At 64.9% G+C, this 57,671-nt stretch carries 40 protein-coding genes and 2 tRNA genes (1 of these 42 only partly in view); 18 read left to right on the top strand and 24 right to left on the bottom strand.

The features are described from left to right. Positions 1 to 2,552: the 3' portion of a multidrug efflux RND transporter permease subunit gene (locus BMY90_RS00905; RefSeq protein WP_092700519.1), read on the top strand. 628 nt of this gene lie to the left of the window's left edge; the window shows 2,552 of its 3,180 coding nt (coding positions 629–3,180); its start codon lies off the left edge, out of view; the stop codon is at positions 2,550 to 2,552. Positions 2,553 to 2,885: 333 nt separating this feature from the next. Here BMY90_RS00905 and BMY90_RS00900 read toward each other — a convergent pair whose 3' ends face one another. After that, the gene (locus BMY90_RS00900) at positions 2,886 to 4,046 is read right to left on the bottom strand and encodes an acyl-CoA dehydrogenase family protein (RefSeq protein WP_092700516.1); all 1,161 of its coding nucleotides are present in this window, start codon (positions 4,044 to 4,046) and stop codon (positions 2,886 to 2,888) included. A 226-nt stretch (positions 4,047 to 4,272) separates the two neighbouring features. On the opposite strand from BMY90_RS00900, the gene BMY90_RS00895 reads away from it, so the two are divergent. The 3 genes from BMY90_RS00895 to metH all read left to right on the top strand — a co-directional run bounded on the left by BMY90_RS00895 (position 4,273) and on the right by metH (position 9,176). After that, entirely contained in the window at positions 4,273 to 5,199 is a 927-nt protein-coding gene (locus tag BMY90_RS00895; RefSeq protein WP_092700513.1) for a metalloregulator ArsR/SmtB family transcription factor, read from the top strand. Between the two features lie 10 nt (positions 5,200 to 5,209). Next, complete coding sequence (locus BMY90_RS00890; RefSeq protein ID WP_008209528.1) at positions 5,210 to 6,304, top strand: homocysteine S-methyltransferase family protein; 1,095 nt, start codon at positions 5,210 to 5,212, stop codon at positions 6,302 to 6,304. 178 nt (positions 6,305 to 6,482) lie between these two features. Then, entirely contained in the window at positions 6,483 to 9,176 is a 2,694-nt protein-coding gene (metH, locus tag BMY90_RS00885) for a methionine synthase (protein ID WP_092700510.1), read from the top strand. A gap of 102 nt (positions 9,177 to 9,278) precedes the next feature. Here metH and BMY90_RS00880 read toward each other — a convergent pair whose 3' ends face one another. Continuing rightward, positions 9,279 to 9,599 (bottom strand): lipid-A-disaccharide synthase N-terminal domain-containing protein, encoded by a 321-nt coding sequence (locus tag BMY90_RS00880; RefSeq protein ID WP_008209535.1) that lies wholly within the window; start codon positions 9,597 to 9,599, stop codon positions 9,279 to 9,281. A gap of 129 nt (positions 9,600 to 9,728) precedes the next feature. On the opposite strand from BMY90_RS00880, the gene BMY90_RS00875 reads away from it, so the two are divergent. The 4 genes from BMY90_RS00875 to recD all read left to right on the top strand — a co-directional run bounded on the left by BMY90_RS00875 (position 9,729) and on the right by recD (position 19,375). Then, positions 9,729 to 9,803: transfer RNA gene (locus tag BMY90_RS00875), tRNA-Val, on the top strand. Positions 9,804 to 10,036: 233 nt separating this feature from the next. Continuing rightward, positions 10,037 to 13,651, top strand: a complete 3,615-nt coding sequence (recC, locus tag BMY90_RS00870) for an exodeoxyribonuclease V subunit gamma (RefSeq protein ID WP_245734788.1) — start codon at positions 10,037 to 10,039, stop codon at positions 13,649 to 13,651. After that, positions 13,648 to 17,292, top strand: coding sequence for an exodeoxyribonuclease V subunit beta (recB, locus tag BMY90_RS00865; protein WP_092700504.1), 3,645 nt, complete (start codon positions 13,648 to 13,650; stop codon positions 17,290 to 17,292). The genes recC and recB overlap by 4 nt, the downstream gene beginning before the upstream one ends. Then, positions 17,279 to 19,375, top strand: coding sequence for an exodeoxyribonuclease V subunit alpha (recD, locus tag BMY90_RS00860; protein ID WP_245734786.1), 2,097 nt, complete (start codon positions 17,279 to 17,281; stop codon positions 19,373 to 19,375). Before recB ends, recD begins: the two co-directional genes overlap by 14 nt. Before the next feature lie 119 nt (positions 19,376 to 19,494). On the opposite strand, the gene BMY90_RS00855 is transcribed toward recD, so the two are convergent. The 6 genes from BMY90_RS00855 to BMY90_RS00830 are packed head-to-tail and all read right to left on the bottom strand — an operon-like array spanning position 19,495 to position 26,939. Next, on the bottom strand, positions 19,495 to 19,965 hold the full coding sequence (locus BMY90_RS00855) for a type IV pilin protein (protein WP_092700498.1): 471 nt from the start codon (positions 19,963 to 19,965) through the stop codon (positions 19,495 to 19,497). A gap of 10 nt (positions 19,966 to 19,975) precedes the next feature. After that, positions 19,976 to 24,124, bottom strand: a complete 4,149-nt coding sequence (locus BMY90_RS00850) for a pilus assembly protein (protein ID WP_245734782.1) — start codon at positions 24,122 to 24,124, stop codon at positions 19,976 to 19,978. A gap of 59 nt (positions 24,125 to 24,183) precedes the next feature. Continuing rightward, entirely contained in the window at positions 24,184 to 24,786 is a 603-nt protein-coding gene (locus BMY90_RS00845; protein WP_245734780.1) for a pilus assembly PilX family protein, read from the bottom strand. Between the two features lies 1 nt (position 24,787). After that, on the bottom strand, positions 24,788 to 25,831 hold the full coding sequence (locus BMY90_RS00840; RefSeq protein ID WP_092700492.1) for a prepilin-type N-terminal cleavage/methylation domain-containing protein: 1,044 nt from the start codon (positions 25,829 to 25,831) through the stop codon (positions 24,788 to 24,790). Beyond that, complete coding sequence (gene pilV / locus BMY90_RS00835) at positions 25,828 to 26,319, bottom strand: type IV pilus modification protein PilV (protein ID WP_175481474.1); 492 nt, start codon at positions 26,317 to 26,319, stop codon at positions 25,828 to 25,830. The genes BMY90_RS00840 and pilV overlap by 4 nt, the downstream gene beginning before the upstream one ends. Beyond that, complete coding sequence (locus tag BMY90_RS00830) at positions 26,316 to 26,939, bottom strand: GspH/FimT family pseudopilin (RefSeq protein ID WP_245734778.1); 624 nt, start codon at positions 26,937 to 26,939, stop codon at positions 26,316 to 26,318. The genes pilV and BMY90_RS00830 overlap by 4 nt, the downstream gene beginning before the upstream one ends. Before the next feature lie 330 nt (positions 26,940 to 27,269). Between BMY90_RS00830 and BMY90_RS00825 the strand changes: the two genes are divergently transcribed. Then, positions 27,270 to 27,345 (top strand) — tRNA-Thr (locus tag BMY90_RS00825). 352 nt (positions 27,346 to 27,697) lie between these two features. After that, positions 27,698 to 27,901 (top strand): hypothetical protein, encoded by a 204-nt coding sequence (locus BMY90_RS00820; protein WP_008212616.1) that lies wholly within the window; start codon positions 27,698 to 27,700, stop codon positions 27,899 to 27,901. Between the two features lie 127 nt (positions 27,902 to 28,028). Here the strand turns inward: BMY90_RS00820 and ispH are convergent, their stop codons facing one another. The 5 genes from ispH to murJ form a co-directional block, all read right to left on the bottom strand. Continuing rightward, positions 28,029 to 28,973, bottom strand: a complete 945-nt coding sequence (ispH, locus tag BMY90_RS00815) for a 4-hydroxy-3-methylbut-2-enyl diphosphate reductase (protein ID WP_008212615.1) — start codon at positions 28,971 to 28,973, stop codon at positions 28,029 to 28,031. Between the two features lie 127 nt (positions 28,974 to 29,100). Further along, positions 29,101 to 29,601, bottom strand: a complete 501-nt coding sequence (lspA, locus tag BMY90_RS00810) for a signal peptidase II (RefSeq protein ID WP_092700486.1) — start codon at positions 29,599 to 29,601, stop codon at positions 29,101 to 29,103. A 172-nt stretch (positions 29,602 to 29,773) separates the two neighbouring features. Further along, entirely contained in the window at positions 29,774 to 32,737 is a 2,964-nt protein-coding gene (locus BMY90_RS00805; RefSeq protein ID WP_092700483.1) for an isoleucine--tRNA ligase, read from the bottom strand. Positions 32,738 to 32,949: 212 nt separating this feature from the next. Then, on the bottom strand, positions 32,950 to 33,903 hold the full coding sequence (locus BMY90_RS00800; protein ID WP_092700481.1) for a bifunctional riboflavin kinase/FAD synthetase: 954 nt from the start codon (positions 33,901 to 33,903) through the stop codon (positions 32,950 to 32,952). 282 nt (positions 33,904 to 34,185) lie between these two features. Then, complete coding sequence (gene murJ / locus BMY90_RS00795) at positions 34,186 to 35,793, bottom strand: murein biosynthesis integral membrane protein MurJ (protein WP_175481466.1); 1,608 nt, start codon at positions 35,791 to 35,793, stop codon at positions 34,186 to 34,188. Between the two features lie 213 nt (positions 35,794 to 36,006). On the opposite strand from murJ, the gene rpsT reads away from it, so the two are divergent. Both rpsT and BMY90_RS00785 read left to right on the top strand, forming a co-directional pair. Next, on the top strand, positions 36,007 to 36,270 hold the full coding sequence (rpsT, locus tag BMY90_RS00790) for a 30S ribosomal protein S20 (protein ID WP_008213299.1): 264 nt from the start codon (positions 36,007 to 36,009) through the stop codon (positions 36,268 to 36,270). A 233-nt stretch (positions 36,271 to 36,503) separates the two neighbouring features. Further along, positions 36,504 to 37,100: a hypothetical protein gene (locus BMY90_RS00785; protein ID WP_092700479.1), complete on the top strand. Its 597-nt coding sequence runs from the start codon at positions 36,504 to 36,506 to the stop codon at positions 37,098 to 37,100. Positions 37,101 to 37,300: 200 nt separating this feature from the next. Here the strand turns inward: BMY90_RS00785 and cgtA are convergent, their stop codons facing one another. The 4 genes from cgtA to BMY90_RS00765 all read right to left on the bottom strand — a co-directional run bounded on the left by cgtA (position 37,301) and on the right by BMY90_RS00765 (position 39,837). Then, the gene (cgtA, locus tag BMY90_RS00780; RefSeq protein ID WP_092700476.1) at positions 37,301 to 38,380 is read right to left on the bottom strand and encodes an Obg family GTPase CgtA; all 1,080 of its coding nucleotides are present in this window, start codon (positions 38,378 to 38,380) and stop codon (positions 37,301 to 37,303) included. Positions 38,381 to 38,550: 170 nt separating this feature from the next. Beyond that, positions 38,551 to 38,808: a 50S ribosomal protein L27 gene (gene rpmA, locus BMY90_RS00775; protein WP_008213296.1), complete on the bottom strand. Its 258-nt coding sequence runs from the start codon at positions 38,806 to 38,808 to the stop codon at positions 38,551 to 38,553. A 20-nt stretch (positions 38,809 to 38,828) separates the two neighbouring features. After that, a complete protein-coding gene (gene rplU, locus BMY90_RS00770; RefSeq protein WP_008213295.1) occupies positions 38,829 to 39,143 on the bottom strand; it encodes a 50S ribosomal protein L21 in 315 nt (104 codons plus the stop codon). 178 nt (positions 39,144 to 39,321) lie between these two features. Next, positions 39,322 to 39,837, bottom strand: a complete 516-nt coding sequence (locus BMY90_RS00765) for a DUF2059 domain-containing protein (RefSeq protein WP_092700474.1) — start codon at positions 39,835 to 39,837, stop codon at positions 39,322 to 39,324. Positions 39,838 to 40,114: 277 nt separating this feature from the next. Between BMY90_RS00765 and BMY90_RS00760 the strand changes: the two genes are divergently transcribed. The 3 genes from BMY90_RS00760 to BMY90_RS00750 all read left to right on the top strand — a co-directional run bounded on the left by BMY90_RS00760 (position 40,115) and on the right by BMY90_RS00750 (position 45,338). After that, positions 40,115 to 41,641 carry a DHA2 family efflux MFS transporter permease subunit gene (locus BMY90_RS00760; RefSeq protein ID WP_092700471.1) on the top strand — a complete coding sequence of 509 codons (1,527 nt, stop codon included), beginning with the start codon at positions 40,115 to 40,117 and terminating at the stop codon, positions 41,639 to 41,641. Between the two features lie 176 nt (positions 41,642 to 41,817). Further along, entirely contained in the window at positions 41,818 to 44,802 is a 2,985-nt protein-coding gene (gene uvrA, locus BMY90_RS00755) for an excinuclease ABC subunit UvrA (RefSeq protein ID WP_092700468.1), read from the top strand. After that, positions 44,799 to 45,338 (top strand): acyl-CoA thioesterase, encoded by a 540-nt coding sequence (locus BMY90_RS00750; protein WP_092700465.1) that lies wholly within the window; start codon positions 44,799 to 44,801, stop codon positions 45,336 to 45,338. Before uvrA ends, BMY90_RS00750 begins: the two co-directional genes overlap by 4 nt. 15 nt (positions 45,339 to 45,353) lie before the next feature. Here the strand turns inward: BMY90_RS00750 and BMY90_RS00745 are convergent, their stop codons facing one another. From BMY90_RS00745 to BMY90_RS00735, 3 genes are all read right to left on the bottom strand, one after another. Beyond that, a complete protein-coding gene (locus BMY90_RS00745; RefSeq protein ID WP_092700462.1) occupies positions 45,354 to 45,848 on the bottom strand; it encodes a GNAT family N-acetyltransferase in 495 nt (164 codons plus the stop codon). 94 nt (positions 45,849 to 45,942) lie between these two features. Further along, positions 45,943 to 48,213, bottom strand: coding sequence for a glycoside hydrolase family 20 protein (locus tag BMY90_RS00740; RefSeq protein ID WP_175481465.1), 2,271 nt, complete (start codon positions 48,211 to 48,213; stop codon positions 45,943 to 45,945). Between the two features lie 81 nt (positions 48,214 to 48,294). Continuing rightward, positions 48,295 to 51,279, bottom strand: a complete 2,985-nt coding sequence (locus BMY90_RS00735) for a TonB-dependent receptor domain-containing protein (protein WP_092700457.1) — start codon at positions 51,277 to 51,279, stop codon at positions 48,295 to 48,297. A gap of 615 nt (positions 51,280 to 51,894) precedes the next feature. Between BMY90_RS00735 and BMY90_RS00730 the strand changes: the two genes are divergently transcribed. Together BMY90_RS00730 and BMY90_RS00725 are read left to right on the top strand one after the other, a co-directional pair. Then, positions 51,895 to 53,352: a DUF4139 domain-containing protein gene (locus BMY90_RS00730; RefSeq protein WP_092700454.1), complete on the top strand. Its 1,458-nt coding sequence runs from the start codon at positions 51,895 to 51,897 to the stop codon at positions 53,350 to 53,352. Positions 53,353 to 53,366: 14 nt separating this feature from the next. Continuing rightward, the gene (locus tag BMY90_RS00725; RefSeq protein ID WP_092700451.1) at positions 53,367 to 54,122 is read left to right on the top strand and encodes an enoyl-CoA hydratase/isomerase family protein; all 756 of its coding nucleotides are present in this window, start codon (positions 53,367 to 53,369) and stop codon (positions 54,120 to 54,122) included. Positions 54,123 to 54,208: 86 nt separating this feature from the next. Here the strand turns inward: BMY90_RS00725 and BMY90_RS00720 are convergent, their stop codons facing one another. From BMY90_RS00720 to bamJ, 4 genes are read right to left on the bottom strand one after another with little or no spacing between them, the layout of a single operon-like run. Continuing rightward, a complete protein-coding gene (locus BMY90_RS00720) occupies positions 54,209 to 55,051 on the bottom strand; it encodes a sulfurtransferase (protein WP_092700448.1) in 843 nt (280 codons plus the stop codon). Further along, complete coding sequence (locus BMY90_RS00715) at positions 55,048 to 55,641, bottom strand: NUDIX hydrolase (RefSeq protein WP_037100722.1); 594 nt, start codon at positions 55,639 to 55,641, stop codon at positions 55,048 to 55,050. The genes BMY90_RS00720 and BMY90_RS00715 overlap by 4 nt, the downstream gene beginning before the upstream one ends. Then, a complete protein-coding gene (locus tag BMY90_RS17370; protein ID WP_245734774.1) occupies positions 55,638 to 55,826 on the bottom strand; it encodes a DUF1289 domain-containing protein in 189 nt (62 codons plus the stop codon). Before BMY90_RS17370 ends, BMY90_RS00715 begins: the two co-directional genes overlap by 4 nt. A gap of 55 nt (positions 55,827 to 55,881) precedes the next feature. Continuing rightward, on the bottom strand, positions 55,882 to 56,610 hold the full coding sequence (gene bamJ / locus BMY90_RS00710) for a BamJ family beta-barrel-assembly machinery protein (protein WP_092700446.1): 729 nt from the start codon (positions 56,608 to 56,610) through the stop codon (positions 55,882 to 55,884). A gap of 161 nt (positions 56,611 to 56,771) precedes the next feature. On the opposite strand from bamJ, the gene BMY90_RS00705 reads away from it, so the two are divergent. After that, positions 56,772 to 57,554, top strand: coding sequence for an enoyl-CoA hydratase-related protein (locus BMY90_RS00705; protein ID WP_092700443.1), 783 nt, complete (start codon positions 56,772 to 56,774; stop codon positions 57,552 to 57,554). The last annotated feature ends 117 nt before the right edge of the window (positions 57,555 to 57,671 follow it).

The raw sequence follows: 57,671 nt of genomic DNA, 5'->3' as shown, positions 1-57,671 counted from the left end.
AGAACGTGCAGTTCGCCGCCGGCTCGCTCGGTTCGGACCCGGCCATCCCGGGCCAGGGCTTTACCGCCACGGTCTCCACCGAGGGCCGCTTCACCACGCCCGAGCAGTTCAAGAGCATCATCCTGCGCGAGAACAGCGACGGCACCGCGGTAACCCTGGGCGACGTCGCACGGGTCGAGTTCGGTCCGAACAATTACGGCTTCGACACCCAGTGGGACGGCAAGCCGATCGGCGCCTTCGCGATCCAGTTGCTGCCCGGTGCCAATGCGCTCAACGTGGCCACCGCCGTGCGCGCCAAGATGGCCGAGCTGGCACCCAGCTTCCCGCAAGGCGTCAGCTGGTTCAGCCCGTACGACAGCACTGCCTTCGTCACCATCTCCATCAACGAGGTGGTGCACACGCTGGTCGAGGCGATCATCCTGGTGTTCCTGGTGATGCTGCTGTTCCTGCAGAACATCCGCGCCACCATCATTCCGACCCTGGTGATCCCGGTCGCGTTGCTGGGCACCTTCCTCGGCATGCTGGTGCTCGGCTTCACCATCAACCAGCTGACCCTGTTCGGCATGGTGCTGGCCATCGGCATCGTGGTGGACGACGCGATCGTGGTGATCGAGAACGTCGAACGCATCATGACCGAGGAAAACCTCTCGCCGAAGGACGCCACGCGCAAGGCGATGGGCCAGATCACCGGCGCGGTGGTGGCGATCACCGTGGTGCTGGCGGCGGTATTCATTCCGTCGTCGCTGCAGCCGGGTGCCTCGGGCATCATCTACAAGCAGTTCGCGCTGACCATCGCGATGTCGATGGGTTTCTCGGCGTTCCTCGCGCTGTCGTTCACTCCGGCACTGTGCGCCAGCTTCCTGCAGCCGGAGCACCACAAGAAGAAGAACGTCGTTTTCCGCAAGTTCAACGAGTTCTTCGACTGGACCACGCACACCTACACCGGACATATCGGCAGCGCGGTGAAACACGCGCCACGCTGGATGCTGGTGTTCGTGATCATCGCGGTGCTGGGCGGCTTCCTGTACACGCGCCTGCCCGGCAGCTTCCTGCCCGAGGAAGACCAGGGCTACGCGCTGTCGGTGATCCAGTTGCCGCCAGGTGCCACCAAGCAGCGCACCAGCGAGGTGATGGCGCAGATGCGCGCGATCCTGAAGAAGGATCCCGCCGTGGAAGGCGTGCTGCAGGTGACCGGCTTCAGCTTCATCGGTTCCGGCGAAAACGCGGGCATGGCCTTCATCAAGCTGAAGGACTGGGCCAAGCGTGACGTCACCGCGATGCAATTCATCCAGCGCGCCAACATGCAGCTGCACAGCATCAGCGATGCCCGCATCTTCGTGGTGAACATTCCCACCGTGCAGGGTCTGGGCCAGTTCGGCGGCTTCGACATGTACCTGCAGGATCGCGGTGGCGCTGGCCGTGACGCCCTGACCCAAGCCCGCAACATTCTGCTGGGCAAGGCCAGCAAGGACCCGGTACTGACCGGCGTACGCCCCAACGCACTGGAGGATTCACCCCAGTTGCACCTGGATGTGGATCGCCTGCAGGCGCAATCGATGGGCCTGTCGGTGGGTGACATCTACAACGCGATCAGTCTGATGCTGGCACCGGTGTACGTGAACGACTTCACCTACGGCGGGCGCGTCAAGCGCGTCATCATGCAGGCCGACGCGCCCTACCGCATGGGACCGGACGCGTTGCAGCACATCTTCACGCCCAGCAGCACGCAGACCAACGCCGACGGCACGCCGGCGATGATTCCGCTGGCCAACGTGGTGCATTCGCAGTGGGAAGTGTCCTCGCCATCGCTGACGCGTTACAACGGCTATCCGGCCGTGGAAATCGTCGGCTCGCCAGCGCCAGGGCATGCCTCGGGCGAGGCGATGAGCGAGATGGAGAAGATCGTCAACAACGACCTGCCGCGTGGCTACGGCTATGACTGGACCGGTCAGTCGTATCAGGAAATCCTGTCCGGCAATGCCGCCACGCTGCTGATGGTGCTGTCGATCTTCATCGTGTTCCTGGCACTGGCTGCACTGTACGAGAGCTGGTCGATCCCGGTAGCGGTGCTGCTGGTGGTGCCACTGGGCCTGCTCGGCGTGGTGGTGTTCACCCTGCTGCGCGGCCTGCCCGATGACATCTACTTCAAGATTGGCCTGATCACGGTGATCGGCCTGGCTGCGAAGAACGCGATCCTGATCGTCGAATTCGCGGTGGCCGAACAGAAGTCCGGGCGTACCTTGCGCGAAGCCACCGTCGACGCGGCCCGGTTGCGACTGCGCCCGATCCTGATGACCTCGCTGGCGTTCATCCTCGGTGTGTTCCCGTTGTTCATCTCCACCGGCGCGGGCGCCAACGCCCGCCACGCCATCGGTACCGGCGTGATCGGCGGCATGCTGTTCGCCACCTTCCTCGGCGTGCTGCTGATCCCGGTGTTCTACATCGTGGTCCGCCGCCTGCTGGGCGACAAGCTCGACGGCGATGACACCCCGCAGACGGCTTCCGGCACGGGCATGCAGTCGTTCGACTCCGACCCGCGACGCGAGCATTGAAGGCAGGAGTGAGTGGAGAGGAGTGAGAAGTGAGAGAAAAGCTCGCCTCACTTCCCTCCGCCGCAAGACACCAACAAAAAGGCCCCAGCGCAAGCCGGGGCCTTTTTGTATCCGCATGCTTGCATGCAAACCGGCACGAGCGGCTTCAGCCGCGATGCTCTCCAAGATGCTGGACGCCACGCCAAAGCATCGCGGCTGAAGCCACTCCTACAGAGCCAAGCAAAAGGCCCCGGTTCACACTGGGGCCTTTTGCAACCGTGTCATGCTGCAGCACAAGCGAGAAAGTGCGAGCTTTCTCTCACTCCTCACTCCCCTCCACTCACTCCTCGCTCTTCAGCGCAACCCCGTCTCGTTGCGTGCAATCACGATGCGCTGGATTTCGCTGGTGCCTTCGTAGATCTCGGTGATCTTGGCGTCACGGAAGTAGCGTTCCAGCGGCAGTTCCCTGGAATAGCCCATGCCGCCATGGATCTGCACGGCCTGGTGGCTGATCCACATCGCCGCTTCGGACGCGGTGAGCTTGGCCACGGCGGCCTCGGTGCCGAAGCGGCCACCGTTCTTTTCCGCCTCGCCCTTGGTCCAGGCCGCGCGCAAGGTCAGCAAGGTCGCGGCATCGAGCTTGCACTTCATGTCGGCGATCTTGGACTGAGTCATCTGGAACGTGCCGATCGGTGCACCGAAAGCCTTGCGCTCGCGCGACCATTCCAGCGTCGCCTCGTAGGCGGCACGGGCGATGCCGACAGCCTGCGAGGCAATGCCGATGCGACCGGCATCGAGCACGCCCATCGCGATCGAGAAGCCCTTGCCCTCGGCGCCCAGCAGATCGTCCTTCGAGCAGACGTAGTCGGTGAATTCGATTTCGCAGGTGGCCGAGGCGCGAATACCCAGCTTCGGCTCGGTCTTGCCGGCGTGGAAGCCCGGCTTTTGCGTGTCGATGATGAAAGCCGACACGCCCTTGGCGCCAATGCCCGGCGTCGAGATCGCGAACAGCACGATGTAGCGCGCCACCGGACCGGAGGTGATCCAGCTCTTCTTGCCGTTGATGACGTAGTCGCCATCGGCATTCTTCGTGGCACGGGTATGCATGGCCGAGGCGTCGGAGCCGGACTGCGGCTCGGTCAGCGCGTAGGCGCCAATCGCCTCGCCCTGCGCGATCGCACGCACGTATTTCTGCTTCTGCTCCTCGCTGCCATGCTTGAGGATGCCGTTGCAGAACAGCGAATTGTTCACGCTCATCACGGTGGCCGTGGCCGCGTCGGCCGCGGCGATCTCGATCATCGCCAGCACGTAGGCCACCGGGTCCATGCCCGCGCCGCCGTACTCGTGCGGCACCTCGATGCCCATCAGGCCGAGCTGGCCCATCTCGCGGATGTTGTCCAGCGGGAACTCGCCCTTGGCATCCAGCTCGGCCGCCACCGGCGCGATGCGCTTCTGGGCGAAGTCACGGGCAATCGACTGGATCGACAACTGGTCTTCGGTAAAGCTGAAATCCATGGGAGACTCCGGCAACGTCAAATGGGGAAGGGAAAGCCGCCCATTCTAACGGCAGCCCCGCTCGAACCCTTGTGCGCATGCAGCAGAGGGCGAGAAGTGAGTGAAGGGCACGAAGCCCAAGGCTCTCTCTCGCTCCTCACTCCTCTTCACTCACTCCCGGCTCTTGACGCAGCGCGGGATGGCGCCTAGCCTTGTAAATCTCTTTATCGCGATAGATGGATAACACATGGATCTGGCCACCGCCTCCAGCGTGCTGCGTCTGCTGGCCGACTCCACGCGCGTGCGCCTGCTGGCCCTGCTCGAACGCGAGGAGCTGACCGTGGCCGAGCTGGCCTCGGTATTGCACCTGGCCCAGCCGCGCGTATCCACCCATCTGGCCAAGCTCAAGGAAGCCGAACTGGTGCGCGATCGCCGCGCTGGCGTCTCCGCCTACTACCGCGCCAATAACGACGGCGACAACCACCATCACACCCTGCTGCACTCGCTGCGCGAAAGCATCGACGATGCCTTGCTGCGCGAAGATGCCGCCCGCCTGCCCAGCGTGCTGGCCAACCGCGCCCGCGAAGAGGGTTGGGCCGACACCGTTGCCGGCGACATGGAGCGCCACTACTCGCCCGGCCGCACTTGGGAAACGCTGGCCCGTTCCCTGTTGCAGCTGCTGGAAACCGGCGACGTGCTCGACATCGCCTCCGGCGACGGCATCACCGCCGAACTGCTGGCGCCGCATGCGCGCTCCATCGTCTGCGTGGATTCCAGCGAGCGCGTGGCCGAAGCGGCAGCCAAGCGACTCAAGCCGTTTGGCAACGTCAAGGTCATCCACGGCGACATGCATGCCCTCGACCTCGGCGCGCAACGATTCGACCTGGTGCTGATGCTGCATGCGCTGACCTACGCCGAGCAGCCCGCCGTCGCCGTGGCCGAAGCCGCGCGCCTGCTGCGCCGCGGCGGCCGGCTGCTGGCGGTGACCCTGGGCAAGCACGACCACCGCGCCGTCGTCGAACCGTTCGACCACCGCAACCTCGGTTTCGCCCAGGCCGAACTGGAAGGTTTCGCCAATGCCGCCGGCCTGGATGTGCTCAGCTGCGCGCGGCTCAGCCGCGAGCGCAAGGCGCCGCATTTCGAAGTCATCAGCCTGCTGGCACAGAAGAAATAAGGATCCCTCGATGAGCGCCCTCCCCTGGCTTCACCCGGATCGCGTCGCCCTGCTCGAAGCGGCGCTGCGCGAGCGCATCCTGATCCTCGACGGCGGCATGGGCACCATGCTGCAAGGCCATCAGCTGGACGAATCCGGCTTCCGCGGCGAACGTTTCGAGCACGGTCACGACAGTGCGCATGCCCATGACGGCCACGCCCATGACCACCACGGCGGCTGCGATCTCAAGGGCGACAACGACCTGCTCACCCTGACCCAGCCGGAGATCATCCGCGGCGTGCACGAAGCCTACTTCGAGGCCGGCGCCGATCTGGTCGAAACCAACACCTTCAACGCCACCCGCATCAGCCAGGCCGACTATCACCTGCAGCACATCGCGTACGAGTTGAATCGCGAAGGTGCGCGGCTGGCCCGTGCCGCCGCCGATCTGTTCAGCGCGAAGACGCCGGAGCAACCGCGCTTCGTGATCGGTGTGCTCGGCCCCACCAGCCGCACCGCCTCGCTGTCGCCGGATGTCAACGACCCCGGCTTCCGCAACGTCACCTTCGAGGAACTGGCCGAGAACTACACCGAATCCGCCAGCGGGCTGATCGACGGCGGCGCCGACGTGCTGATGGTGGAAACCATCTTCGATACCTTGAACGCCAAGGCTGCGCTGTTCGCGCTGTCCGAACTGTTCCGTGCGCGCGGCGCGCGGTTGCCGTTGATGATTTCCGGCACCATCACCGACCGCTCCGGCCGCACCCTTTCCGGCCAGACCGCTGAAGCGTTCTATTACTCGGTGCGCCACGCGCGGCCGTTGTCGGTCGGCTTCAACTGCGCGCTCGGTGCCGAAGACCTGCGCCCGCACATCCAGACCATATCCGGGGTTGCCGAGTGCCACATCAGCACGCACCCCAACGCCGGCCTGCCGAATGCCTTCGGCGAATACGACGAGACCCCGGAACAGATGGCCGCCGTTATCGGCAGCTTCGCCCGCGAAGGCCTGCTCAACCTGGTTGGTGGCTGCTGCGGCACCACGCCGGCACATATCAAGGCGATTGCGGAAGCGGTGCGTGGCGTGGCGCCGCGAGCGTTGCCCACCGAAGCTCAGGAAGCCGCATGAGACACGCCCGCCGCGCCTTGCTCCCTCTCCCCGCCGGGGAGAGGGTTGAGGTGAGAGGCCAACCGTGGCTCGGCCCGACAACGAAGCGCGTGCAAATCACCTCTCACGCGAGCACCCGCCCCTCACCTCAATCCTCTCCCCACGGGGGAGAGGAGGCCAACGCAAGAAGCATTTCCTCATGAGTACCCGTCACACCCGCCTGTCCGGTCTCGAGCCGCTGGTCCTCACGCCCGACCTGCTGTTCGTCAACGTGGGCGAGCGCACCAATGTCACCGGTTCGGCCAAGTTCAAGAAACTGATCAAGGAGGATCGCTACGAGGAAGCCGTCGAGGTGGCACGCCAGCAGGTGGAGAACGGTGCGCAGATCATCGACGTGAACATGGACGAAGGCCTGATCGACTCCGAAGCGGCGATGGTGCGCTTCCTCAACCTGATCGCCGCGGAGCCCGATATCGCCCGCGTGCCGGTGATGGTCGATTCGTCGAAATGGACGGTGATCGAAGCCGGCCTGCGCTGCCTGCAGGGCAAGGGTATCGTCAACTCCATCTCGATGAAGGAAGGCGAGGCGGAGTTCCTGGACCACGCGCGCAAGGTGCAGCAATACGGCGCCGCCGCCGTGGTGATGGCCTTCGACGAACAAGGCCAGGCCGATACCTGCGAGCGCAAGGTATCCATCTGCGCGCGCGCCTACGAACTGCTCACCGGCGAGCTGGACTTCCTGCCCGAAGACATCATCTTCGACCCCAACATCTTCGCCATCGCCACCGGCATCGAGGAGCACAACAACTACGCGGTGGATTTCATCGAGGCCACCCGCGAGTTGAAGCGGCGCTTTCCGCACTGCCACATTTCCGGTGGCGTCTCCAACGTGTCGTTCTCGTTCCGCGGCAACGACACCGTGCGCGAGGCAATCCACTCGGTGTTCCTGTACCACGCCATCCAGGCCGGCATGGACATGGGCATCGTCAACGCCGGCGCGCTGGCGATCTACGACGAACTCGACGCCGAACTGCGCGAACGCGTCGAGGACGTGGTGCTCAACCGCCGCGACGACGCCACCGAGCGCCTGCTCGACATCGCCGACAACTACAAGAAGAAGAAAGGCGAAGTCGTCGTCGAGACGCTGGCCTGGCGCGAGAAAGATGTGCGCGCACGCCTCAGCCACGCCCTGGTGCACGGCATCGACCAATACGTGGTCGAGGATACCGAAGAGGCCCGCCAGCTCTCGACGCGTCCGCTCGACGTGATCGAGGGACCGCTGATGGACGGCATGAACGTGGTCGGCGACCTGTTCGGCGCCGGCAAGATGTTCCTGCCGCAGGTGGTCAAATCCGCGCGCGTGATGAAGAAGGCCGTAGCCTACCTGCTGCCCTACATCGAGGCGGAAAAGCTGCGCACCGGCGACACCGGCAAGAGCAACGGCAAGATCGTGATGGCCACAGTCAAGGGCGACGTGCACGACATCGGCAAGAACATCGTCGGCGTGGTGCTCCGCTGCAACAACTTCGACGTGACCGACCTGGGCGTGATGGTGCCGGCGCAAAAGATCCTCGACACCGCGATTGCCGAGAACGCCGACATGATCGGCCTGTCCGGCCTGATCACCCCGTCGCTGGAAGAAATGGCCAACGTCGCCAAGGAAATGCAGCGACGCGACTTCCACATCCCGCTGCTGATCGGCGGCGCCACCACCTCGCGCGCGCACACCGCACTGAAGATCGAGCCGCACTACAAGGCCGGTACCGTGTGGGTGAAGGATGCCTCGCGCGCGGTCGGCGTGGCGCAGTCGCTGGTCAGCAAGGAGCTGGTCGACGACTTCCTGGCCAAGGTGCGCGCCGACTACGTCGACGTGCGCGAACGCCATCGCAACCGCGGCCCCGGCAAGAAACTGGTGTCGCTGGAAAAAGCCCGCGCCCAGCGCTACCGCTGCGACTGGGCCAGCTACGAGCCGCCGCAGCCAAAACAGCCTGGCGTCACGGTATTCGACGACTACGACCTCTCGGTGATCCGCCAGTACATCGACTGGACCCCGTTCTTCCAGGCATGGGAACTGGCCGGTCACTACCCCGCCATCCTCACCGACGAAGTGGTCGGCCCCCAGGCCAGCGAACTGTTCCGCGATGCCCACGCGATGCTGGACAGGATCATCGCCGAAAAGTGGTTGACCGCCCGCGCCGTGATCGGCCTGTGGCCCGCGGCCAACATCGGCGACGACGTGGAGATCTACACCGACGCCAGTCGCCGCACGCCGTTGGCGGTATTGCACAGCCTGCGCCAGCAGGCCGACAAGCCGCCCGAACGCCCCGACCTGTGCCTGGCCGATTTCATCGCGCCGAAGGAGTTCGACAAGCCCGACTGGATCGGCGGCTTCGCCGTCACTGCTGGCCTTGGCATCGAGGAGCACCTCAACCGCTTCCTGGCCGATTACGACGACTACTCCTCGATCATCCTCAAGGCCCTGGCCGACCGTCTCGCCGAGGCCTTCGCCGAGCACATGCACGAACGCGTACGCAAGGAATTCTGGGGCTTCGTGCCGGATGAGGCGCTCGACAATGATGACCTGATCGCCGAGAAATACCGCGGCATCCGCCCTGCTCCCGGCTACCCCGCGTGCCCCGAACACACCGAGAAAGCCACGCTGTTCCAGTTGCTGGACGCCACCAAGAACGCCGGCATCGAGCTCACCGAAGGCTTCTCGATGTACCCGGCTGCTGCCGTCTCCGGCTGGTACTACTCGCACCCGGACAGCCAGTACTTCGTGGTCGGCCGCCTCGGCAAGGAACAGGTCGAGGACTATGCCCGCCGCAAGGGCTGGACACTGCAGGAAGCCGAGCGCTGGCTGGCCTCCAATCTCGACTACGAACCGGAATGACCCCGTAGGAGCGCCCCCCCCTGTGCGCGATGCTTTCCGTCACCTGGCGAAGAGCCATCCCGCACAGGGTGCGCTCCTGCCAATGGGGCACGACAGATACTGTCACACCGTGGCGTCACCCGTGATCGCGTTCTTCCGATGCCGCAGGTGCACGATCAGGTTGTAGACCGAGACGAACACCGGGAAGAAATTCGAGAGAATGCCCACCGAATCGTTCTTGCCGGCGATGAAATAGGCCAGCAACAGCATGCTGCCGCACACCGACAGCACCCAGAACGCCAGCGGCATCACCACCCGCTTGTACTTGCGCGTGTAGTACAGCTGCACGAACCAGCGACTGGTAAACATCAGCGTACCGGCGAAGCCCACTATCTTCCACGGTGTCAACTGGAAGTGCTGCAACGCCTGCAGGACATGCGACATGTGAAATTCCTTGGATCGGTCGGCCTCGTGGGGCCGCCATTCTAGCAACGCCCGCCATTTCCGCCCCTTTCGCCGGCATCCACCAGTTGACCTCGGTCCCGTCACCCCGTATATTTGCGCGCTCTCGGCGGGCGGTTAGCTCAGCGGTAGAGCACTGCCTTCACACGGCAGGTGTCACAAGTTCGATCCTTGTACCGCCCACCACTCAAGATCGTCGAAAAAGGCCACCTCGCAAGGGTGGCCTTTTTCGTTGCGGCGGCGGCCTGTCCCGGCCCGTAAAGAGCCGCCAGCCGAGCAGGCGCGACGCCGCTCGTCCACGCAGACACCCGCCAGCCACCCGACGTCGCAGGCCGCGAGACTCGTCGATGCCACGCTAGAGGCGACATCCACCGCTTAACTCGTGGACAATCCCGGTCCAGAGTGCAACCGAGCCCGCCGTGACAGCAAACCGCGATACCTCGCCCGCCCCGGCGATCCAGCCCGGCCTGATGGTCGTCCATGGCAACCGCCTGGAAGACCTGCGCGACCTGCTGCTGGCGTGGCTGGCCAAGGCGCCGCTGGCACCACTGGAAGACGAGTTGATGCTGGTGCAGAGCAACGGCATCGCGCAGTGGCTGAAGATGGCGCTGGCGCGCGCGCCGGCAGCGGGCGGCATGGGCATCAGCGCGGCGGTGGACATGCAACTGCCCGGCCGCTTCCTGTGGCAGGCCTATCGCGCCGTGCTGGGACCCGACGCCGTGCCGACCGCGTCGCCGTTCGACAAGTCACGCCTGACCTGGCGACTGATGCGTCTGTTGCCGGCGCATCTGCACGACGACGGTTTCGCGCCGCTGCGCCATTTCCTCGGCGATGACGCCCAGACCACGCCGACAAAGCTGTTCCAGCTGGCCGGCCAGATCGCCGACCTGTTCGACCAGTACCAGGTCTATCGCGCCGACTGGCTGGATGACTGGGAGCACGGCCGTGACGTGTTGCGCGACGAGCTGCGCGGATCAAGCTCATCTCTGCCGACCGACCAGTGCTGGCAACCACGCCTGTGGCGCGCCTTGCTGGACGACGTGGGCGCCGATGCGCGGCAGACCCACCGCGCCAGCGTGCACCGCGCCTTCCTTGAGCTCGCCGCCAGCCTCGACCAGCGCCCCGCGGGTTTGCCATGCCGGCTGGTGGTGTTCGGCATCTCCAGCCTGCCGCAGCAGACGCTGGAGGCGCTGACCGCGCTGGCGCGCGTGTGCCAGGTGCTGCTGCTGGTGGCCAATCCCTGCCGGCACTACTGGGCCGACATCATCGAGGACCGCGAGCTGCTGCGCGCGCAGCAGCGCCGCCACGCCGGCAAGCCCGGCCTGCCGCCCGAGCCGCGCTTCGAGGACCTGCATCAGCACGCCAATCCGCTGCTGGCGGCCTGGGGCAAGCAGGGCCGCGACTACATCCGCCTGCTCGACAGCTTCGACGCGCCGGACAGCTACCGCCCGCGCTTCGCCGCACTGGGTCGCGACATCGACCTGTTTGCCGACCCCGGCGCGGGCAGTCTGCTGCACCAGGTGCAACAGGCCATTCTCGAACTCGAGCCGCTGCCCGCCGCCCCCGACCAGCGCAAGGCGCTGATTCCCGACGACGATTCGCTGGGCTTCCACGTGGCGCACAACCGCCAGCGCGAGGTGGAAGTGCTGCACGACAACCTGCTGGCGATGTTCGAGCAGGCCGAACGCGACGGCCAGCCGCTGGCGCCGCGCGAGGTGATGGTGATGGTGCCCGACATCCAGGCCTACGCACCGCACATCCAGGCGGTGTTCGGCCGTCTGCCCATGGACGATCCACGCTTCCTGCCGTGCAGCATCGCCGATCGCCCTGGCCGCGGCACCGCGCCCCTGCTGGTGGCACTGGAGCAGCTGCTGCGCCTGCCCGAATCGCGCTACGCCAGCGGCGACATCCTGGACCTCTTGGACACGCCCGCGCTGCGCCGCCGCTTCGGCCTCGACGAATCCGGCTTGCCCACGCTGCGCCGCTGGATCGAGGGCGCCGGCATCCGCTGGGGCCTGGATGGCGCGCAAAAGGCCAACCTGGGGTTGCCGCCAGAGGAACAGAACAGCTGGCGCTTCGGCCTGCGCCGCATGCTGCTTGGCTACGCCGTGGGCGATGGCCAGTCGCTGCATGGCATCGCGCCGTTCGACGAAGTCGGCGGCCTGGATGCCGCGCTGGTCGGGCCACTGGCGCTGCTGATGGATGCCCTCGATCAGCACGGCCGGCAACTGGCCACGTCCGCCACGCCAAGCGCATGGGGCCAGCGCTTGCGCGCGCTGTTGGCGACCTTCTTCGACGAAGGCCGCGACGACGGCGATGCCGCGCTGCTGCAGCGCCTGCACGGCGCGCTGGAAGCCTGGGAGCTGGCCTGCACGGAAGCCGGCTTCGCCGATGTCGTGCCGCTTGCCGTGGTGCGCGAACACTGGCTCGCCGCCGTGGACGAAAGCCGCCTGTCGCAGCGCTTCATGGGCGGCGCGGTGAGCTTCGCCACGTTGATGCCGATGCGCGCCATCCCGTTCCGCGTGGTGTGCCTGCTGGGCATGGACGACGGCGCCTACCCGCGCAAGAGCAGCGCGCCGGATTTCGACCTGATGGCCACGCCCGGCCAGCAGCGTCCCGGCGACCGCTCGCGCCGCGAGGACGACCGCTATCTGTTCCTGGAAGCGCTGCTTGCCGCCCGCGACCGGCTGTATGTGAGCTGGGTGGGCAAGAGCGCCCGTGACAACAGCGAACTGCCGCCCTCGGTGCTGGTAGGGCAATTGCGCGACTACCTCGCCGCGGGATGGGCAGAACAAAAAGGGGGTCAAAAAGGGGGTCAGAGTCACTTTTCGGCGCGGTACGGACTGGCGGCGAGGGATCGGAAAAGTGACTCTGACCCCCTTTTTGACTCTGACCCCCTTTTTGATCCCCTTCCGCTCCTCACCACCCACTATCCGCTGCAAGCCTTCAGCCCCTGCTACTTCGACGCCCAAGCCGACGCGCGCGTGTTCACCTACGCCCGCGAGTGGCAGCAGGCGCGCGCTGGCCATGCGCAGACGTCCGACGCGCCGCTGCCACCATGCTCGCGCGAAACGCCGCTGGACCTGGCCGTGCTGCAACGCTTCTTGCGTTCGCCTGCGCGCAGCTTCTACGCCGAGCGCCTGGGTGTGCAGTTTGCCGACGCGGACGACGCCGAACTCGAACACGAGCCCTTCGCGCTCGACGCACTGGAAAACCACCTGCTCACCGACACCCTGCTGCGCGCCGCCATCCAGGGGGGCGCCGACGCGCAGGCCTCGATGGCCACGCGGTTGGTGCAACAGGGCGCGCTGCCACCGGGCAGCTTCGGCGCGCTGACCCTGGCGCCAATGACGGCCGCCGCCGCGCGCGTCGCCACGCGCTGGCAGGCGCTGGACCTGCACTATCCGCTGACTGGAACGCGCCACGCCCTGCATGCCACCGCGCACGGCCTGAGCGTGGAAGACAGCGTGGACGACCTGCGTCAGAGCGAGGATGGCGAGCGCGTGCGCCTGCTGGCCACCGCCAGCAAGCTCATGGACAAGAAGAAGCTGCGCCACGACAAGCTGGTGGCACCCTGGGTGGCGCACCTTCTGGCCAACGCCAGCGCGCTGGCCATCACCACCCACGTGGTGGCGCCCGACGCCATCGTGCAGTTGCCCCCGCTGGCAACCGCCGAAGCACGACAGCATCTGCACGCGCTGCTGGCCGCCTTCGCCACCGGCATGTGCACGCCGCTGCCCATCGCGCGCAAGACCGCCTGCGCATGGCTGCAGGTCGAGGCCGCCAACGCGAAGGCCGCGCCGGAAAAACAAAAGTCCGACGACGCGCTGGCTGCTGCTGCCTTTGCCGCCGCCCGCCAATGCTACGCACCGCGCGGTGATGGCGAGCATTCCCGTGGCGAGGTGGACAGCGAGCCCGCGCTGGCCCGCAGTTGGAGCGACTTTGCCGCCCTGCACGCCGCCGGCTTCGAGCATTGGCTGCACCTGTACCGCCCGCTGCTGGACGCCGCGCGCGTCATGGACGATGCCGCATGAACGCCGCGCAAGCCCTGAATCCCCTGCGCCTGCCATTGACCGATATCCAGCTGATCGAGGCCAGCGCTGGCACCGGCAAGACCTGGACCATCGCCGCGCTGTACCTGCGCCTGGTGCTGGGTCACGGTGGCGGCACGCCGCTGCTGCCCGCGCAGATCCTGGTGATGACTTTCACCCGCGCCGCTACTGCCGAGCTGCGCGAGCGCATCCGCACGCGCCTGGCCGACGCCGCCGCGGCCTTCCGCGGCCAGCGTGCGCCTGACGATTTCCTCGCCACGCTGATCGCCGACTACCCCGATGCCGACGCGCGCGCCCGCGCGGCGCGCCAACTGGAGCTGGCCGCGCAGTGGATGGACGAAGCCGCGGTATTCACCATTCACGGCTGGTGCCAGCGCATGCTGACCCAGCACGCCTTCGCCAGCGGCGAGGGCGCCATCAGCGACACCGTGGCCGACGAGGCCGCGCTGCTGGCCGAAGCCGTACGCGACTACTGGCGCGGCCACGTCTTCACCCTGGACCCCGACGCCGCCGCGCTGTACGCACAGTGGTGGGCCAGTCCCGAGGCGCTGCAAAAAGCGTTGAAAGACCTGCTACCCCATGCCGGGGCGCTGCGACTGGATGGCCAGCCACTACCGACACCACGCGCGCCGCGCGAGCTGCTGGCCGCGCCCGCCAACGCCCTGCACGACGCCGAAGCCACTGCGTGCGACAGCTGGCGCGATGCGATCGATGCCATCGAGAACCTGCTGCTCACCGCGTCGCAGACCAAACAGCTCAACGGCAACAAGGTACGCGCCGCCAACCTGCCAGACCATCTGGCCAGCATGCGCGCCTGGACCTGCGGCGAGGCGCTGGACAACGATACGCTGGCGCGCTTCACCCAGGCGCGACTGGTCGAATGCACGGCCAAGGACAAGCCCACCCCCACCCATCCGGCCTTCGCCGCACTGGAACAACTGCAGGCGCGACGCGCCGAGACCGACACGCTGCCGCCGCTGCTGCTGGCCCATGCCGCGCCATGGGTGGCGCAGCGCGCCGACGAAGCGCGTCGCCGCCAGGCCCTGCTGGGCTACGACGACATGCTGGCGCGGCTGGATGGCGCCTTGCGCGGCCCCACCGGCGAGGCGTTGGCGCAATTGGTGGCCAGCCAGTACCCGGTAGCCCTGGTCGACGAGTTCCAGGACACCGACCCGCTGCAGTGGCGCATCTTCCGCCGCCTCTACCACGACGTGCCGGGCACCGCGCTGCTCTTGATCGGCGATCCCAAGCAGGCGATCTATGGCTTTCGCGGCGCCGACATCCACACCTATCTCGCGGCGCGCGACGACGCCGCCACACCGCACTGGACGCTGGGCACCAACCACCGCTCCACCGGTACGCTGGTGAGGGCCGTCAACCATGTCTTCGCCTTCGCGGACCGGCATGCCAAGGGCGCGTTCGGTTTCGGTGACGCGTTGCCCTTCCTCGAAGTGGAGGCGAAGGGCCGCACGGACCATTTGCAGCTGGACGGCGCCACGCTGCCGGCCATGACCATGGCCGTCCGGACGTCCACCGAAACCATCGGCGCGGGCGACTACCGCGAAACCCTGGCCGCCCATGCCGCCGCGCAGCTGGTGGACTGGCTCAATGCCGCACGCGACGGTCGTTGCGGCTTCAGCAACGACCATGGCGTATTCACCGCATTGGCCCCCGGCGATATCGCCATCCTCGTGCGCGACAGGACCGACGCCGCTGCGATGCGCGCCGCCCTGCACGCACGCGGCATCGCCCACGTGTACCTGTCGGACAAACAATCGGTGTACGAAAGCGCCGAGGCCGGCGAGCTGCTGGTCTGGCTCACCGCCTGCGCCAGACCGGGCAACGACCGCGCCATGCGCGCCGCGCTGGCCACGCCGGCGATGGACCGCAGCGTGGCCGAGCTGGATCGTCTGAACACCGACGAGGCCTACTGGGAGGTTTGCGGCGAGCACTTCCGCCAGTTGCACGCGCTGTGGCAACGCCACGGCGTACTGGCGATGCTGCACGAGCTGCTGCACCGCTTCGAGGTACCGGCGCGGCTGCTGGCGCGCGGCGATGGCGAGCGTGCGCTCACCAATATCCTGCAACTGGCCGAGCTGCTGCAGCAGGCCGCCACCGCGCTGGATGGAGAACATGCGCTGATCCGCCACCTGGCAGCGCAGATCGACAGCCCCGCCACCGGCGAGACCGCCGAGGAACAGATCGTGCGGCTGGAAAGCGAGGCCGACCTGGTCAAGCTGGTCACCATCCACAAGTCCAAGGGGCTGGAGTACCCGGTGGTGCTGCTGCCTTTCGTCTGCGGCTACCGCGAAACCCGCACGGATCGCCCGCTGCTGTGGCACGACGCCGAGGGCATGGCGCGCTTCGACCTGCGCCCCGATGCCGCCGCATGGCAGCGCGCCGAGGACGAACGCCTGCAGGAAGACCTGCGCCTGCTCTACGTGGCGCTCACCCGCGCCCGCCACCTGTGCTGGCTGGGCGTGGCCTGCCTCAAGGATGGCGGAAAGAAGGATCCCGGCCTGCACAAGTCCGCCTTCGGTTACGTGCTGGGCGACGGCGCGGTGATCGCCCCGGCCGACCTGCACGCCGCGCTGGAAACACTGGCCGCGGGTTGCACCGCCATCGCGGTGCAAACACTGGACGATCCGGCCGATGCGCAGCGCTATCGCCCCACGCACGACACCCGCAAACCGCGCCCCGCCCGCATCTGCAGGTTGCCGCCACGCGCGCCGTGGTGGATCGCCAGCTACAGCGCCTTGGCCCGGCATGACGACGCTGCACCGCCGCCCGCGCCAGAGACCCCCGCGCAGTCCACGCTCGCCGAGGCAGCCCGGGAAGATGGCGATATGCCGAATACCGCTCGGACCGGCGGCATCCACGATTTTCATCGTGGCGCCGCGCCCGGCACCTTCCTGCACGAGCTGCTGGAGCATTGTGCCGAGGAAGGCTTTGCCCACGCCGCCGCGCCCTCGCTGGCACTGCGCGACACCATTGCACGCCGCTGCCAGGCACGCGGCTGGCAGGGCTGGATAAGGCCGCTCACCGAATGGCTGCCCGTCCTGCTGCGCACGCCGCTGGCGCTGCCCGGGGGCGGCACGATGCCGCTGACGGCGCTCACCGATCCGCAGTGCTACCGCGCCGAGCTGGAGTTCTGGTTCGAGGCCAACCACGTGCAGGCGCAGGCGCTGGACCGCCTGGTCAGCGCGCATACCCTGGACGGCGCACCGCGCCCACCACTGGCGGCGAACCTGGTCAACGGCATGCTCAAGGGCTTCATCGACCTGGTGTTCGAGCACGAAGGGCGCTGGTACGTGGCCGACTACAAATCCAATTACCTGGGCGCAGACGCAAGGGCCTATACCGCGCAGGCCATGCGTGACTCGGTGCTGCACAGCCGCTACGAGCTGCAATACGCCATCTACACCCTGGCGCTGCACCGCCAACTGAAGGCGCGCCTGCCCGGCTACGACTACGAGCGCCACATGGGTGGCGTGCTCTACCTGTACTTGCGTGGCGTGGATGGTGCCGGCCACGGCGTGCATGCCGCGCGTTTACCGCGCGCTCTGGTCGAAGCGATGGACGCGATGTTTGCCGATGGAGAGCTGGCCGATGACCGCGACTGAAAACACGCCATCCCTCTACGCCCTGCTCGACGAGGCGCTTGCCGCCCAGCGTCTGCGCCCGCTGGATGTGGCATTCGCCCGCTTTCTGGCCGAGTGCGACCCCTGCCTGCCCACCGAACTGGCATGGCTGGCCGCCGTGCTCAGCCGCCAGCTGGCCGATGGCCACCTGTGCCTGGACCTGGACCAACTTGACGCACAAGCCGACGCGCAAGACTGGCCCGCCCACTGGCGCGCATTGGCCCGCGACCTGCACGGTGGCCTGCCGGCCTCGCCCCTGCTGGCCGGCGCCGACGGCATGCCCGCCGATGCGCCGCTGGTCCACGATGGCACGCGGCTGTACCTGCGTCGCTACTGGAACCACGAGCGCGCGGTGGCCCACGGCATTGCGCAGCGCGTGGCCCAGCAGCTGCCCGCCTCGCCGCACCTGGCCGCCGAACTGGCACGCCTGTTTCCTGATGGTGCGGCGATGGATGGCACCGACACCAACCCCGACTGGCCGCGCATCGCCTGCGCGCTGTCCGCGCGCGGCGCGTTCGGTGTGATCACCGGCGGCCCCGGCACCGGCAAGACCACCACCGTGGTGCGCCTGCTGGGCTTGCTGCAGACACTGGCGCTGCGTGAGCAGGGCCAGGCACTGCGCATTGGCCTGGCCGCGCCCACCGGCAAGGCCGCTGCACGACTGAATGCCTCGATCAGCGCGCAACGAGCCCGGCTCGACGTGGACGAAGCCGTGCGTGCCAGCATCCCGTCCGAAGTCACCACGTTGCATCGGCTGCTGGGCGCACGCCCCGACACTCGCCGCTTTCGCCACCACTCGGGCCATCCGCTGGCGCTGGACGTCCTGGTGGTGGACGAAGCCTCGATGATCGACCTGGAAATGATTGCCGCCGTGCTGGAGGCGCTGCCACCTCCGGCCCGCTTGGTGCTGCTGGGCGACAAGGACCAGCTTTCCTCGGTGGAAGCCGGCGCCGTACTCGGTGACTTGTGTCGTCGCGCCGAAGCCGGCCACTACAGCGCCGCCACCGCCAACTGGCTACGCCAGGCCGGTTGCGGCGATATCGATGCCTTTACCCGCCATGATGCGCAACCGCTGGACCAGCACATCGCCATGCTGCGCCACAGCCACCGCTTCGCCGACACCAGCGGCATCGGCGAGCTGGCGCGTGCGGTGAATGCCGGCGATAACGAAGCCGTGCAGACCGTGCTGGCAGCGTCCCACCGCGACGTGAGCTGGACCGCCGAATACGCCCACCTCGTCACGCTGACCGTCGAAGGCCAACGCCAACCCGCCCATGACTCAAAGCTGGTGGCGCCGGACCAGCGTCATGCCGGCGAACACCGGAATGACACGCCATCCGACATGCCACCGAAGCCCGGAACATTGCCCATTGACGATGGGTCCAACGACGCACCACGCGGCTATCGCCATTACCTTGAACTGCTGCAGCGCGAACGCCCGGATGCCGAGGCCGGCGACGATGCCTTCGCCAAGTGGGCAAGCCGCGTGCTGGAGGCCCACAGCCACTTCCAGTTGCTGTGTGCCCTGCGCAACGGCCCCTTCGGCACCCATGCACTCAACCAGCGTATCGCCGAAGCACTGCATGCCAACGACCTGATCGACACGGACCGTGGCTGGTACGAAGGCCGTCCGGTGATGGTGCTGCGCAACGACTACATGCTGGGCCTGATGAACGGCGACGTCGGCATTGCACTGCGCCGCCCCGACCGCGACGGCGTCATGCGCCTGCACGTGGCTTTCCCAAGCAATGGCGCCACGCCTGGCGACAACACCGTGCGCTTCATCCTGCCCTCGAGGCTGGAAGAAACCGACACCGTCTACGCCATGACCGTGCACAAGTCGCAGGGCTCGGAGTTCGAACACACCGCCCTGCTGCTACCCGACCAGGCCACCGTCGTGCTTACCCGCGAATTGCTCTACACCGGCATCACCCGCGCGCGACGGCATTTCAGCCTGGTCGCCCCGCAAGCCAGCATCGATCTGGCCACCAGCCAGCGCACGCAGCGGCATTCAGGCCTGGCCGAGCGTTTGCAGAACCCTCGGAAGCCTGCAGATACCCTGTAGGAGCCCACTAGTGGGCGATGCTCTTCGCCACACGAAGGGAAGGCATCGCACACAAGTGCGCTCCTGCTACAAAGCCGGATCCTGCAAGACGATGACCAAATCCAATCCAGTCCCACAATTCACCAACAGGTGACGTCACCGGTCGATGCACTACGCGTCCCCGACTGGTCCAGCGACAGCGTGCCGCACTTGGTGTCGCGCGTCAGCTGTGCATTGATGGGCGTCGCCTGAGCGGTGTACGCCGAACTCGACGGCGCAGCCGGCGAGAAGGCATAGCTGTAATTCGCTCCGGTTTGCTGCGCGCTGCGGCAATCCAGCGCGGGCATCGTGGCCCCCTTGTAGCTGAGGGTGGTGGTGTAGTAGCGCTCCATGTAGTTGGCCACCTCCGACAAGCAGGCTTCCGCCGCCACTCGATGGGTCTTGGTGATATGCGACGTGTACGACGGATAGGCAATCGCCGCCAGGATCGCGATGATCGCCACCACTATCATCAACTCGATCAGGCTGAAACCACCACCATGATCGCCGAGGAATGGGCCGTTACCAGGAACGACAGATATTGCATCTCGCTTGCATGCTGGATAACACATCGTCCGCCCCTTACTGACTGATCAGTTCCTGCCACGACACACGTGTCATGGCCCCGGTCGAACCCGACGTTTTCAGGCTCGCAGTAGTGCCGTTGTCGAAGCTCACCAGCATCGAACCGCCGACAAAGATTGGATTGTTCGGCAGCGAATTGAAGCCCACACCTGCCGCCGCAACCACTTTCCCGCCTGAACCGCCCGGCCCCGACCCCGGCAACGTGATCATATCGCTGCTGTTGATACTACCGTCGCCATTCACGTCGAAGAAGTTGCTCGGTGGATTGCCGCCGGTGAACGGATTGATCGCCATGACCCAACCACGGCCGGAAGGATTGCAAACGTCTGTCACCTCGGGGATACGTGTAGTCCCCAACAGCAAATTACCCTGGAACTGGTTGGGAGTGACCATCCGCTCACCTTGGGCAACCATGGCTCCGCTCGCTCCAGTCGGCGATTCCAGGTCGAGATACCAGCCGCGCTTGCCGGAGAGATCCGGCGTGCCATCGGCATTGGTCCCAGCCGCGGACACCGCTCGCGCCGGCAGGGTCGGCGGATTGGTGGTGGCGTCGCCTGCCTGCTCCGCAATGATCGAACGTTGCACGAGGTCACTGCGCGTCGCAGGCAACGCAGGCAAGCTGGATGCGTTCGTCCCCGCTTGTGCAACCACGCCATACCAGGTCTGTACTTGCATATTGGCGAGATCGGTGCTGCTCAGGTATTGCCCCGTACCGAAGAACAACCATACGTTACCGGTCGCGGGATCCTTGCCTGCCAGCATGCCCCCCGTAATAGGCTGGGTGTTGGTGCCATCAGTAGCCGTGAATATCTTGGTGCCCGCACAATTCGTGTCGAGGTTTCCACAAGCCGTGATGGAGGCATTCTTGCCCTTGCCGGAAAGATAGTTGAGCGGAAATGACCAGACATTCCCGTGCAAGTCGCCTGCATAAGCCTCCGTACTGACGCCGGCACTGGCATCGTCCATCCAGGCGACCGGAGCAGCCAACCCGTTCCCAGTCGAGGTGTCGCCGGTCGTGTGCACGGACAGGCTGCCCGTGGCGAGGTCGAACTGCAGCAGGGCCGACACGCCTTCAGCGCTGTTGTAACCATTGCCGATCAGCACCGACCAGCTGCCATCCGTCGTCTGCGCAATCACCGGCTTGCCCACCATCTGGCCAATGTAGCCACTGCCCGTCTTGCCATCCGTGGCGTAACGTTCCCACAGCAAGGCGATATTGGCGGGATCGGTTACATCCAGTGCATACACCGATTTGGCCGTGCCCCGACCAGTAGTGCCCACCAGAATGGTATGCCACGACGAGCCGTTGATCTGCGTGAGTGACGGAAGATAGGCATCCGCAACGGTCAGCTCGCCATCGTTGTAATACTGGTGCGGCTGTGCAGTAGTGGTGCCGTAGTTAGGATCGGAAAGGTTCTTCACTCCAGCCAGAATCACCGCCGCCGGCAGGTACGCGAAAGTCTCCGCGCCCGTGCTGGCGTCGAAAGCATGCAGCATGCCGTCGTTGGCCGCCACATAGACCAGCGGCGTACGCGTCGAGGCCTTGCTCGCCGTGGCAACGCCGGTGGTGGCGTCGACTGAACCAACGGCGAAAGCGTTGAAAGTATCGGTCCCGGTAAACGACTGGTTCGCGAATTCATTGGGATCGGGCGCTCCGGAATAAACCGGCTGCGAATCCACGATGTCGCCCAATGGCGTATCGCGAGTACGGTAGATGCCGCTGGAGTGGCTCTGTTCCAGCGAGCCGTCGCCGCGCAAATAGTTCACGATATTCATCTGATCGGTAGCTGTGCTTCCAAGCGCTGTCAGCTCATTGCTCGACAGAGCCGGCGGAGCGGCCGCGCCACTGGAGTCGGTACCGTTCTTGAATGCCACCAGCGTTGGGCTTCCCGTGGCGTCGGGATCGTAAGTCTGGATATTGCGCCCACTCGCTGCAGGCAACATGCTGGACGCTGTCCACTTGGCCGTGGGGGTAATGACGCCCGTATTGGGATTCACCGTCGATGCCTTGAGGTCGCCCTTCCACTTGGCCGTGTAATAGTTGGCCTGATAGGCCATGGTGCCAGTCTTCAACTGGGTGGAGTTCGCCGCCAGGCTGGCACCGGTACCCACGCGCTCGGTTGCACGCTTCAGCGCATCCTGCAGGCCGCTGGTGAAGGAATCCGGGCTGGTGGCGGAATAGAAACCACCGTGGCCGTTGACCGCCGCATGTGCGAGATCCGCAATGTTGTTGATGCTGTTCGAAGCGGGCTGCGGCCATCCAGCGAAACCACTGGGCTTGGTACCGCCTTGCGCCCACTTGAACACGTCGGTCATGTCGATCTTACTGCCGCTGCTATCCTTCGGCGTAAAGCCCAGGCCCATCGTGAAGGTGGTCATGTGCTGCCAGAACGCCGGATCTTCGGTGCTGGGTGGAACCTCGTTGGACGTGGTGCTGCGCAAGTCCTTCTTCCAGTAATACATTGCCACGTCGGCAAGCGAAGGGCTGCCGTCCGATGTTGGCGTATCACCTCCCGAATAAGGGGCCACGGCGCTATAGGTATAAGACTGGTCGTTGGAGCCGCTATTGGTCGGGCCACTGGTATCGCTGGCTCCAGAAGTGGTCTGGGAAGAATAGCTTCCGTTCCAGAAACCGTCGGTGGTCAAAATGGTGTACGACTGACGGCAAGCCAATTCGGGCGTATTCGTCGTGGGATCCGCCACCGGATCGCTGGACATTGTTTGCCAAGGTTGACTCGTCTTGTAATAGGCACCCACCGCATCCAGCGCCTGACGCAGGGGGGTTCCGTTGTTGGGGGTAATGCTGGTTACCCAGTTCCAGAAGTTGCTTTTCTGCGTGTCCGATGAGCCATCCCCGAAAGGCTTGACATAGGCAATATATTGACTATTGAATTCTTTGTAATTGCCCGTCCCGAGACCCGTGATTGCCGAGGAGCCATTATTGTCGATCGAGCCAAAACCCACGCGATACTTTGAATCAAGTTTCGAAAATGCGGTCATCAGGCCGCTCTTGGCCATCAGGATGCGCTTGCGGTAATACGAGAACCAGATGGCAATGTTCTGGCCAGCCTGCACATTGCTTGGCGCGGCAACGCCTGATTTGTCGCTGTCGTCGGTACACGTCGCCCCAGATGTCCAGGCACTGCTCGCCTCAGCCGCAGTGCAATCCGACGACTTGCCGACATAGTTTCTTACGTAATTTCCGTCCCCATCCACCGTTGAGTACGTAAACAAATAGGTATAGCTGACCGTCACTCCCGACGGTTCACACCAACCCGTAGCACTGTTATACGTATCGCCCGATTTGCAACTGTATGCACTGTATGCATCTCTGTAAGACTGACGACGCCGACTCCAAGAACTGGGGTCGTAGCAAACACCACTGGTGGAGTCGAGAGTGTACCCAGACGCACACTGCTCAGTAGGCCGATATGTTGCCGTACCTGACGGAAACGCCGTGTAATAAGAAAAATCGTAAAGAAGCGAATCCGGACAATTGCTGGCACTGTAACCGTTGAAATCACACATCTGCGTCGATGCATGCTGCGTCACATCCACGGTCGTGCTTGTACTGCTGAACGGGTCAGCATAGGCACCACTCAAACCCGTTGGCGCAGCCTGACTTGAACCATCTGCCTTTACCGGCACGGTATAAGTGATTTTCGGGTTGTAATACGTGCCATTGACACTGGAACTGCGCAACCCATCGACAGGCACGTAGGTATCTTGGTATCCGTTTTCATCCACCCCCGTGGCATTCCCTGTCAAATAATTCGCATCCGGCATGAAATCCCATGCCATCGACCCCGAATCATCCAGCATCAGCACGATATTCGGCGGAATTGACGGCTGCAGCGTCAGTGGTTGTTGGTCGACTGTCACGGTACTGGTGCTGCTCGTTGCGGCATGCACCGGCTGAACGTAGGCCATGCCCATCAGCCAGATGCACAGACCTGTTGAGAGAGCCCGGCCAAGCAGCGTGGCAAAGCCACCCTGTGCACGAGGAGGTGAAACACGCTCCATGACATCGCCGGAGAGAGAAACCCGATACCTGGTGACAGGCGCAAGCGCCAGCGCTCCCTTTGCACATGCACGCCACGGCAACAGGCGGTCTTTCCAGGTTTCCAAACACGAGGCGATATTCATGACGTCCACTCTAGAGTTGCAGCACAGCTCGGCCATGCATGCGGTAATGTCCGGTACGGTCAGTTTTGCTTGATGACTGCCTGGAGAGTCACCACGGCACGATCCCCTATCGTGGCAGGGTCTCCGCTACGTGCGGTGATGCGGTAGTACACCGCGGTGGAAGAGGATCCCTGCACACCGTAGTTGCGCGAGTTGGCGGTCTGGTTGAAGCCGGTGTTGTTGGTCGTATCGACCCAGTTGCCCATGTTCTCCACCACGAACTGCGGCTGGCCGGCCGCCACGGCACTGGCACTGAAGTCGCCAGCCGCCGTCCCGGTACTCACCGTATGGATACCGCCGGAAGGCAGGTTCGAGTCAGCGAACGGATTGGAAAGGCACACGACACCGCTGGCCTGGCAATCTCGGGCGATGATGCCGGGGTTGCTGGAGACCAAGGCCTCACCGGCACGTAGCCCGGCTTCGGCACTCTGGAAGGCAATCTGCCGGTCATACTGATTGGATGCCATCTTGTTCTGCATGATGGTGCCGCGCACGCTCGCCAGCCCCACCAAGGTAATGAGCAGCAACAAAATCAGCGCCACTACCAGCGCAATGCCTTGCTGGGCACGTGCCATGCTCGACATGGCACGCCCACGCAAACGGTAAACAATGATGGGTTTCATGTCAGTGGACTCGGTTGCGCACCGTGGTAGTCGAGGTGAACGAACGTACAAGCGGCTTTGCGTCGGTACCGGCTCGCTGGTACGTGCTCTCTACCGTCAGGATGATCTTTGCCGCATCGACGGTCGCCCAGCCTGTACCGATGTCGGTGGCCGTTTGATAAGCGCTGCTCGATGGCTGGAGATAGGAAATCGTCATTCCGGTGACATTGCGTACCATCTCCTGCGTTGTAGTTGACGCGCTGCCACCACTGGTCACCAGGGCCAGGCGATACAACGATTGCCCACCCGCAGGGTTCGTGCCGATATACCAGTCGACCCCGGTGAGCTTGGCAACCCGCGAGTTGGGTGGAAAAGTGTAGGTATTCCCGTTCTGGCTCGAGCAATCAGTCGGATAGCCCAGCCCCTTCGAGCAGTTTCCGGGAAACGGCTTTGTGCCACTGCTGTTCGCGTTGTGCACGACCGTGACATTGTTCGAATTGATGTTCGTGATCTGCAGGATGGCTGCATGATCAAAATCGCAGACCATGATCACGTCGCCAGTCTGCAGATCATTGGTGCTCTCGTTGATCTTGAAGTTGGCCGAGTTTGACGAGGGTGTTTGCGAAACGCTCAGCCCCATTCCTCCCGTACTCAGGACATGGACGGAACTGGTGCCCTTCACCGGAGCGCCATCACCCTTCAGACCGCTGAGCGCGGGGTCGGTGGTGGCGTCATCGTACCCGTGCAAGGCGTTTGGCCAGTCAGCCCACCAGTCATTCGTGGATGGGTTCAATACATTGGACACGCGCCCACTGCTTGTATCGCAACCGGTGAGTCCTGCATCACGAATGTCGCGCGCAAGCATTTCGAAAGCTATGCGCGAGCTGTCCTGCACGTCGCCCAGCGCATCGTTCGTGCGATAGGTCCGTTGGCCAGCCAGGAACACACTGGTAACGCCCGCGATGACGATAAGGCCAAGCAGCATGGCCACCATCAATTCCACGAGGGTAAAGCCATTCGAAAACCGTAGCCTTCCGTTTCGGCTCAGGGAAAAAGGATTGTTCATAGCATGGCCTTCGTGACGACCTGCTGGGTAGAACTGCCTTGCAGGCCAGCCCGGCTGTCGTCGAACTGGATCGTGATCGTGCAATAGGCAGTATTGGTGCCTGTGGCATTCGTGCAGTCAACCTTGCCTGTGGTGCTGGCAGTAGCACCGAGATCCTTGCCCAGTTGCCCACACCATTGGTTGAGCTGAAGACTGGCCAGCGAGGCACCTGCTGCCGGGCAAGCATTCGCCGTGACTGTCGTGGTATATGAACCACTGGTTGCACCGGTAAGGTCGGCGCGCATTGCATCCAGGATCGAGTAGGTGTCGATCGTGGCCATGCTGCGCGCCATCGCGCTGTTGTTCGTGGACAGAGACATCGCCTGCAATGCCGCTATGCCGAGGAAGCCGATGGACAGCACCAGCACGGCCACCAGCACCTCGATGAGACCGACACCCGCCTGCACACGAGGCGTCCGGGATGAGCGATACATTCGTCGAATGATCATTGGCACGTGGAACTCGTAGTGATGTCAACATGGACGATCGAACCCGTGGTAATGCTGACCACCCGGTGATTGTCCGAACTGAGCGAGGTGGTGCAGATATCCGCCACCGTGCCGTCGGAAAGCGTTGTCAGGCTGGTCGGGGCATAACCCAGCCCCTGGCCATTGAATCGCACGGCTTTCATGCTGCCATTGAGCTGGATACCGCCTTCGAGTCCCATATTCGGGGCTTGTACAAGCACGGAAGTCGTTCCGTTGACCACGGTGTAAACGGCGCCAGCATTGCTTCCACACAGGCCGCCCAACGTGTCGCTGCCGTTGGCGGTACTGCTGTCGCTGCAAAACTGGACGCTGGCATTGCGCTTGACAGCTTCCATCCTCGCCACATTGAGCGCACCGACAACGTCATTGGCAGCGGTGGTTAGCCGGTTGGACAAGGTGAGATTGCGGAAACTCGGCACCGCGATGGCGGTAAGGATCACGGCCACGGCCAAGGTGATCATCAGCTCGACCAGGGTGAAGCCGCGTTGCCGTGGCGTCGGCGCAAGTTCACGACTCGCGCAATGCATGGCATCCCCGGCCATGATCGACAGGCGCGCCCGCCGCCCCATAAGAAATCGCATGGAAATCCCCCTGTATCTCGTGACTCACTCTAGCGAGCTGCCCTGGCAAGCCCACTCTCTGGCCGACAAGCGGCGGATTCGAGCCGACGAGCGGTTCCTAGCCAGATCCGGAACTTGCACTAGGTCACACTGCGCCAACATCGGCGCACCCGATAACTCCGCAACGTCGCCCCCCCCCGAGGCGTCCATCAGCTCGCGAAGGGCGCAAGTTTGGCCGCAGCCATGCTTGCACGCCACCCGGCCTGCCCGTACACTTCGCGGCTCACCGTGGAATATGGCTCAGTGGGTGGAGCGACGCATTTCTCGTGCGACTTCGGTGTCTCCAGTTTTGCCGTTGTAGCTCAGTTGGTAGAGCAACTGATTCGTAATCAGTAGGTCGGAGGTTCGACTCCTCTCAACGGCACCAGGACAAGCAAAAGGCCTGCAGCGATGCGGGCCTTTTGCTTGTGGCATCGCGAGCGCACCTCCACGTATCCGGGTTCGTCCCCTATAGGAAACCTCGAAAAGCCCCGTCACTCTAGCGAAAGCTGGAACCCTGCGCCTTCAAGGCATTGAAAAGCAAAGGCACTGGATTCCTGCTTTCGCAGGAATGACGAGCAAAATAAGGTTATTCGAGATCCTTATGGTGCAGAAGGCGTGGACATAACTTCTACGCGGGATTGACGCCCGCAGTCCTTAAGTAGGTGTCAGGCGCCACGGCGGGCGGGAAGTTGGCTTTTCGCCCGGTCGGTGGCGTGGCAACCGAAGGAGGACGCGTCATGAATGCGATCGGTAGCTCCCGTCCAGGCCCGTTTGAACTGGATGTCATCACCCGCAGCGATCACGCCCCGACCAACCATGAGCGCTATGGCAATTGGGCGCAGAAGTTCTACGGCAACGGTTTCCACGAGGCTTTCAAGGACGCCGAAACGCCGGCGAGCTATGCGCTGGCGTTCGATGTGTCGGCAGCGGTGGTTCACTGAGGCCTGCCCGGTAGGAGCGCACTCGTGGGCGATGCTTTCTCTCCCCGGCCCTGACGAATGAGCAAAGTAAAGGCATCGCCCGTGAACGGGCTCCTACAGTGGCATTCCACGATGACGACACGCGCCGTCAGGGCGTAACGACGCGCAGCTCTTTCGGCAACGCGAAGGTGATGCTTTCCGGCTCGCCATCCAGTTCGCGCACTTCGCCCGCGCCCCACGATTGCAGGCGGGCGATGACGTCACGCACCAGCTTCTCGGGGGCGGAGGCTCCCGCGGTCAGGCCGATGTGTTGCACGCCGTCGAGCCACTGGCGTTCGATATGTTCGGCGCCGTCGATCAGATAGGCGCGCACGCCCTGCTTCTCGGCCAGCTCGCGCAGGCGGTTGGAGTTGGAGCTGTTGACCGAGCCCACCACCAGCATCAAGTCCACCGCATCGGCGAGCCGGCGCACGGCATCCTGGCGATTCTGCGTGGCGTAGCAGATGTCGTCCTTGCGCGGGCCTTCGACATCCGGGAATTTCTCGCGCAGGGCGGCGATGATCGCCTTGGTGTCGTCCACCGACAACGTGGTCTGAGTGACGTAGGACAACTGGTGCGGGAAGGCCGGCGTCAACATGGCCACATCCTCCACCGACTCGACCAGCAGGATCTCGCCGGTGTTGGCAGGGTTCCACTGCCCCATGGTGCCTTCCACTTCCGGATGACCGGCATGACCGATCAGCACCACGCTGCGGCCGATGCGCCCTAGTCGCGCCACTTCCATGTGCACCTTGGTGACCAGTGGACAGGTGGCGTCGAACACCTTCAGGTCGCGTTGCTCGGCTTCCTCGCGCACCGCCTTGGACACGCCATGGGCGCTGAAGATCACCGTGGCACCGTCGGGCACTTCGTGCAGTTCCTCGACGAACACCGCGCCGTCGTGGCGCAGCTTGTCGACCACGTAGCGGTTGTGCACCACCTCGTGCCGCACGTAGATTGGCGCACCGTAGGATTCCAGCGCACGGTCGACGATGGCAATGGCGCGGTCGACACCGGCACAGAAACCGCGGGGATTGGCGAGCAGGATGTCCATAGTAAAAGCCGTGGCCTTGTCCCTCCCCCTGCTTGCAGGGGGAGATGGAGGGGGTCGCGCACCGGGCTTACCCCTCCCCAACCCTCCCCTGCACGCAGGGGAGGGAGTGATAGAGAGCAGGCAGCAATTATCGCACGCCGCCTTTTTCCGTGCCGCCGAACAGCCCGAACACCACCAGTATCACCGCTCCGACGGTCACCCCGCAGTCGGCGATGTTGAACACGGGGTAATGCCAGTTCCGGTAGTAGACGTCGATGAAATCGGTGACCTGGGCCGCATGCAGGCGATCGATCAGGTTGCCCAGCGCGCCGCCGATGATCAGCGCCAGCGGCAGTGCCGTGCGCCAGTCACGCCGCGCGGTACGTGCCAGCCACACCACCAGCACCGCGCTGATGACGATGGCCAGCACCACGAAGAACCAGCGCTGCCAGCCGCCGCTCATGGCCAGGAAGCTGAAGGCCGCGCCGGGGTTGAAGGTCAGCGTCCAATTGAGGAAACCGGGAATCACCGGGTGTGGCACGCCCGGCTGCAGCCCGGTCAATGCCCACCATTTGCTGAGCTGGTCCAGGGCGATGACGACGACGGAAAGCAGCAGCCAGGGCAAGGCGTTGGGTTTGGGATGAGTCATGAGCTGATCGCGCCGTGGTGATTTACTCCCTCTCCCCTGCGGGGAGAGGGTTGGGGGTGAGGGGCTAATCTTGCGTTGAGGTAACGTCGAAGCATGCTTTGGAAAGGTTTTCGCTAGCACCCGCCCCTCACCTCGATCCTCTCCCCGGAGGGAGAGGAAGAAGGGCAAGGAGTCAGAACCAGCGGCGGCTTTCGCCCGGGCCTTCCACATTGCCGACGCAACGGCCGCACAGTTCGGGGTGGTCGGCATGGCTGCCCACGTCATCACGCCGGTGCCAGCAACGCACGCACTTGGCCGCGTCGCTGACCGTGGCGGAGACCCACACGTCGGCGCCCTCCAACTCGGTGAGCACGGCGTCTTCCGGCTGGCCGCCGGCCTTGTCCAGGCGCACATCGGAGGTGATGAAGACGAAGCGCAGCTCGTCCATCGCCGGCGCGTAGCGCGTCACCGTGGCCTCATCGGCATGGATTGTCAGCTTCGCTTCCAGCGCCGCGCCAATCTGGCCGCCCTTGCGCATACCTTCGAGCACGCGCGAAGCGGTGTCGCGGATCGCCAGCAGGTCGTGCCAGTAACGCCGCTGTTCGGGCGAGTTCTGGGTGGCGACCAGCCCGTCGTACCAGGTTTCGAACAGCACGCTTTCGCCGTGCTCGCCGGGCAGGCTGCGCCAGATTTCCTCGGCGGTGAAACCCAGGATCGGCGCCAGCCAGCGCACCAGCGCCTCGGCGATGCGGTACATCGCGCTCTGCGCGCTGCGCCGGCCGTGACTGTCGGCGGGCATGGTGTAGAGGCGGTCCTTGGTGATGTCCAGGTACAACGCCCCCATCTCGTTGGTGCAGAAGTTCTGCACGCGCGCCACCACTTCGGGGAAGTCGTAACGCTCGTAGGCGGCGATCACCGCCTGCTGCACGTCGCAGGCCTGCTGCACGGCCCACTGGTCCAGCGGCAGGCTGTCTTCCACCTTGACCAGATGCTTCGTCGGATCGAAACCGTCGAGATTGCCGAGCAGGAAGCGCGCGGTGTTGCGCAGGCGGCGATAGCTGTCGGACACGCGCTTCAGGATCTCGTCGGAGACGCTCATCTCGTTGCGGTAGTCGGCCGAAGCCACCCACAGGCGCAGCACGTCGGCGCCCAGCGTATCCATCACCTTCTGCGGCGCGACCACGTTGCCCAGCGACTTGGACATCTTGCGGCCTTGCGCATCCACGGCGAACCCGTGGGTGAGCACGTCATCGTAGGGCGCACGGCCGTGAATCGCGCTGGAAGTGAGCAGCGACGACTGGAACCAGCCGCGATGCTGGTCCGAGCCTTCCAGGTACATCACCTTGTATTCGCTTGCGTCGCCCTGCTGCAGCTCGGGCCGCTGGCCGATCACCGCGAAATGGGTGACGCCGGAGTCGAACCACACGTCCAGCACGTCGGTGACCTTGTCGTAATCCTTCGCCTGGTCACCCAGCAGCTCGGCCGGATCGAGGTCGTACCAGGCATCGATGCTGCCCTGCTCCACCCGCTTCGCCACCTGTTCCAGCAGCGCCACGGAATCGGGATGCGGCTCCTGCGTGGCCTTGTGCACGAACAGCGCGATCGGCACGCCCCAGGTACGCTGACGGCTGATGCACCAGTCCGGGCGCCCGGCGACCATGCCGGCGATGCGTTCCTCGCCCCAGCCCGGCACCCAGCGCACGTCCTTGATCGACTTCAACGCGGTATCGCGCAGGCCCGCCTGCTCCATGCCGATGAACCATTGCGGCGTGGCGCGGAAGATCACCGGCGTCTTGTGGCGCCAGCAGTTCGGATAGCTGTGTTCGATCTTCGCGTGCGCCAGCAGCACGCCACGCGCACGCAGCAGCTCGACGATGGCGTCGTTGGCCTTCCAGATATGCATGCCGACCAGGTCGAGGTCGCCGGCCTTCGGCGTGCCTTCGTGGTAGGTGCCGCGTGCGCCGATGTAGTTGAGCAGGCCGATGCCGTTCTCGCGGCCGACCACGAAATCTTCCACGCCGTGATCGGGTGAGGTATGCACCGCACCGGTACCGTCCTCGGCACTGACGTGATCGCCAAGGATCACCGGCACGACGCGCTCGTAGAACGGGTGGCGAAGCTGCGTGCCGTTGAGCGCTTCGCCCGCCACATGGCCCAGCACCTTGCTCCCCTCTCCCCGCGGGAGAGGGGCTGGGGGTGAGGGTTCGGCGGAGCCGGAAGGCCGCGCTTCGCCCGTACCCTCACCCGTCCTTCGGGCACCCTCTCCCAGAGGGAGAGGGGAATAACGGGCCAGCGACTTGTCGACCAGCTGGCTGGCGATCACCAGCAGCACGCGCTTGCCGCCGCGCGCCGGGCCTTCGACCAGTGCGTATTCCAGCTCCGCACCCAGCGACACCGCCTGACTTTCCGGCAGCGTCCATGGCGTGGTGGTCCAGATCGGCACGGCGACGACGGCATCGCCGGCGTCCACGCCGAACTTCGCAGCCAATGCCTTCGGGTCGACCGCGTCATAAGCCACGTCCACGGCCGGCGACTGCTTGTCGCCGTATTCGATCTCGGCCTCGGCCAGCGCCGAACCGCAATCGAAGCACCAGTGCACCGGCTTGGCGCCGCGCACCACGTGGCCATTGGCGACGATGCGCGCCAGCGCGCGGATCATGTCGGCCTCGTACTTGAAATCCATCGTGCGGTACGGGTTTTCCCAATCACCCAGCACGCCCAGACGCTTGAAGCCGGCACGCTGCGCATCGACCTGCTCGGCGGCGTATTCACGACACTTCTGGCGGAAGGCGCGGGCGTCGAGCTTGTCGCCCGGCTTGCCGAACTTCTTCTCGACCGCGATCTCGATCGGCAGGCCGTGGCAATCCCAGCCCGGCACGTACGGTGCACGGCAGCCGGCCAGCAGCTTCGAGCGCACCACCATGTCCTTGAGGATCTTGTTCACCGCATGGCCGATATGGATCGCGCCATTGGCGTACGGCGGGCCATCGTGCAGCACGAACGCCTTGTCGCGCCCGGCCGCCTTCTGCTGGATCTGCGCGTAGCGGCCGGCCTTTTCCCACTCGGCTAGCCAGCCCGGCTCGCGCTTGGGCAGATCGCCGCGCATCGGGAAATCCGTCTGCGGCAGGTTGATGGTGCTCTTGTAATCCTGGGTCATCGCTGGGGTGCCATCTGTAGGGCCGTCGTCATGGCGGCCTTGCGTTGTCTGCGCCCCGGGCTATGGACCCCCGAAGCGCCGTTTGACCGCCCGCCACGCGCGGCGGCAGGCGCACGCGCTCGGGCGATTGCCTCAAATAATAATAATGCTCGCGCCGACCACGTTCTCGTGGCGGTGTGTGGTGGATTGCGGATAGAACATGTGACTGGGGTTCATGCGCGGGCCAGTACCGGATTCATGCCCAGGATCTCCCGGGCCGAACGCGCATCATGATCCATCTGCGCCGTGAGTGCATCCAGACCGTCGAATTTCTGCTCGTCGCGCAGTTTGGCCACGAACTCCACCGCCATGCGCCGGCCATACAGGTCGCCGTCGAAATCGAACAGGTGCGTCTCCAGCAGCGGCTCGCTGACCTCGTTCACCGTGGGGCGCACGCCGAGGCTGGCCACGCCGGGCCAGCTGCACTCGCTTTCGCCCAGGCCCACGCGCACCGCGAAGATGCCCTGCACCGGACTGACCCGTTGGCGCAAGTGGATGTTGGCGGTGGGAAAGCCCAGCGTGCGACCCAGCTGGTTGCCGTATTCCACCCTGCCCTCGATCACGAACGGGCGACCGAGCAGGTGCGCGGCGCCGGCAAACTCGCCGGCGGCCAGCAGCATGCGCACGCGACTGGCCGAAACGCGGCTGTCATCCAGCAATACCGACGGCATGGTGCACGCCTTGAAGCCACTCTCGGCGCCCATCCGCTCCAGCATCGCGACATCGCCGGCACGCTTGTGGCCGAAGCGGAAATCGGCGCCGACCCAGACTTCCCGCGCGGCCAGCCGTTCGACCAGCACGCGACGCACGAAATCCTCGGCCGACATGGCCGTGAGCGCGGTGTTGAAACGCAGCAACAGGGCGTGTTCCATGCCGGCCGCGGCAAAACCTTGCAGCTTCTCGCGCACGCTGGACAGGCGCGGCAACGGCTCTTTCGAGAAAAACGCTCGCGGCAGCGGCTCGAAACTCACCACCACCGGCACACAGCCAAGTACAGCCGCGCGCTCGCGCACCTCGGCCAGCAAGGCCTGGTGTCCGCGGTGCAAGCCATCGAAGGCCCCGACCGCCATGACGCTGCCGCCGGGAGCCAGACACGGCCCCGCAACATCCCGGGAGAGTCTCATCATCGCCTGAGTATAACGGGACCATCGCCACGCGTAATGCCCGACACGGCCCAGCCCGCGTGAAAAGCGTCGCCGCCGAATGATGGCTACCAGGCCGTCAGCGCTAGGAGCGTGGGCGGTAGAAACTTTCGAGGCGAAAAAGTGGCTGCGTGAGGACAGATTTTCGACGATTCGCCGGCCCATAGTGGTTCTATGGGCCAAGAAGCGACGGAAATATGGACCACGCAGACGCTTTTGCAGCCCGGAAGATTTCTGCCGCCCACGCTCCTTGGACCACAACCGCCATCAATTCCCGCGCAAGTCGCGCAAGCGGAAGCCGCAGGCGAACAGCGTGCCGACGTAAGCCAGCCCACCTGCGGTCACCAGCACGGCCAGATGCCAGACCCGCACGAACACCGGCACCACGGTCCAGTGCGGCCACAGCCAGCGACCAGCCAGCAGGACCACGATCATCGCCGCGCACGACACCGCCAGTCGCAGCCAGTGCCGCGCCCAGCCGGGCTGGTGGTCATACACGCCGGCACGTTTCAACCAGCGCCACAGCAACGCGAACTGCAGGTAGTTGGACAACACGCTGGCCATCGCCAGGCCCACGTGCAAGCCCGGCACCTGTGCGATGCCCTGCAACCAGCCGAGCTGCTTCTGCGCCGGCGTCGCCCACAGCTCGAACAGCAACGCCACCAGCAGCCCGTTGAACAGCATGTTGGTCACCAGCGACACCAGCGCCGCACGCACCGGCGTGCGCGTGTCCTGCCGCGAATAGAACGCCGGCAACACCACTTTCACCAGGGCATAGGCCGGCACGCCGCAACTCAGCGCCATGGTCGACAGAGTGGTCATGTGCGTGTCGAACACGGTGTACTGGCCGTTCTGGAAGAACGTGCTCACCAGCGGCTCGGCCAGCAGCAGCAGCGCGAACATCGCCGGCACGGCGATCAGCAGCGTGGTGCGCACGCCCCAGTCCAGCGCCCTGGAGAAACCCGCCCGATCGGTACCGACATGATGGCGCGACAGCGCCGGCAGGATCACCGTGCCCAGCGCCACGCCAAACACGCCCAGCGGCAATTCGAGGAAGCGCGTGGACTGGTACACCCAGGTCTGCGAGCCGGTGACCAGCAAGGTGATCAGCACCGTATCCAGCAGCAGGTTGATCTGCCCCACCGAAGCGCCGAACAGCGTCGGCACCATGAGTTTCATGATCCGGCGCACTTGCGGGTGGCGCCAGCCCCAGCGCGGCAGCGACAACAGGTCGAGCCCGCGCAACGCCGGCAGCAGGAACAGCAGCTGCAACACGCCGGCCACCAGCACTGCCCAGCCCAGCGCCATGATCGGCACCTGCAGCCGCGGTGCCAGCCACAACGCGCCGAAGATCATGCACACGTTGAGGATCACCGGCGTCATCGCCGGCAGGCCGAAGCGATGGAAACTGTTCAGCGCACCGCCGGCCAAGGCCGTCAGCGACACGAACAACAGATAAGGGAATGTCAACCGCAACAACCCGATGATCAGGTCGAACTTGTGTGGCTGTGCAATATCACCCGGTGCGAACACCGTCGCCACCTGCGGGGCGAAGATCAGCCCCAGCGCGGTAATCAGCAGCAACACCCCACCCAGCGTGCCCGCCACGCGCGCGGTCAGCTCCTTCAGCTCGGCGTGACTGCGGGTTTCCTTCACCTCGGTGAATACCGGCACGAAGGCGGTGGAGAACGAGCCTTCGGCGAACATCCGCCGCATGAAATTGGGAATGCGGAAGGCGATGACGAACGCATCGGTGGCTGCCGAAGCACCGAACACGTGACTCATTGCCACGTCCCGGGCCAGCCCGAGCACGCGTGAAACCATGGTCATGCTGCTGAACGACAGCAACCCGCGAAGCATGCTGGGGGACTTCATGCGGCTGTGGGAACCTTCAATGGCGGGCAAGCGCATAGTGTGCCAGCCAGCGCCGGCCAATGGTCGGGCCAACTCGTGTCACAATGGCGGCATCGCGATCACGCCATCCCGCCGATGCCACCCTTGGCACTGCCAAGTGGTTGACCCGACAGCCCTGTGCGCGCATAATTGTGCGTCTTTTTTCCAACACTCAAGCCTTTCCGGAGTTCTACCTTGGCCAACATCAAGTCCGCGAAGAAGCGTGCGCGCCAGTCCGAGCAGCGCCGCCTGCGCAACGTCAGCGCCCGCTCCATGGTCCGTACCGCCCTCAAGAAGGTCGTCAAGGCCATCGAGGCCAAGGACAAGGCTGCCGCCGTTGAAGCCTTCGCCGCCGCCCAGCCGGTGATGGATCGTTACGCCGCCCGCGGCCTGATCCACAAGAACAAGGCCGCTCGCCACAAGAGCCGCCTGAACGCGAAGATCCACGAGCTGGCGTAAGCCGCTCCGCTTTTCGTGTTCCACGGAAAGCCGGCGCCTGCGCCGGCTTTTTCGTGTGCCCGGAACAACCCGGCACACCCGGCTGATGCCTCCTCCGGCCATTTTGTGACGCGCGCACGCACGCACCGCACAAACGCAAGCTTCCGGCGCACTGCCACTTGTACGGCCACGCTAGTATCCTCGGCTTGCCGATTGCGCAAACCGCTGTCTTCAGCATGCCCAAGGGGATAACCATGAATACGATTCTGAAACTCGCATTGGCGTGCGCCGGCGCCGCCTCGCTCAGCGCCTGCATTTCGACCCAGTCTTACGTGGGCCCCGCCAGCCCCATGGCCAGCACGACGGCACTGCGCAGCCTGAGCCAGCCGATTCCGGTGAAGGTCAACACCCAGTTCCAGGTGAACGGCAAGGCCTCCCCTGCCGGCACCCCCTCGCTGCAGGCCCAGGTGGAAAGCGCATTGCGCAGCAGCGGCGTGTTCACGCCTTCGCAGGATCCGGCTACCGCCGCCAGCATCACGGTGACCGTGAACGATACGGTCGACCTGCAGGCCGCGCACAAGAAGGGCTTCCACGCCGGCCTGACGCTCGGCAGCTCGGGCACCGTGATTCCGGACAACTACACCTACACCGCGTCGTATGCCAACAGCGCCGGCGAACCGTACCAGGCCAGCTACAAGCAGGACATCCTCACCGCCATCGGCAGCAATGTGCAGGTACCGGTGGGGGTCAAGGCGACCACGCCGGGAGATGCGTTCCACCGCGTCATTCTCGACATGACCACGCAGTTCGTGCAGGACCTGCAGACCAAGGGCCTGGTGGCCGAACGCTGAGAGACTGCGAAAGACCCGCAGCCATCGGGTGCAGGAGCCCGCTCGCGGGCGATGCTCTCCCAAATTTCAGCCAACGGCATCGCCCGCGAGCGGGCTCCTGCGGAGGGGGATTCGGGCGATTATGCGGCGTGAGCGTGAGTTCCCCACCTGCGCCGACCCTTGCGACATAAAAAACGCGCCCTCGAAAAGGGCGCGTTTTTTCATTCCGCCGGACTGTCTCCGCGCAAGCGCACGTCATCGGGCAGCATGTCGACGCGTCCTGCCGCGTCTTCGCGCTGCGCCTCGAAGAAGCGCTGCACTTGCTGGCATACCGCCAGCGTGTTGTCACGAGCAATTGCCGACACCAGGAACCACGGCTGGGTCCAGCCGAGCTGCTCCACGATGGCCTCGGCCGCGGCCTGGCGTTCGTCTTCCGGCAGCACGTCGGCCTTGTTCAGCACCAGCCAGCGCGTCCGCTCCAGCAACTCGGGATCGAAGCGCGAAAGCTCCTGCTCGATCGCCCGCACCTGCTCGACCGGATCACTGCCATCGATCGGCGCAATGTCCACCATGTGCAGCAACAGTCGCGTGCGCGAGACGTGGCGCAGGAACTGGATGCCCAATCCGGCGCCGTCCGCGGCACCTTCGATCAAACCGGGGATATCGGCGATCACGAAGCTCTGGTCGGTGCCCAGGCTGACCACGCCCAGGTTCGGGTGCAGCGTGGTGAACGGGTAATCCGCCACCCGCGGCGTGGCCGCCGAAACCGCACGAATGAAGGTGGACTTGCCGGCATTCGGAAAACCCAGCAAGCCCACGTCGGCGAGCAGTTTCAGTTCCAGCTTCAGCTCGCGCACGTCGCCCGGCGTGCCCGGCGTGGCCTTGCGCGGCGCCCGGTTCACCGAACTCTTGAAATGGATGTTGCCCAGGCCGCCCTTGCCGCCCTGCGCCACCAGCAGGCGCTGGCCGTGCTCGGTGAGATCGCCGATCACCTCGTCGGTATCGACATTGGTGATGACGGTGCCGATCGGCACGCGGATCGTGGTGTCCTCGCCGCCCTTGCCGTACATGTCGCTGCCCATGCCGTTCTGGCCGCGCGGCGCCTTGAAGCTGCGCTGGTGGCGGAAATCGATCAGCGTGTTGAGGCCTTCGTCGGCCACCAGCCAGACCGAGCCGCCACTGCCACCGTCACCGCCATCGGGGCCACCGAAGGGGATGAATTTCTCGCGACGGAAGCTGATGCAGCCATTGCCGCCATTGCCCGCCTGGACGTGGATGATTGCTTCGTCGACGAATTTCATGAATTGGGTGCCAAAAAGGGAACGGACAACATTCGGCGAGCACTATCTTGCCATGATCGCCCAACCGTCATTCCAGCGAAGGCCGGAAGCGGTTGTCGCCGGAATGACGGCTGCGTGCATAAAGCAAAAGCCCCGCCGAAGCGGGGCTTTTGCGGCAACTTCGCGACGCGTCAAGCCTTGACGACGTCGACGAACTTGCGATTGTTCTCGCCGCGGGTCTTGAACTCGACGGTACCGTCGACCAGCGCGAACAGGGTATGGTCGCGCCCCAGGCCCACACCGGCGCCGGGATGGAACTTGGTACCGCGCTGACGCACGATGATGTTGCCGGCTTCAACCGCCTGGCCGCCATAGATCTTCACGCCGAGATACTTCGGGTTCGAATCGCGACCGTTGCGGCTGGAACCTACGCCTTTTTTATGTGCCATGACTCAAATGCTCCAGTTGCTCAGGCGTTGATGCCCGTGATCTCGACTTCGGTGAAATGCTGGCGGTGGCCCTGCTGCTTCTTGTGGTGCTTGCGGCGGCGGAACTTGATGATGCGCACCTTGTCGGCACGGCCGTGCTTGCGCACGGTGGCGGACACGGTGGCGCCGTCCACGATCGGCGCACCGACGGTGATCGACTCGCCTTCGCCAACCAGCAGCACCTGGTCGAAGCTGACCACGGCGCCTTCTTCGGCGTTCAGCAGTTCCACGCGCAGGACGTCGCCCTGTTGCACGCGATACTGCTTGCCGCCGGTCTTGATGACTGCGTAACTCATGGGAATGGCCCTTCTGTCGTTATTCTCTTGGGGTTCGCCAAGGCCGAACCGGCCGTGGTGAACTGGGGATTATAGCGACAGCCATCCGTGGTGGTCAATTCATGAGCAGGCGCAAAACGGCCTGCCACGCCCCTTCCTCGCGAACAGGAAAGGAGCGGGCCCAATCCCGCGCCGTCGCTTACTTGCCTTTCAACGGCGAAGCCTTCGCCGAGGGGCTGGCCGGACAGCGCCCCTGGGCATCCACCTTGCCTTCCTTCTGCAGCTCGCCAAGCATCGCCTGGGCGCGCTGCTGGCCCCACTGGCGACCGATCTGCATGCCTTCGGCCATGGTCGCCGGCATTTCCGCGATGACCTTCTGGCCCAGCGGCGAACGGTAGAACTTGAGCAGGCCGGCCACTTCCTCGGCGGTGAAATGCTTCTGGTAGATCGGAATCATCCGCTCGGTAAGCTGCTTGACGCCATTGGCATCGACGAAATCCTGCCAATAGCCGGCCGGCACGCACGGCAGCTGCTGGCCCATGACACCGGCCATCTGCGTGTTCATCTGGCTGAACATCTTGCCCACGCTGAACACCTGCATCAGCTGACGCACCTGTTCGGCACTGGGTTTCGTCGTCGCGGCCACGGCCTGGCCGGTCCCCACTGCCAGCAGCAGCCCGGCGCCGATCCCCATCGCCCATTTGCGCATCGCCATGTTTGCATCTCCCGTTGCGGCAGCCGCGGATGCGACCGCAGTGCCCGCATTATTCATCATGCGGCGGCGATTTCCGACCCGGCGGGCCTGCTGCCAACCGCTGGCGCATGTACTTGCATTGCCAATAATGTACTAGACAATCATAATTTGCCGGTGACGCGGGCATCCCTGCCTCGCCTGTCATCTTCACGCCGTTCAAATCGCAACGCCCGGTTTCGCCGGACGCCGCGGCTTGCCGCATCGCCACGCCCGGAAACCCGCAAGCCGTCATGCCCGCATGAGCACCCACTATCAACCGCCCAACCTGGCGCTGGCGACGATCGGATTGTCACTGGCCATCTTCATGCAGGCGCTGGATTCCACCATCGCCAACGTGTCGCTGCCGGCCATCGCGGGCAACCTGGGCGTCAGCGCCAACGAAAGCACCTGGGTGATCACCTCGTTTGCGGTGAGCATGGCCATTTCGCTGCCGCTGACCGGCTTCCTCAGCCGGCGCTTCGGCGAGACCCGGCTGTTCATCTGGACCACCTTGCTGTTCGTGGCCTCGTCGCTGCTGTGTGGCCTGTCGCGCAGCATGGGCACGCTGATCCTGTTCCGTGCCATCCAGGGCGCCGTGGCCGGGCCGATGTACCCGATCACGCAAAGCCTGATGATCGGCATCTATCCGAACCACAAGCGCGGCATGGCATTGGCACTGCTGTCGATGGTGGCCGTGGTGGCGCCGATCGCCGGGCCGATCCTGGGTGGCTGGATCACCGACAACTACTCGTGGCCGTGGATCTTCTTCATCAACGTGCCGGTAGGCATTTTCGCCAGCATGGTGGCGGCCAGCCAGATGAAAGGCCGGGTGGAGACCACCACGCGCCCGAAGGTGGACTACGTGGGCCTGATCGCGCTGATCGTCGGCGTGGGCGCGCTGCAGATCGTGCTGGACAAGGGCAACGACGCCGACTGGTTCGACTCCGGCTTCATCGTCATCACCAGCATCATCGCCGCGCTCGGCCTGATCGTGTTCCTGATCTGGGAACTGACCGACAAGGACCCCATCGTCGACCTGAAGCTGTTCCGCCACCACAACTTCAAGTTCGGCACGCTGGCACTGGTGTTGTCGTATGCGGCGTTCTTCGCGATCAACCTGCTGCTGCCGCAATGGCTGCAGCGCAACCTGGGCTACACCGCCACCTGGGCCGGTTTCGCCGCCGCGCCACTGGGCATCATCCCGGTGATGCTGACCTTCATCGTGGGCAAGTACGCGATGCGTTTCGACCTGCGCCTGCTCACCAGCGCCGCCTTCGTGGTGATGGGCGCCACCTGCTTCATCCGCGCCAGCTTCTTCATCGGCATCGACTTCTACCACGTCGCCGCCGTGCAATTGCTGATGGGGCTGGGCGTGGCGCTGTTCTTCATGCCGGTGACGGTGATCCTGCTGTCCGATCTGGAGCAGAACGAGATCGCCTCCGGCTCGGGCCTGGCCACCTTCCTGCGCACGCTGGGCGGCAGCTTCGCCGCCTCCATCACCACCTTGCTGTGGGACCGCCGCGCCGTGCTCCACCATGCGCAGCTGAGCGAGCACATCACGCCCTACAGCACCAGCGTACGCACGGCGCTGGGTGAATACGGCCACGGCAATGCACAGGCCGGCGCCGCCGTGGTGAACGGCATGATCACCCAGCAGAGCTACCAGATCGCCTTCAACGAACTGTTCCACTCGCTGGGCTGGATCTTCCTTGGCCTGATCGTGGTGATCTGGCTGGCCAAGCCACCGTTCATGGCCAAGGCCGGGGCGTCGGCGGGCGGGCACTGAGCCCCGGACTCGATTGGCCGCATCTGCGCCCCGAAGAACGGGCTGGAGGCACACACAAAGCGCCAGCATGTCGCCGCAGCCCTCCTGCGGCGCGGCATACCTGCTGCAGGGCCAGTCTCAATATCTGATCCGACCGGTTTGGTATAGTTCGTTTTTCCCCTTGCGACCCCCTCCGCATGGACACCATCCGCATCCGCGGTGCACGCACGCACAATCTCAAGAACATCGATCTCGACCTGCCTCGCGACAAGCTGATCGTTATCACCGGCCTGTCCGGCTCGGGCAAGTCGTCGCTGGCGTTCGACACCATCTACGCCGAAGGCCAGCGCCGCTACGTCGAGTCGCTGTCGGCCTATGCGCGGCAGTTTCTGTCGATGATGGAGAAGCCTGACGTCGACCATATCGAAGGTCTTTCGCCGGCGATCTCGATCGAGCAGAAATCCACCTCGCACAACCCACGCTCCACCGTGGGCACGATCACCGAGGTGTACGACTACCTGCGCCTGCTGTACGCCCGCGTCGGCACCCCGCGCTGCCCCGACCATGGCACCCCGCTGGAAGCGCAGACGGTGAGCCAGATGGTCGACGCCACGCTCGCGCTCGATCCGGAAAAACGCTACATGCTGCTGGCGCCGGTGGTGCGCGAACGCAAGGGCGAACATGTACAGGTGTTCGAGCAGATGCGCGCGCAGGGTTTCGTGCGCGCCCGCGTCGACGGCGAAGTGGTCGATCTGGACGCCGTGCCGCCGCTGGGCCTGCGCATCAAGCACACCATCGAAGTGGTGGTCGACCGCTTTCGCCCGCGCGAGGACATCAAGCAGCGGCTGGCCGAGTCGTTCGAGACCGCGCTGCGGCTCGGCGACGGCCTGGTGATCCTGGCCGACATGGACGCCGGACATGGCAGCTCCAGTACCGCGGGCGCGGGACGCGCAGGCGCCGCCGACAAGGAAGCGAAGGAACAACTGTTCTCCTCGCGCTACTCCTGTCCGGTGTGCGACTACTCCTTGCCAGAGCTGGAGCCGCGGCTGTTCTCGTTCAACTCGCCAGTGGGTGCCTGCCCCACCTGCGATGGCCTGGGCGTGACCCAGGTATTCGACGCCGCGCGCGTCGTCGGCCACCCGGAGTTGCCGCTGTCCGGCGGCGCGATCCGTGGCTGGGACCGACGCAATCCGCACTACTTCCAGATGCTGAACTCGCTGGCGGCGCATTACGGCTTCGACGTGGACACGCCCTGGCGTGAGCTGCCCAAAGCCACCCAGCAGGCGGTGCTGCACGGCAGCGGCAAGGAGAAGATCGCCTTCCGCTACCTCACCGAGCGCGGCGGCCGGGTAACCCGCGAACATCCGTTCGAAGGCATCCTGCCGAACCTGGAGCGACGCTACAAGGAAACCGAATCCGGCGCCGTACGCGAGGAACTGTCCAAATACATCAGCGACTCGCCCTGCCCCGAATGCGATGGCCAGCGGCTGAATCGCTCGGCCCGCAACGTGTTCGTCGCCGACCAGGCGCTGCCCGCCATCACCCATCGCTCCATCGACGATGCCCTGGCGTTTTTCGGCGAGCTGACACTCACCGGCTGGCGCGGCGAGATCGCGGTGAAGATCGTCAAGGAGATCCGCGAACGGCTGACCTTCCTCAACGACGTGGGCCTGAACTACCTCACCCTCGACCGCCAGGCCGACTCGCTGTCCGGCGGCGAAGCGCAGCGCATCCGTCTGGCCAGCCAGATCGGTGCCGGCCTGGTCGGCGTGATGTACGTGCTGGACGAACCCTCGATCGGCCTGCACCAGCGCGACAACGAACGGCTGCTTGGTACGCTCGTCCGCCTGCGCGATCTCGGCAACACGGTGATCGTGGTCGAGCACGACGAAGACGCGATCCGCATGGCCGACCACGTGCTCGACATCGGCCCCGGCGCCGGCGTGCACGGCGGCGAAGTGGTGGCACAAGGCAGCGTGCAGGACATGCTCGATTCGCCGCGCTCGGTCACCGGCCAGTTCCTCTCCGGCGAACGCGCGATCGAGGTGCCGAAGGAACGCCGCCAGCCGATCGACGACGAGTCGTGGCTGCACCTGAAAGGCGCCAGCGGCAACAACCTGAAGAGCGTTGACCTGGCCGTTCCGGTCGGCCTGTTCACCTGCATCACCGGCGTGTCCGGCTCGGGCAAATCGACCTTGGTCAACGACACCTTGCTGCGTCTGGCCGCGGCCGAACTCAACGGCGCCAGCGCGCAACCGGCGCCATTCAAGTCCATCGCTGGGCTGGAACTGCTCGACAAGGTGGTCGACATCGACCAGTCGCCGATCGGCCGCACGCCGCGCTCCAACCCGGCCACCTATACCGGCCTGTTCACCCCGTTGCGCGACATGTTCTCGCAGGTGCCGGAAGCGCGCGCGCGTGGCTACACGCCGGGTCGCTTCAGCTTCAATGTGCGCGGTGGTCGCTGCGAGGCGTGCGAGGGCGACGGCATGATCAAGGTGGAGATGCACTTCCTGCCCGACGTCTACGTGCCCTGCGACGCCTGCCACGGCAAGCGCTACAACCGCGAGACGCTGGAGATCCTGTACAAGGGCCACACGATTGCCGATGTGCTCGACATGACGGTGGAGGACGCGCTGAAGCTGTTCGAGAACGTGCCGACCATCGCGCGCAAGCTCGACACGCTGCGCGCCGTCGGCCTCGATTACATCAAGCTGGGCCAGAGCGCGACCACGCTGTCCGGCGGCGAAGCGCAGCGGGTGAAGCTGTCCAAGGAACTCTCCAAGCGCGACACCGGCCGCACCCTGTACATCCTCGACGAGCCCACCACCGGCCTGCACTTCCACGACATCGAGCAACTGCTCGACGTGCTGCACCAGCTGGTCGACCAGGGCAATACCGTGGTGGTGATCGAACACAACCTCGACGTGATCAAGACCGCTGACTGGATCGTCGACCTCGGCCCCGAAGGCGGCGCCGGCGGCGGCCGCATCCTGGTCACCGGCACGCCGGAGACCGTGGCTGCCACGCCCGGCTCGCACACCGGCCATTTCCTCGCGCCACACCTGAAGCCCGCCAAGCCGAAAAAGCCGGGCGCGGCCAAACGGGTCAAGGCCGCCACCAAACACATCGCCTCGGCCGACAAGTACAAGCCGATGCGCGGAAAAAAGAAACGCACATGAGCACCACCGATACACCCGAATCACCCAAACCCGCTTCTCCCAAGCCCGTGCGTCGACGCCGCAAGGTCGCCGACAGTGCGGCCACGCCGCCCGCCCCGACGGCGGCGACCGCAGCTGCAGAAGCCACACCGGAACCGTCGCCCGCGCCGCTGTTCACTGCCGTGCTGGACGTGCGCTGGCGCGATCTCGATGCGTTCAACCACGTCAACAATTCCAACTACCTCACCTATCTGGAAGAGGCGCGCCTGCAGTGGCTCAGCCATGTGCCCGGCCCGTGGTTCGGCGATCACGCCATGCCGGTGATGGCGGCTACCCAGCTCAACTATCGCCGTCCGATCGAATGGCCCGCGCAACTGCACGTGGAACTGTTCTGCGAGCGCGTGGGCAACACCTCCATGACCATTACCCACCGCATCGTCGACGCTGCCGACGCCAGCCGCTGCTACTGCGACGGCAACGTGGTGATGGTGTGGATGGACCCCACCAGCGGCAAGCCGGTGCCACTGCCCGAGGCGATTCGCGGCGCGGTCGGCTGACCAGCCGCCCGTGAATCACGCCCGCGCGGGCGAAAGATCCAGCGCCAGGTACACCGTGTCCGGCAACGGATTGGCGTAATACGCCGGTACGCGCTGGAAGCCCAGCGCGTCGTAAACCCGCAGCGCGGGCCGCATCGACGCCAGCGTATCGAGCACCAGGCGCGTGTAACCGGCGCGCCGGGCACCGTCGATGACGGCCTCGGCCAGACGGCGGCCCAGCGCCTGCCCGCGTGCCGCCGGACGCACGTACAGCCGCTTGATCTCTCCCGTGCCCGGTTGCGTCCACGGCCGCAACGCCACGCAGCCCAGGGGCATCCCCGCGTCATCCCGTGCAAGCAGCACCACCCCATGGGGCGACGCATACTTGCCGGGCAGACCCGCCAATTCCGCCGCCACGTCCTGGAAGGAAAGGTCGATGCCGAGACTGTCGATATATTCCTCGAAGAGGCGCCGGACGACGTCGGCGCCCTCCGGGAAGTGTGCGGGCGCGATAGTGGTGGATGCAGACATGAGGTGATCCGGCACAAATGGCCCGCGTCATTTTATGCCCGGCACAAGATCCCTGGCGGCAGAGGGCGCCCTCTGCGCCGGGAAGCATTTCGGCTTACTGCACCCGAATTTCATCGACAAACAACCAGGTGTTCTTGTTGCCACCGGGGAAATCAGCAGGCAGATCGGTGTGCCGGTTGGCCACGACGCGCAGGTAACGTGCGGTGACGGCCTTCGTCGGCTGGTAACGGATCAGCCAGCGATGTTGCCCATCGTCGAACAGGTCGGTTTTCGGTGTGTCGACGTAAAGCGGGGTCCAGTGCTGGCCATCGGATGACACGGAAAACGTCACGCGCTGCGGCGGCAGGATGCGCGAACCCACGTCTTGCAGGGAATCCGCGCTGAGCGAATGGATGCTCACCGAGCGGCCCAGATCGATCGTCGCATCGACGTCGTGGTCTTCCCAGGCGGCCCAACGGCCGTCGTGGAAATTGGTGCTGCCGACCACGCCATCCACCAGCACGGTGGCAGGCGCATAACTGGACGATACGGCTTGCGCGAGGCTCACTGTGCGGCCGCGCGCAAGATTATCTTCGAGCGTGAAGCTGGTGGCTTCGTCATACGCCATGCCATGCCGGAACGGCGTGACCCGTAGCGTGCCGGGCTTGCGGATGGCCACGCTGTCGTCGAAGGCAGGGGATTTCACGGTCGGCATCGAGCCGTCCAGGGTGTAGTGGTTGTGCACGTCATCGAAACCGCGCTGTGCGTGCAGGTGCCAGCCATCGCCCTGCGTATCCGCCGTGATCGAATAGGTCACCACCGGCTTGTCCTGCGGCCCGTACGTGATCCGTTGCGCATCGAGCCAGTGGTATTGCGCCTGCAAGCGCTGCTGGAAGTTCGCCCAGGCGGCGTCGGAATGCGTGTCGCCACTCCACAGGTTTTCGGCCAGCGCCAGCACACGTGGATACAGCTTCGACTCGGCGTTGAGCGGATTCGCCCGCTCGCTCCACAACGGTGCTTCGGCACCCAGGATCTGCGAGCGGTGCGCCGCGATAACCTGTGCCGCCCCCTGCTCGGCCTTCGAATACAGCGTTGCCGCCGAGCCGGTGATATCGGTTTGGTAAACGCCCTTCGTGGTCAACTTGTCCATCGGCGAATCCAGATAGAACGGCCCGGCGATGATCACGCGATTGCCGTTCAGCAGCGCCTTGGCCGTCTCGCTGTCACCGCGCCAGATCTCGATGATCGCGTTCTTGTTCGCGCCACCTTCGAGGATTTCGTCCCAGCCGATCATGGTCTTGCCTTTGCCGACCAGGTAACGCTGGATGTGCTTGATGAAGTAGCTCTGCAGCTCCTCTGCGTTCTTCATCCCCTTCGCATGCATCAGCGCCATGCAGGAAGCGCAATCCTTCCAGTCATCCTTCGGCACTTCGTCGCCGCCGATATGCACCCAGCTCGACGGGAACAGCGGCATCACCTCATCCAGCACGTTCTCAAGGAAGGTGAAGGTGCCGGGATCGCCCACGCAATCGATGTCCTTGAACACGCCCCAGGTCGCCGGCACGGTTACCTGCTTCTTGTCGCACGACAGCTGGGGATAAGCCGCGATGGCCGCGGTGCTGTGGCCCGGCATCTCGATCTCCGGGATCACCGTGATATTGCGCGCACTGGCATACGCCGCTACCTGGCGAATCTGCGCCTGCGTGTAGAATCCGCCATAGCGCGAGCCATCCGCCTCGGTGCGCCATGCGCCGACGCTGGTGAGCTTCGGATAACGCTTGATCTGGATGCGCCAGCCCTGGTCATCGGTGAGATGCCAGTGGAAGGTGTTGATCTTGTAGTAGCTCAGCGCGTCGAGCTGCTTCTCGATAAAGCTCACCGGATAGAAATGCCGGCCGACATCGAGCATCACGCCGCGATAAGCATAGGTCGGTGCGTCTTCAATACGTACGGCCGGAATCTTCAAGCTTGCGGCGCGCTGCTGCGGCAGCAATTGGCGCAAGGTCTGCACGCCCCAGAACAGGCCACGATCACTGGAGGCCGTGATGGTGATGCGTGAGGGCGTCACGTCGAGGTGATATGCCTCGTCACCGTGGATGGCCGGATCGATGCGCAATTCGATGCGCCCATGTTGCCCGCCTTCCTTGCTTGCGGTGAGGTCGATGCCGGTCTGCGCACGAACTGCGCCGCGCAGGAAATCGGCAATCTGCCGCGCCCGCTTGTCCGTGGGCGCGGCAATCGTCACGTGCCGGTCGAGGGTGAAACTGCCGGTACCCGCGGTGATCTTCTGCGGCTGCGGAATGATGTTGAATTGCGCCTGTGCATCGAGCGCGCAGGCCGCCATGGCCAAGCCAAGCAGCAGGAGAACCGCAAGTCGTTTCGGCATGATTTGCCTGTCCATCAGCAGCGTGAAGGGAAAAGGCCCCGGCCGAAGCCGGGGCGGGGGCCAAGCTCGACCTGAGAGGGATCAGTCGAGCTTGTAGTCAAAGGAAAGGAAGATTTCGCGACCGTTGTATTCGCCGGCAGTCTGCCCTGTCGTGACGAACTCGAAGCCGCCGGCGTAGTACGGAATCGACGCCACCTTGTTGAAGATGTTGGACACGGTGAAGGTCGCCTTGATGTCCGGGCTGAACTGCCAGCCGATCGCGGTATTCCAGGTGATCCACACCGGCACATGGCCTTTGTAGACCACGCAATCGGCATCGCCCGTGTTCGGGAAGGTGCCGTTGTCCAGTACCTCGCAACCACCGTAGCCGGGCGAACGCAAGGTGCCGACGCGCTGGCCGGAAATCGCCACGTTCCAGTTGCCGCGGGTCCAGTCGCCGATCCACGTGACCTTGCTCGCGACACGGTCATAGCGCGTATTGAGCAGCGGATCGCTGGCCACCGTGCGGTTCTTGTAGGAAAGGTTGTCGGTGTAATTGATGCTGGCGCGGAAGTCACCGTAATCGTCGGTATGCCGCTTGAAGTCCAGCGATGCATCGATGCCGCTTACATAGGTGGAAGCCACGTTGATCGGGCCGGAATGCACCGAGGCGATGGTGCCATCCGCATTGCGCTGGACCATCGCCTCCACCATCTTGCAGTACTGCGAACCCTGCGGATACCGGATGTACGGTGCCAGCCCGGTCGAGCCAACCGGCTGCACCCCGGTGAGGCAGCCCGCCTCGTCGCTCAGGATGGTGTCGTAGCCCAGGTACTCGATGGTGTTGTCCACGCCCATGTGCCAGTAGTCGGCCGACATCGACAGGCCACGCACGCCCGGAATCTGCCACACGAAACCGTAGGTCCAGGAATGACCGGTCTGCGGCAGCAGCAAGCGGCTGCCGTCGGTGTACTGGGTGTAGTACTGCGACTGGGGACGCTGCGCACTGCCGTTGCACCAGGTGCTGTTGGTGTTGCCGGCCTTGATGGCGTTGATGCAGCTCAGGTAATCCTCGTAGATGCCTACCGGAATGGTGGAACCGGTCTGGTAGACCGCCTGCATGTCCGGCGCCTTGAAGTTGGTGCCGTAGGTACCGCGCAGCAACAGGCCCGCGTACGGGCGCCATTCGATACCGGTGCCCCAGGTGCGGGCCACGTCGGCGCTGCTGGCATCACGATATTTGTCGAGGCGGCCGGAAATGGTCCAGGTCAGCGAGCTCAGCACTGGCACGCGGAACTCGGTGCCGAACGAACCCCGCTGGCGGGTGCCGCCACCGGTGTTGTTCGCATAGAACGGATTGACGAATGTCGCCGAATCATTGCCGCGCGGATCGGGCGAAAGCAGGAAACCGTTGTGTGCAAATTCCAGCACGGCCGCCCAGCCCACCGAGTCGTCCGCCCATGGAATGCGGAACAGGTCGCCGTTGACGCGCAGTTGCACCTGGTCCAGCCATGACGAGGCGGTGTTCTCGCCGTTGACGGAGAACTGGCTGTACTGCTGCGGCGTGATCGGATTCCACCATTGCTGCCAGTTCATGGCGTAAACGGGAAGGGTGGCGGAGCCCCCGTTGTTGATGGCGCTGTAGCCCGAAACCGTGGTGGTACCCAGCTGCTTGCCGAGGAAGAAATTGTTCGCAGCCGTCTGGTTGAAGGCCGTGTAGTCCTCGCGCACGATGTATTTCTGGGTATTCAGGCTGAGGTCCCAGTTGAACTTGCCGTCGAAGACGGTGCCGCGCAGTCCGCCCGTGATGTTCCAGTTCTGCTCGCGGTCGTGGGTATTGCCGGATGTGCCCAGTTCCTGCGCGGTGAACTGGCGCACGGCCTGGCTGATGACCTGCCCCGTCGTCTTGTCATAGAACGCGCCCGTACCCTCGCCCCACAATTGGGTATTGGAAATGCCCACCGTGTCGTACAAGGCCGCCGAGCCGTAGAGCTGCAGGCCATTGCTGAAGTCGTACTCGCCAGCCACGTAACCGTTGTTGCTGCGGCTGCCTGGCGTCAACACCCAGTTCTGGAACAGCGCGGGCTGCGAGCAGTAGTAACCATTGTTGGTCACGCCGGTGATCTGGGTGCCGTTCGTGCTGACGGTGTGCGACTGGCTCAACTGGGAATTGCTGAATTTTCCACAGGTACCCGCCGGCGGCGTGAGATAGTGGCCGTTGCCGTTCATCGCCGAGAGCGCGATGGAACCAGCCGCGTCGTACTGGTAGCCGAACATGCGGGCCGCCGGGCCCCAGGCGCCATAACCGGCATCGGCCACCGAGTCCTGATACGGACGATCCATGCCCCACAACGCAGTGCGGTTGGACTTCTCCAGGTTGTAGACGACATGCCAGTTGTCGCCGGAGCGGCCACCGAAGAAATTGACGTCGCCATAGGTGCGTCCGCCGCGGGTCGCCCCGCCACCGGTCACCTGCAGGTGGTCACCCTGGTAGTTCTTCTTCAGGATCACGTTGACCACGCCCGCCACCGCGTCCGAGCCGTAGATCGACGAGGCACCGGAAGCAAGGATCTCCACCCGGTCGATCATGCCGGTGGGCAGGTTGTTGTAGTTCTGAAAGTTGCTCTGCGAATTCATCGGCTGCGGGTAGTCCACCACGCGATGGCCGTCGATCATCAGCAGGCTGAACCCGGGGCCCAGGTTGCGCAGGTTCACCGAGCGCGCATTGACCGAGGTCGAACCCCAACTGGCCGGGTCCTGCGTCTGCCCCATCTGCGGCAGCGAATCCAGGAATTCCCACAGCGTGGTGAAGCCCTGCTGCTTGATCTGCGCGCCGGTGATGGTGACCACGGGAGCCGGTCCTTCGATTTCCACGCGTGGAATCATCGAACCGGTCACCGTGACCGCTTTCATCTGGACCGCCTTGTCCTTGTCGGGCTGGCCGGACGGCGTGGCGCTGGATGACGCCTGCGGTGCAGATGGCGGGTTGCTGCCAGCCATGGCCGATTGTGCAAATGCCTGTGGTGCCATCAATGCCAGTGCCAGCGAACTGGCGAGCACGCTGCGGTGGAAACCTTTATTGCCCATGACTGCCCTCTCCCATAGAAAAGCCTGCGCTGCGATGTTTCCGGTACCCAGGCCACGCCGAACGATGACTCGCCAATTGAATCGATCCAATCCGACGTCATGCATTGCTCCGCGCAGACCCGGCGTGCCGGGCTCCCCTGCTCAAACCATCAACGTGTTACTGGCGGCGCGCGCCCGTTCCCCCTGTTGCCGCGTCGCCCATCGGCCGAAGTCGCCTGCAGCACCTCACCGTGTCGCACGGACACGGCGCATGAGCGTGGCATGCCTGCTACGTACATCGATTCCCGCATAGCCCCTCCCCGGGGTCGGGAGATGGTTCGCACACGCCGCCCCTTCCGGCGCGCGAGCCCTCCGCGCCCACTATGCTTCCCGCAAATTTAGATCGTGGAAAGTTGCATCGCAACAATTCGCTTGGGCGTGGCTTCACCACGACTCGAAAAACGGCCGTCCGGCAACAGCTTCACGCCAGCCGGAGACGCCGACAGCCGCAAGTGCGCAAGCCCGCATGGCTGAAGCCGGTCACGCTTTGGCGCATCGGCAGCGCGCGCCGGCGCAACCCGGGCCATGATTCGAACGCGCCCGTTATGATGGCCCTTCCCCACGAAGGAGCGCCTCATGACGACACCGCATCGAACCATCCTTGCCCTCGCCTGTGCCACCGTGCTGGGCGGCGTGCCGCTGGCGCACGCCGCCGACCACGCCAGCATGACGCTCTACCGCAGCGACAACGCCGCGCTGTACGCCAGCAGCAGCAACGGTGGAGCTGACGACGGTTACGCCGTGATCCGCGAGCAGCGCACGCTGACGTTGCAGTCCGGCACCCACGACGTGGTGCTGGGCGACCTGCCCGACCACATCGACGCCGAGGCCCTGGCGCTGGGCTTCCCCGATGGCAGTGCGAAAGTCATCTCGCAACGCCTGTTGCTTGCACAAGGCGCGGATGCGGCGATGACCGGGCTGGTCGGGCAAAACATCACCGTGCTCGGCAGCAATGGCGAAACCCTGGCCCAGGGCACCTTGCTGCGCGCCGGCGACGGCCTGCTGGTGCACAGCGCATCCGGCACCACCCTGGTGCGCCAATACGCGGCGGTGCGCGCCAACAGCCACTTCCCCACCGGCTCCAGCCTCGACCTGCGCGTGGACGCCGCGCATGCCGGCAACACGCAGGCGATGCTCAGCTATCCCACCTCCGGCCTGGGCTGGCGCGCTGCCTACGTGGCCACGCTGCAACCGGGTGGCAGCTGCCGCATGCAGTTCGAATCGCGCGCCAGCATCGCCAACCGCAGTGGCCGCGACTGGCGCGACGTGAAGCTCACCTTGATCGCCGGTGAGCCGAATTTCGCCAAGGATTCGGCGCCACGCCCGATGATGATGCGGGCCAAGGTGTCCTTTGCCGCCGCCGCGCCGGCAATGCCCGAACAGGCGCAACTGGCCGACTACCGCAGCTACACCTTGCCCGGCACCGTGGACCTGCCCGACGGCAGCGTCAGCCAGGTGCCGCTGTACACACCGCGCACGCTGGATTGCGAACACACCGCGCTGTACGAGAACGGCGGTACCTGGACGCCGTCGCACCCGATGCTCGGTCGCGATTACAACACCGGCAGCAGCAACACCGTCGTCGACACACTGAAGCTCAAGGCTTTCGACAGCCTGCCGGCCGGCTACCTGCGCGTGCTCACGGCTGACCGCCACGGCGTGCCGCAATTCATCGGCGAAGGCCGCATCGACGACACGCCCAAGGGCAGCGCTGCCGCGATCACCCTGGGCACCGCGTTCGACCTGCGTGCGAACCGCGAACGCACCGCCTTCCACGTGGACAAGGCCGGCCGCACGATGGACGAGGCGTACCGCATCACCTTGACCAACGCCGGCGACAACGCACGCACCGTCACCGTGCGCGAGCACCCGAACCGCTGGCGCGAATGGACGCTGACCTCATCCAGCAGCAAGCCGAGCAAGCAGACCACCGACACGCTGGAGTTCCGCGTGAACGTGCCTGCCAACGGCAAGGCCGTGCTCGACTACGCCGTGCATTACCACTGGACCGCCGACGTCCAGCCGCAATCCTGACCCGGAGCCACTCCATGCTCGACATCATCCGCCATGACGCCATCACCGAAATCCGTCTTGCACGGCCGCCGGTCAACGCGCTCAACCTGGAACTGCTGCGCACCTTGCGCAGCAGCCTCGACACCGTCGTCAGCGAAGGCGCGCGCGGCATCGTGCTGTCCGGTGCGCAAGGCATGTTCTCCGCCGGCGTGGATGTGCCGGCACTGTTGCAGGCCGACCGCAACGGCGTGCGCGAATTCTGGCGCGAGTTCTTCGGCACCTGCAGCTCGCTGGCCCAGTCGCCGGTACCGGTGGTCGCCGCGATCACCGGCCACAGCCCCGCCGGCGGCGCCGTGTTGTCGCTGTTCTGCGACTACCGCGTGATGGCCGACGGCCCGTACAAGATCGGCCTCAACGAGGTGCAGGTCGGCCTGACCGTACCCGATGCCATCCAGTTCGCGTTGCGGCGCGTGGTCGGCGCCTATCGTGCCGAACGCCTGCTGGTCGCCGGTGCAATGATCGATTCGGCCGAAGCCCTGGCCTGCGGCTTCGTCGACGAAACCACCGCCATCGACCAGGTGGTGACCCGCGCCCGCGTCTGGCTGGACGATCTGCTGACTCGTCCGGCCCATTCGATGCTGGCGACCCGCCGCATTGCCCGCGCCGACCTGATCGACATGTGGTCCGACGTCGACGCCCTGGCCATCGACGACTTCGTCGACGGCTTCTACCACCCGCAGACACAAATCGTGCTGCAGGCGCTGGTGGCCCGGCTCAAGAACAAGGGTTGATCGCTCCCCGGCGACAGAAGTGCTGCCAAGGGTGCTGCAGGAGCGACTTCAGTCGCTCCTGCAGTTGCGTGCCCGGGTGCGCCCTTTCAGCCCTTGGCCACGGGCCGCGACGGATCGCTGACCCAGCCGCTCCACGACGGCGCGTAGAGCTTCGAGCCATTCAGACCGGCGTATTCCATCGCCAGCAGATTGTGGCAGGCGGTGACGCCGGAGCCGCACGAGTGCACGACTTGCTCTGGCGCATGCGTGCCGATCAACGCGAGGAATTCGTTCTTCAATTCGGCGGCGGGCCTGAAGCGGCCGTCGGCATCCAGGTTGTCGGCGAACGGGCGGTTCAGCGCGCCGGGAATATGCCCGCCGACGCGATCGAGCGGCTCCACGTCGCCGCGATAACGCGGCGCGGCGCGCGCATCCAGCACCACTTGCTGCGACTGCCCGACCACCGCGTCGTGGTCGAGGATCACCTGGTCCGGATCGAAGTGGACCACCACCTGCGTCGGCGTGCGTTCGGTGGCTCCTGCTTCCATCGGCAAGCCGGCGGACTGCCAGGCAGCCAGGCCACCGTCGAGCACCGCGACCGCATGCTCGCCGGCAAGGCGCAGCAACCACCACAGGCGCGACGCGGCCATGGCGCCGTTGGCGGCGTCGTAAGCCACCACCTGCAGGCCGGGGAGCCAGCCCCAGCGACCCAGCAGATCGGTAAAGGCCGATTCGGACGGCAAGGGATGCCGGCCCAAGCCTTCGGACCGCCGCGAAAGGTCGGACAGATCACGGTCGAGATCGGCGAACACGGCACCGGGAATGTGCCCGGCGCGATAGTCGCGCTCGGCTTGAGTCGTATCGGCCATCACGTGGCGACAATCGACGACAAGCACATCCGACGGCGGCAACGCGGCGAGTTCGGCGACGGAAATCAGCGTGGTTTTCATGCGCGTTTCATCCTCTCCAGCATGTTCAGCAAGATGGCGGCGGTGGCGCCCCAGATGCGGTGACCACCATGCACGAATTCCACCATCTCGCGCTGGCGGCCACGGTACTCCATCACGTAGCGACGCAGGTTGGCCGGTTCGAGAAAGAACGACAGCGGCACCTCGAACACTTCGTCCACCTCGTCCGGCGACGGGCGCAAGCGCGCGCTGGCGTCGATGCACGCCACCACCGGGGTGATGCAAAAGCCGCTGATGGTTTCGAAACAGTCGAGGTAACCCTGCGGCGACGCCAGCGTGCGATCGAGGCCGATTTCCTCCTCGCTTTCGCGCAGCGCGGTGACTACTGCGTCGCCATCGGCGGCATCGCGACTGCCGCCCGGGAACGCCACCTGTCCGGCATGTGCGGTGAGGTGGCTGGTGCGCACGGTGAGGATGATTCGCGGCTGCACGCCTTCGCGCAGGCCGATCAGCACGGATGCCGGCCGCAATGGCACATCGCCCAGCAACTCGACCATCGATGCATGGTTCCAGCCCGGCCCCGACGGCGGCGAAGACAGCGGGATCAGCGACTGCAGAAGCTCGTCGATCATGCCGGCGGCCTTGCCGGCAGCACCACGTCCATCCAGTAACGCCGCTCGGTCTCGCTCATCTCGCGCCAGTGGCCGATTTCCTCACCGGTGCGGCGGCACCCGACGCAATAGCCACGCGCATCCAGCCGGCAGATGCCGACACAGGGCGTGAGGACGGGAGGAGGTACGGCAGGGTCGTTCGACATGCCCGGCCATGTTACCACCGGCCGGGCTCCGTCCCGATGACCCGGCGTCACGCGATCAGGGATGGTTGGGCCCGGACTTGATGTCGAGCAGCTCGATCTCGAACACCAGCGCCTCGTTCGGCCCGATCCGCGGCAATGCGCCATGCTTGCCGTAGGCCAGCTGCGGCGGGATCACCACCTTCCAGCGATCGCCCACGTGCATGCGCGGAATCACGTCCTGCCAACCGCGGATCACGTTGTTGACGGCGAAGCTGACCGGCTGGCCACGCGCCCAGGTACTGTCGAATTCGGTGCCGTCGGTGAGCATGCCGCGATAGTTCACCGTCACCGTGCTGGTGACGGTCGGGGTGATCGTGCCACTGCCCTTCTTGATCACCGAATACTGGATGCCCGAGGGCAACTGCACCACGCCGGGCTGCTTGGCATTGCTCGCCATGTACGCCTGGCTCTTGCGCAGGTTCGCTTCCGCCAGATGCCGGAACTCGGACACGGCCTGCGCATGCATCTGGTGATCGAGCTCGCGCAGCTGCTGGCGCATGTCCTGCATCGATACCGATGGCGGGCGCTTGGCGAAGGCATCACGGATTGCCTGCTGCAAAGTGGCCAGGTCCACTGCTGGCTGGCCATCCGCGAACTGGCTGCCGATCTGGTAGCCGATGGCATAGGAAAGCTTGTGCTTGTCCAGCTTCACCGCCGGTGTGCCGGGCGCCATCATGCGCTGCTGCGCCAGCGTCGCTCCCGCGACGAAAAGCAGGCCGAAGGCGAGCCAACGCAGTCGTGTCATTCCATATCTCCAGCGGACGGACCTACAGCGCAACATCCTAGGTGGTTCCACTGCGACATGCAGCAGCTACCGACCGATCCGGCGCACGGAACTGAGAAACCCGACAACGGCAAAGGTTCCCGCTGCTACCATGCCGGCTTTGCCCTGCCGGAATCCCCATCATGGCTTATCGCAACCTGGAAATCTCCAACCGTGGCGCGGTGCGCACCATCACCGTGAACCGCCCCGACAAGCTCAATGCGCTGAACCGCGACACGCTCAACGAGCTGACCATCGCCTTCGCCCAAGCCGCGCAGGACGACGCCGTGCGCGCCGTGGTGCTGACGGGCGCCGGCGAGAAGGCCTTCGTGGCCGGCGCCGACATTGCCGAGATGAATGGTTACACGCCGGTGCAGGCGCAAGGCTTCTCGCGCGCAGGTCAGCGTCTGATGAGCTCGATCGAGCGACTGGGCAAGCCGGTGATCGCACGCATCCAGGGCTTCGCGCTGGGTGGCGGCATGGAACTGGCGATGGCCTGCCATCTGCGCGTCGCCAGCGAGAAGGCCAGGTTCGGCCAGCCCGAAATCAACCTCGGCCTGATCCCCGGGTTCGGCGGCACCCAGCGCCTGTTGCGCCTGGCCGGCCGCAGCGCTGCGCTGGAACTGTGCCTCACCGGCGCGCCGATCGGCGCACAACGCGCGTACGAGCTGGGCATCGTCAACCGTGTGGTGGCGCCTGAGGCATTGGACGAGAGCGTGGCCGCCCTGGCCGATCAGCTGGCCGCCGCCGCACCACTGGCCGCTGCCGGCATTCTCGATGCGGTGTTGCAGGGAGGCGAAGCTGCGCTCGACCAGGGCCTGGAATTCGAAACCCAGGGCTTCGCGCTGATGTTCTCCACCGATGACATGCACGAGGGCACCAGCGCCTTTCTGGAAAAGCGCAAGGCCGCATTCAAGGGCAGCTGACCACCGCTGTTTCCCCTCTCCCCGGCGGGGAGAGGAAGTCATCGCGTGCCGCGGTTGCTCAACGCTTGGTGTTCTCCCTCTCCCCTCCGGGGAGAGGGTTGGGGTGAGGGGGCACTC

The organism is Rhodanobacter glycinis, assembly GCF_900114325.1.
Lineage (GTDB): Bacteria > Pseudomonadota > Gammaproteobacteria > Xanthomonadales > Rhodanobacteraceae > Rhodanobacter_A > Rhodanobacter_A glycinis.
Note: the sequence above shows the minus strand (reverse complement) of the source record. Positions and strands in the feature narration are given on the sequence as shown.

What these genes read in the sequence shown, in the direction of transcription:
- BMY90_RS00900 (WP_092700516.1), bottom strand. Translation starts at nt 4,046, where the DNA reads ATGGATTTCAGCTTTACCGAAGACCAGTTGTCGATCCAGTCGATTGCC.
- BMY90_RS00895 (WP_092700513.1), top strand. Translation starts at nt 4,273, where the DNA reads ATGGATCTGGCCACCGCCTCCAGCGTGCTGCGTCTGCTGGCCGACTCC.
- BMY90_RS00890 (WP_008209528.1), top strand. Translation starts at nt 5,210, where the DNA reads ATGAGCGCCCTCCCCTGGCTTCACCCGGATCGCGTCGCCCTGCTCGAA.
- metH (WP_092700510.1), top strand. Translation starts at nt 6,483, where the DNA reads ATGAGTACCCGTCACACCCGCCTGTCCGGTCTCGAGCCGCTGGTCCTC.
- BMY90_RS00880 (WP_008209535.1), bottom strand. Translation starts at nt 9,599, where the DNA reads ATGTCGCATGTCCTGCAGGCGTTGCAGCACTTCCAGTTGACACCGTGG.
- recB (WP_092700504.1), top strand. Translation starts at nt 13,648, where the DNA reads ATGAACGCCGCGCAAGCCCTGAATCCCCTGCGCCTGCCATTGACCGAT.
- recD (WP_245734786.1), top strand. Translation starts at nt 17,279, where the DNA reads ATGACCGCGACTGAAAACACGCCATCCCTCTACGCCCTGCTCGACGAG.
- BMY90_RS00855 (WP_092700498.1), bottom strand. Translation starts at nt 19,965, where the DNA reads ATGTGTTATCCAGCATGCAAGCGAGATGCAATATCTGTCGTTCCTGGT.
- BMY90_RS00850 (WP_245734782.1), bottom strand. Translation starts at nt 24,124, where the DNA reads ATGAATATCGCCTCGTGTTTGGAAACCTGGAAAGACCGCCTGTTGCCG.
- BMY90_RS00845 (WP_245734780.1), bottom strand. Translation starts at nt 24,786, where the DNA reads ATGAAACCCATCATTGTTTACCGTTTGCGTGGGCGTGCCATGTCGAGC.
- BMY90_RS00840 (WP_092700492.1), bottom strand. Translation starts at nt 25,831, where the DNA reads ATGAACAATCCTTTTTCCCTGAGCCGAAACGGAAGGCTACGGTTTTCG.
- pilV (WP_175481474.1), bottom strand. Translation starts at nt 26,319, where the DNA reads ATGATCATTCGACGAATGTATCGCTCATCCCGGACGCCTCGTGTGCAG.
- BMY90_RS00830 (WP_245734778.1), bottom strand. Translation starts at nt 26,939, where the DNA reads ATGCGATTTCTTATGGGGCGGCGGGCGCGCCTGTCGATCATGGCCGGG.
- BMY90_RS00820 (WP_008212616.1), top strand. Translation starts at nt 27,698, where the DNA reads ATGAATGCGATCGGTAGCTCCCGTCCAGGCCCGTTTGAACTGGATGTC.
- ispH (WP_008212615.1), bottom strand. Translation starts at nt 28,973, where the DNA reads ATGGACATCCTGCTCGCCAATCCCCGCGGTTTCTGTGCCGGTGTCGAC.
- lspA (WP_092700486.1), bottom strand. Translation starts at nt 29,601, where the DNA reads ATGACTCATCCCAAACCCAACGCCTTGCCCTGGCTGCTGCTTTCCGTC.
- BMY90_RS00805 (WP_092700483.1), bottom strand. Translation starts at nt 32,737, where the DNA reads ATGACCCAGGATTACAAGAGCACCATCAACCTGCCGCAGACGGATTTC.
- BMY90_RS00800 (WP_092700481.1), bottom strand. Translation starts at nt 33,903, where the DNA reads ATGATGAGACTCTCCCGGGATGTTGCGGGGCCGTGTCTGGCTCCCGGC.
- murJ (WP_175481466.1), bottom strand. Translation starts at nt 35,793, where the DNA reads ATGAAGTCCCCCAGCATGCTTCGCGGGTTGCTGTCGTTCAGCAGCATG.
- BMY90_RS00785 (WP_092700479.1), top strand. Translation starts at nt 36,504, where the DNA reads ATGAATACGATTCTGAAACTCGCATTGGCGTGCGCCGGCGCCGCCTCG.
- cgtA (WP_092700476.1), bottom strand. Translation starts at nt 38,380, where the DNA reads ATGAAATTCGTCGACGAAGCAATCATCCACGTCCAGGCGGGCAATGGC.
- rpmA (WP_008213296.1), bottom strand. Translation starts at nt 38,808, where the DNA reads ATGGCACATAAAAAAGGCGTAGGTTCCAGCCGCAACGGTCGCGATTCG.
- rplU (WP_008213295.1), bottom strand. Translation starts at nt 39,143, where the DNA reads ATGAGTTACGCAGTCATCAAGACCGGCGGCAAGCAGTATCGCGTGCAA.
- BMY90_RS00765 (WP_092700474.1), bottom strand. Translation starts at nt 39,837, where the DNA reads ATGGCGATGCGCAAATGGGCGATGGGGATCGGCGCCGGGCTGCTGCTG.
- BMY90_RS00760 (WP_092700471.1), top strand. Translation starts at nt 40,115, where the DNA reads ATGAGCACCCACTATCAACCGCCCAACCTGGCGCTGGCGACGATCGGA.
- uvrA (WP_092700468.1), top strand. Translation starts at nt 41,818, where the DNA reads ATGGACACCATCCGCATCCGCGGTGCACGCACGCACAATCTCAAGAAC.
- BMY90_RS00750 (WP_092700465.1), top strand. Translation starts at nt 44,799, where the DNA reads ATGAGCACCACCGATACACCCGAATCACCCAAACCCGCTTCTCCCAAG.
- BMY90_RS00745 (WP_092700462.1), bottom strand. Translation starts at nt 45,848, where the DNA reads ATGTCTGCATCCACCACTATCGCGCCCGCACACTTCCCGGAGGGCGCC.
- BMY90_RS00740 (WP_175481465.1), bottom strand. Translation starts at nt 48,213, where the DNA reads ATGCCGAAACGACTTGCGGTTCTCCTGCTGCTTGGCTTGGCCATGGCG.
- BMY90_RS00735 (WP_092700457.1), bottom strand. Translation starts at nt 51,279, where the DNA reads ATGGGCAATAAAGGTTTCCACCGCAGCGTGCTCGCCAGTTCGCTGGCA.
- BMY90_RS00730 (WP_092700454.1), top strand. Translation starts at nt 51,895, where the DNA reads ATGACGACACCGCATCGAACCATCCTTGCCCTCGCCTGTGCCACCGTG.
- BMY90_RS00725 (WP_092700451.1), top strand. Translation starts at nt 53,367, where the DNA reads ATGCTCGACATCATCCGCCATGACGCCATCACCGAAATCCGTCTTGCA.
- BMY90_RS00720 (WP_092700448.1), bottom strand. Translation starts at nt 55,051, where the DNA reads ATGAAAACCACGCTGATTTCCGTCGCCGAACTCGCCGCGTTGCCGCCG.
- BMY90_RS00715 (WP_037100722.1), bottom strand. Translation starts at nt 55,641, where the DNA reads ATGATCGACGAGCTTCTGCAGTCGCTGATCCCGCTGTCTTCGCCGCCG.
- BMY90_RS17370 (WP_245734774.1), bottom strand. Translation starts at nt 55,826, where the DNA reads ATGTCGAACGACCCTGCCGTACCTCCTCCCGTCCTCACGCCCTGTGTC.
- bamJ (WP_092700446.1), bottom strand. Translation starts at nt 56,610, where the DNA reads ATGACACGACTGCGTTGGCTCGCCTTCGGCCTGCTTTTCGTCGCGGGA.
- BMY90_RS00705 (WP_092700443.1), top strand. Translation starts at nt 56,772, where the DNA reads ATGGCTTATCGCAACCTGGAAATCTCCAACCGTGGCGCGGTGCGCACC.